44 protein-coding genes (1 of these 44 running past the window's edge) are annotated in these 57,671 nt (G+C 41.5%); 23 read left to right on the top strand and 21 right to left on the bottom strand.

What is annotated here, in order from left to right; genetic code table 11:
* Positions 1-404: 404 nt before the first annotated feature.
* The 4 genes from VK179_15305 (at position 405) to VK179_15320 (ending at position 6,084) form a co-directional block, all read left to right on the top strand.
* Positions 405-1,394: a pentapeptide repeat-containing protein gene (locus tag VK179_15305; protein HLO60115.1), complete on the top strand. Its 990-nt coding sequence runs from the start codon at positions 405-407 to the stop codon at positions 1,392-1,394.
* A 384-nt stretch (positions 1,395-1,778) separates the two neighbouring features.
* A complete protein-coding gene (locus tag VK179_15310) occupies positions 1,779-2,330 on the top strand; it encodes an RDD family protein (protein ID HLO60116.1) in 552 nt (183 codons plus the stop codon).
* A 55-nt stretch (positions 2,331-2,385) separates the two neighbouring features.
* Positions 2,386-3,336: an NAD(P)-dependent alcohol dehydrogenase gene (locus tag VK179_15315; GenBank protein HLO60117.1), complete on the top strand. Its 951-nt coding sequence runs from the start codon at positions 2,386-2,388 to the stop codon at positions 3,334-3,336.
* A gap of 780 nt (positions 3,337-4,116) precedes the next feature.
* On the top strand, positions 4,117-6,084 hold the full coding sequence (locus VK179_15320; GenBank protein ID HLO60118.1) for a glycoside hydrolase family 172 protein: 1,968 nt from the start codon (positions 4,117-4,119) through the stop codon (positions 6,082-6,084).
* A gap of 29 nt (positions 6,085-6,113) precedes the next feature.
* Here VK179_15320 and VK179_15325 read toward each other — a convergent pair whose 3' ends face one another.
* The 3 genes from VK179_15325 to VK179_15335 all read right to left on the bottom strand — a co-directional run bounded on the left by VK179_15325 (position 6,114) and on the right by VK179_15335 (position 9,128).
* Positions 6,114-6,656, bottom strand: coding sequence for a hypothetical protein (locus VK179_15325; protein ID HLO60119.1), 543 nt, complete (start codon positions 6,654-6,656; stop codon positions 6,114-6,116).
* Between the two features lie 568 nt (positions 6,657-7,224).
* A complete protein-coding gene (locus tag VK179_15330) occupies positions 7,225-8,406 on the bottom strand; it encodes a TIGR03862 family flavoprotein (GenBank protein ID HLO60120.1) in 1,182 nt (393 codons plus the stop codon).
* Positions 8,407-8,471: 65 nt separating this feature from the next.
* Complete coding sequence (locus VK179_15335) at positions 8,472-9,128, bottom strand: hemolysin III family protein (GenBank protein ID HLO60121.1); 657 nt, start codon at positions 9,126-9,128, stop codon at positions 8,472-8,474.
* A 729-nt stretch (positions 9,129-9,857) separates the two neighbouring features.
* Between VK179_15335 and VK179_15340 the strand changes: the two genes are divergently transcribed.
* Together VK179_15340 and VK179_15345 are read left to right on the top strand one after the other, a co-directional pair.
* A complete protein-coding gene (locus VK179_15340; protein ID HLO60122.1) occupies positions 9,858-10,193 on the top strand; it encodes a DUF6150 family protein in 336 nt (111 codons plus the stop codon).
* Between the two features lie 95 nt (positions 10,194-10,288).
* Positions 10,289-11,554 (top strand): T9SS type A sorting domain-containing protein, encoded by a 1,266-nt coding sequence (locus VK179_15345; protein HLO60123.1) that lies wholly within the window; start codon positions 10,289-10,291, stop codon positions 11,552-11,554.
* Positions 11,555-11,983: 429 nt separating this feature from the next.
* On the opposite strand, the gene VK179_15350 is transcribed toward VK179_15345, so the two are convergent.
* Both VK179_15350 and VK179_15355 read right to left on the bottom strand, forming a co-directional pair.
* Positions 11,984-12,463 (bottom strand): energy transducer TonB, encoded by a 480-nt coding sequence (locus VK179_15350; GenBank protein HLO60124.1) that lies wholly within the window; start codon positions 12,461-12,463, stop codon positions 11,984-11,986.
* Between the two features lie 16 nt (positions 12,464-12,479).
* Positions 12,480-13,031: a hypothetical protein gene (locus tag VK179_15355; GenBank protein ID HLO60125.1), complete on the bottom strand. Its 552-nt coding sequence runs from the start codon at positions 13,029-13,031 to the stop codon at positions 12,480-12,482.
* Positions 13,032-13,116: 85 nt separating this feature from the next.
* On the opposite strand from VK179_15355, the gene VK179_15360 reads away from it, so the two are divergent.
* The 4 genes from VK179_15360 (at position 13,117) to VK179_15375 (ending at position 18,456) form a co-directional block, all read left to right on the top strand.
* Positions 13,117-13,953 carry a DUF3883 domain-containing protein gene (locus tag VK179_15360; GenBank protein HLO60126.1) on the top strand — a complete coding sequence of 279 codons (837 nt, stop codon included), beginning with the start codon at positions 13,117-13,119 and terminating at the stop codon, positions 13,951-13,953.
* 138 nt (positions 13,954-14,091) lie between these two features.
* Entirely contained in the window at positions 14,092-15,075 is a 984-nt protein-coding gene (locus VK179_15365; GenBank protein HLO60127.1) for a site-specific DNA-methyltransferase, read from the top strand.
* The gene (locus VK179_15370; GenBank protein ID HLO60128.1) at positions 15,075-17,132 is read left to right on the top strand and encodes a DUF87 domain-containing protein; all 2,058 of its coding nucleotides are present in this window, start codon (positions 15,075-15,077) and stop codon (positions 17,130-17,132) included. Before VK179_15365 ends, VK179_15370 begins: the two co-directional genes overlap by 1 nt.
* A complete protein-coding gene (locus VK179_15375) occupies positions 17,122-18,456 on the top strand; it encodes a hypothetical protein (protein HLO60129.1) in 1,335 nt (444 codons plus the stop codon). The genes VK179_15370 and VK179_15375 overlap by 11 nt, the downstream gene beginning before the upstream one ends.
* Positions 18,457-18,487: 31 nt before the next feature.
* On the opposite strand, the gene VK179_15380 is transcribed toward VK179_15375, so the two are convergent.
* The 4 genes from VK179_15380 to VK179_15395 form a co-directional block, all read right to left on the bottom strand.
* A complete protein-coding gene (locus VK179_15380) occupies positions 18,488-20,365 on the bottom strand; it encodes a DUF2075 domain-containing protein (GenBank protein ID HLO60130.1) in 1,878 nt (625 codons plus the stop codon).
* Positions 20,366-20,367: 2 nt separating this feature from the next.
* The gene (locus tag VK179_15385; GenBank protein HLO60131.1) at positions 20,368-20,994 is read right to left on the bottom strand and encodes a nucleotide pyrophosphohydrolase; all 627 of its coding nucleotides are present in this window, start codon (positions 20,992-20,994) and stop codon (positions 20,368-20,370) included.
* A 548-nt stretch (positions 20,995-21,542) separates the two neighbouring features.
* Positions 21,543-22,034, bottom strand: a complete 492-nt coding sequence (locus VK179_15390; protein ID HLO60132.1) for a hypothetical protein — start codon at positions 22,032-22,034, stop codon at positions 21,543-21,545.
* Between the two features lie 473 nt (positions 22,035-22,507).
* Positions 22,508-23,830, bottom strand: coding sequence for a T9SS type A sorting domain-containing protein (locus VK179_15395; protein ID HLO60133.1), 1,323 nt, complete (start codon positions 23,828-23,830; stop codon positions 22,508-22,510).
* 788 nt (positions 23,831-24,618) lie between these two features.
* Between VK179_15395 and VK179_15400 the strand changes: the two genes are divergently transcribed.
* From VK179_15400 to VK179_15410, 3 genes are all read left to right on the top strand, one after another.
* On the top strand, positions 24,619-25,158 hold the full coding sequence (locus tag VK179_15400) for a cupin domain-containing protein (protein HLO60134.1): 540 nt from the start codon (positions 24,619-24,621) through the stop codon (positions 25,156-25,158).
* 517 nt (positions 25,159-25,675) lie between these two features.
* Positions 25,676-26,515, top strand: a complete 840-nt coding sequence (locus VK179_15405) for an MBL fold metallo-hydrolase (protein ID HLO60135.1) — start codon at positions 25,676-25,678, stop codon at positions 26,513-26,515.
* A 308-nt stretch (positions 26,516-26,823) separates the two neighbouring features.
* Positions 26,824-27,735: a GyrI-like domain-containing protein gene (locus VK179_15410; protein HLO60136.1), complete on the top strand. Its 912-nt coding sequence runs from the start codon at positions 26,824-26,826 to the stop codon at positions 27,733-27,735.
* Positions 27,736-27,944: 209 nt separating this feature from the next.
* Here VK179_15410 and VK179_15415 read toward each other — a convergent pair whose 3' ends face one another.
* The 4 genes from VK179_15415 to VK179_15430 all read right to left on the bottom strand — a co-directional run bounded on the left by VK179_15415 (position 27,945) and on the right by VK179_15430 (position 32,687).
* Entirely contained in the window at positions 27,945-30,665 is a 2,721-nt protein-coding gene (locus VK179_15415; GenBank protein HLO60137.1) for a TonB-dependent receptor plug domain-containing protein, read from the bottom strand.
* Positions 30,666-30,766: 101 nt separating this feature from the next.
* Complete coding sequence (locus VK179_15420; protein ID HLO60138.1) at positions 30,767-31,300, bottom strand: hypothetical protein; 534 nt, start codon at positions 31,298-31,300, stop codon at positions 30,767-30,769.
* Between the two features lie 217 nt (positions 31,301-31,517).
* Positions 31,518-31,856, bottom strand: a complete 339-nt coding sequence (locus VK179_15425; protein ID HLO60139.1) for a TfoX/Sxy family protein — start codon at positions 31,854-31,856, stop codon at positions 31,518-31,520.
* Between the two features lie 108 nt (positions 31,857-31,964).
* Complete coding sequence (locus VK179_15430) at positions 31,965-32,687, bottom strand: ThuA domain-containing protein (GenBank protein ID HLO60140.1); 723 nt, start codon at positions 32,685-32,687, stop codon at positions 31,965-31,967.
* A 502-nt stretch (positions 32,688-33,189) separates the two neighbouring features.
* Here VK179_15430 and VK179_15435 point away from each other — a divergent pair.
* Together VK179_15435 and VK179_15440 are read left to right on the top strand one after the other, a co-directional pair.
* The gene (locus tag VK179_15435) at positions 33,190-34,827 is read left to right on the top strand and encodes a hypothetical protein (protein ID HLO60141.1); all 1,638 of its coding nucleotides are present in this window, start codon (positions 33,190-33,192) and stop codon (positions 34,825-34,827) included.
* A 9-nt stretch (positions 34,828-34,836) separates the two neighbouring features.
* On the top strand, positions 34,837-36,003 hold the full coding sequence (locus tag VK179_15440) for a radical SAM protein (GenBank protein HLO60142.1): 1,167 nt from the start codon (positions 34,837-34,839) through the stop codon (positions 36,001-36,003).
* A 96-nt stretch (positions 36,004-36,099) separates the two neighbouring features.
* On the opposite strand, the gene VK179_15445 is transcribed toward VK179_15440, so the two are convergent.
* The 3 genes from VK179_15445 to VK179_15455 all read right to left on the bottom strand — a co-directional run bounded on the left by VK179_15445 (position 36,100) and on the right by VK179_15455 (position 39,920).
* A complete protein-coding gene (locus tag VK179_15445; GenBank protein ID HLO60143.1) occupies positions 36,100-36,258 on the bottom strand; it encodes a hypothetical protein in 159 nt (52 codons plus the stop codon).
* A 245-nt stretch (positions 36,259-36,503) separates the two neighbouring features.
* The gene (locus VK179_15450) at positions 36,504-39,059 is read right to left on the bottom strand and encodes a T9SS type A sorting domain-containing protein (GenBank protein HLO60144.1); all 2,556 of its coding nucleotides are present in this window, start codon (positions 39,057-39,059) and stop codon (positions 36,504-36,506) included.
* A gap of 276 nt (positions 39,060-39,335) precedes the next feature.
* On the bottom strand, positions 39,336-39,920 hold the full coding sequence (locus tag VK179_15455) for a hypothetical protein (GenBank protein ID HLO60145.1): 585 nt from the start codon (positions 39,918-39,920) through the stop codon (positions 39,336-39,338).
* A 220-nt stretch (positions 39,921-40,140) separates the two neighbouring features.
* Here VK179_15455 and VK179_15460 point away from each other — a divergent pair, with 220 nt between their 5' ends.
* Positions 40,141-41,316, top strand: a complete 1,176-nt coding sequence (locus VK179_15460) for a T9SS type A sorting domain-containing protein (GenBank protein ID HLO60146.1) — start codon at positions 40,141-40,143, stop codon at positions 41,314-41,316.
* A 150-nt stretch (positions 41,317-41,466) separates the two neighbouring features.
* On the opposite strand, the gene VK179_15465 is transcribed toward VK179_15460, so the two are convergent.
* Positions 41,467-41,835 carry a cupredoxin family copper-binding protein gene (locus tag VK179_15465; protein ID HLO60147.1) on the bottom strand — a complete coding sequence of 123 codons (369 nt, stop codon included), beginning with the start codon at positions 41,833-41,835 and terminating at the stop codon, positions 41,467-41,469.
* Positions 41,836-41,885: 50 nt separating this feature from the next.
* Positions 41,886-42,719: a hypothetical protein gene (locus tag VK179_15470; GenBank protein ID HLO60148.1), complete on the bottom strand. Its 834-nt coding sequence runs from the start codon at positions 42,717-42,719 to the stop codon at positions 41,886-41,888.
* Between the two features lie 179 nt (positions 42,720-42,898).
* Between VK179_15470 and VK179_15475 the strand changes: the two genes are divergently transcribed.
* From VK179_15475 to VK179_15500, 6 genes are all read left to right on the top strand, one after another.
* Complete coding sequence (locus VK179_15475; GenBank protein HLO60149.1) at positions 42,899-43,471, top strand: RNA polymerase sigma-70 factor; 573 nt, start codon at positions 42,899-42,901, stop codon at positions 43,469-43,471.
* 46 nt (positions 43,472-43,517) lie between these two features.
* The gene (locus tag VK179_15480) at positions 43,518-44,543 is read left to right on the top strand and encodes a FecR domain-containing protein (protein HLO60150.1); all 1,026 of its coding nucleotides are present in this window, start codon (positions 43,518-43,520) and stop codon (positions 44,541-44,543) included.
* Positions 44,543-47,170: a carboxypeptidase-like regulatory domain-containing protein gene (locus tag VK179_15485; protein ID HLO60151.1), complete on the top strand. Its 2,628-nt coding sequence runs from the start codon at positions 44,543-44,545 to the stop codon at positions 47,168-47,170. Before VK179_15480 ends, VK179_15485 begins: the two co-directional genes overlap by 1 nt.
* A 104-nt stretch (positions 47,171-47,274) precedes the next feature.
* Entirely contained in the window at positions 47,275-47,745 is a 471-nt protein-coding gene (locus tag VK179_15490) for an SgcJ/EcaC family oxidoreductase (protein HLO60152.1), read from the top strand.
* On the top strand, positions 47,742-48,290 hold the full coding sequence (locus VK179_15495; protein ID HLO60153.1) for a DUF488 domain-containing protein: 549 nt from the start codon (positions 47,742-47,744) through the stop codon (positions 48,288-48,290). The genes VK179_15490 and VK179_15495 overlap by 4 nt, the downstream gene beginning before the upstream one ends.
* A 28-nt stretch (positions 48,291-48,318) precedes the next feature.
* Complete coding sequence (locus VK179_15500; protein HLO60154.1) at positions 48,319-48,921, top strand: dihydrofolate reductase family protein; 603 nt, start codon at positions 48,319-48,321, stop codon at positions 48,919-48,921.
* A 300-nt stretch (positions 48,922-49,221) separates the two neighbouring features.
* Here VK179_15500 and VK179_15505 read toward each other — a convergent pair whose 3' ends face one another.
* On the bottom strand, positions 49,222-49,797 hold the full coding sequence (locus VK179_15505; protein ID HLO60155.1) for a hypothetical protein: 576 nt from the start codon (positions 49,795-49,797) through the stop codon (positions 49,222-49,224).
* 78 nt (positions 49,798-49,875) lie between these two features.
* Here VK179_15505 and VK179_15510 point away from each other — a divergent pair, with 78 nt between their 5' ends.
* Entirely contained in the window at positions 49,876-50,778 is a 903-nt protein-coding gene (locus VK179_15510; protein HLO60156.1) for a DUF6569 family protein, read from the top strand.
* Positions 50,779-51,207: 429 nt separating this feature from the next.
* Here the strand turns inward: VK179_15510 and VK179_15515 are convergent, their stop codons facing one another.
* Both VK179_15515 and VK179_15520 read right to left on the bottom strand, forming a co-directional pair.
* Positions 51,208-56,706 carry a carboxypeptidase-like regulatory domain-containing protein gene (locus VK179_15515; protein ID HLO60157.1) on the bottom strand — a complete coding sequence of 1,833 codons (5,499 nt, stop codon included), beginning with the start codon at positions 56,704-56,706 and terminating at the stop codon, positions 51,208-51,210.
* 121 nt (positions 56,707-56,827) lie between these two features.
* Positions 56,828-57,671, bottom strand: the 3' portion of a protein-coding gene (locus VK179_15520) for an acyltransferase family protein (GenBank protein HLO60158.1). Its footprint extends 296 nt past the window's final position; the window shows 844 of its 1,140 coding nt (coding positions 297-1,140); its start codon lies beyond the right edge, outside the window; the stop codon is at positions 56,828-56,830.

Genomic DNA, 57,671 nt, shown 5'->3' on the forward strand with positions numbered 1-57,671 from the left:
GCATTATTTATCAATCCGCAAAATGGTGAAGTGCTTTTGAAGACAAAGGAAGTGAATACCATGATGTCAATGGATATGAATACCAAGAGAGGCCTCATCAATAAATTAATAAATAACGAAATCCGTCCTTTCTTTAAATAAGAGCGCCACCTCACAGAGTTCCACAGAGTTTTTCTCTGTGGCTCTCAGTGCCTCCTCCGTGGTTACTTCTTCAAATCGTAAATCGTAAATCCACAAATCGTAAATTTCCTATTAGCCTGATAGCCTAAAACTGCTAATAGCCTAAAAACTATCTTCCCGGTTGTAGCTTTTAAACTAAAAGTAGCGAAATAACAACCATAAGTATAGCTGCTTTTTTGTTTACCCATAGATGCCTGAATAATTTTGTCCAAAAAATTAGTGTTATGACAAACTTTAAAATAATTGGCAATAAAATTGCCGAGGCAAGAAAAAAGGTAAGAATCTCCCAGGCTCAGCTTGCTGATCAATTATTCATCAGTTCACAGGCTGTCGGAAAGTGGGAACGGGGTGAGTCAATGCCGGATATTGCCACATTTAACCGTCTGGCCGAAATCCTGGGAGTAGACCTGAACTATTTTTCTGAACGTTTTCATTCGGATACCATCGTGACAACTGGATCCGGATCTGTGGATGAACAGGATGAATGGGCTCCCGGAAACAAAACAAAAAAGCTCAGCTGGGATATGTCACGCGGTAATTGGACTGATGCGGACTTTTCGGGACTGGAAAACCTGCATGAAAAATTCAATACATCCAATATGATTCGTTGCCGGTTTAATGGTTCAAAATTAAACGGACTTCTTTTAAAGGGAAACAATGTTGACAGTTGTGATTTCACGGGGTCCGACCTGGGCAATAGTCATATACAGCGATCCAATCTGAAAAACAATATTTTTAAGGACTGCTCCCTCAGGCAAACCCGGTTTACAGGAAGCAATATTGAAGGGTGCGATTTTTCGGGTGCGGATTTTAATGGTGCTGAATTTACAAAGAGTCTTATTTACGGCTGCAATTTAACCGGAGCTGATTTTTCAGGAGCAGTAATAAAACAGGGGGGACTTACCGGTGTCGCGCGGAAATCGGCAAAGTCAGAAACCAATACAATTCATGATGCCGTTTGGAATCACACTTCTTTCAAAGAAATTCAGATTGCCGATCTCATATTTACAGGTACATTAGAAGATTGTTATTTTGAAAACTGTGAGTTCACAAGAGTGGTATTCCGAAACGTAAAGCTTACTAACACATTCTTTAAAAACAACGAAAAGCTGAAACGGGTAAGTTTCATTGACTGTCAGGCAGACCGCATGACCTATGAATTTCTGAAGATTGGAAAGGCAGATTTGACGGATATAAAAATGATAACAGTATAGTATTCCTTCCACAATAGTTTATTTCACAGAGATTCACAGAGGCCTCACAGAGTTCCGCAGAGTTTTTCTCTGTGGCTCTCAGTGGCTCCTCCGTGGTTCTCTGTGTAATATTTTGCCCTGTAGATATTCTTCCTAACAGACTACAGACTAACAGACTCTCATCGTAAATCGTAAATCCCCAAATCGTAAATTTCCTGATAGCCTGACAGCCTAAAACTGCTAATAGCCTTCTAAAACATCGAACAAGGAACACCGATTTAAGAATATCGAAGACAAGCTAACAGACTACAGACTAACAGACTTTCTTCTAATCGTAAATCATAAATAAAAATCGTATATTTCCTGATGGCCTGAAACAGCTAAAAACCTTAAACAAACCAACCTATGAATTTCAAGAAACGACCCAGATGTGTAATTGATGCCAGGTTCATGCTGGCCTCCGTACCACACAGGATATTCGCCATGATGCTGGACATAGCAGCAGTTGCACTGCTGATGTTGGGCATACTGCTCATTATATACGCATCAGGAATAGATATCAACCTGAATATAGAAAACATGTTTGCCTCTCATCCTGAATTGGAGATTGATTCGGAGGATATGGGAAACAGGATGAAAGATTTTCTGAAAATATTTTTCGGGTTTTTTCCGATGATTTATTTTTTCCTGGCGACGTATCTCTCCAACGGACTGACGGTTGGTAAGAAGATTACGGGAATCAGGATCGTGTCACTCTATCATACCCGGGTGGGGCTCTGGCACTGCCTGGAGCGAAGCCTTGGTTATGTTGCATCAACACTGGAATTGGGGCTGGGATTTATTCAGATCCTTTGGAATCCGAACAGAATGGCGCTTCACGATAAAATTGCCGAAACAATTGTTATTAGAACAGTACCCGGACGAAAATTACAGGCAAAGACCCGGAAGCTGAAATGACGCCAATAATCAAATATTTTACTGTAATTCCGCTAAACCATCGAACCAGGAACCAATGAAAGCATTTACAAGATCAGTCTATGGAGGGCCGGAAGTCCTCACACTGCAGGAAGTAAATAAGCCGGAATTAAAAGAGGATCAGCTGTTGGTTAAAGTAATGGCTAATTCGGCAAATCCGGCCGACTGGCATATTTTGCGGGGTAAACCATTTTTTGCACGATTTGTTTTCGGCCTCTTTAAACCTAAAAATAATTTAACAGGTGCTGATTTTGCAGGCATTGTATCCGGAATAGGGAGCCTGGTAAAGGAATACAAAATCGGTGACAGGGTATTTGGTGAAAAATTATCAGGAGGTGCTTTTGCTGAATACACTGCCGTTTCGTACGATAAATGTGCCCGGATGCCCGAAGGCACTGAATTCAAAGAAATGGCTGCTGTACCGATAGCAGGATTAACTGCCTTACAGGCGCTTATTACTCATGGAAAGCTTAAAAAAGGCGAATCTGTGCTGGTAAACGGATCATCAGGAGGAGTCGGACATTTTACAGTACAAATTGCTAAAGCATACGGAGCTAAGGTAATTGCAGTATGTTCGTCAAAGAACGAGGAATTTGTCAGAAGCCTCGGCGCCGATGATGTGATTGCTTATGACAGGGAAGACATCCGCCGGCATAACGGCAATTATGATTTAATTGTGGACACTCACGGGAATCTGACATTTGCCGTTTTTAAACGTATGGGCAGGAGAGGAGTGATAACCGGTTTCACAACCATGGGTCATATGATTTCGGTGAGTGCGGCCAAAGCATTCAGTAAGTACGATATGAAGCAGTTTACTGCTGAAGTCAACAGGAATGATCTTGAAACTCTGGCTTCTTTAATAAAGGAGCGCAAGATCAAAGTTCATATCGACAAGATTTATCCTTTCGAAAAAACCCCCGAAGCATTAAGTTATATCGAGGCCATGCATACCAGGGGCAAAGTGGTGATGGTATGGGGAATCTAAAAATCGTAAGTCTTTCCCGGGACTTTGTCCCAAACCCTACTTCATTCTTTTTTGTAACGACCAGCCCACGGTGCTCCGAATATCCGCACTGCTTTTATCAAAGCCGTCATTGCGATAACCGATTCCTGCGGGGTGAAGCCCTGCTGCCGGCATGCAGGAATCTACCCGCACAGGCATACCCTTGCCAAGTGAATTCCGTATGAATTACCGTCATTGGGGTTTCACCCCAAACCCTACTTCATTCTTTGTCCGGCAACAAAGAATGAAGCAAGAAAATGCCGACAAAACGATTCCTCCCCGCTCTGCCGCAAGGCAGGAATTTCTAATAACCGGACGCAAGCTCGCTTATAAGAAATTCCATGTCTTGCGGCATTCACAGCTTCATCCCCTTCGAGTTTTGTCACGGCCAGCCCACGGTGCTCCGAATAGGCGCACTGCTTTTATCAAAGCCGTCATTGCGATAACCGATTCCTGCGGGGTGAAGCCCTGCCTGCCGGCAGGCAGGAATCTGCCAGCACAGGCACACCCTACCCACACCAATTCCTAACAGACTAACAGACTACAGACTAACAGACTTTTAGCCTAAAACTGCTAATAGCCTTCTTCCTAACAGACTAACAGACTACAGACTAACAGACTTTTTAGCCTAAAACTGCTAATAGCCTTCTTCCTAACAGACTAACAGACTACAGACTAACAGACTTTTAGCCTAAAACCGCTAATAGCCTAATTGAAAAAATTACTTATTTTACCAGTCAATTAATAATACCTTCACCTGTGATGAAAATCCATTTTTCCATACTGGTACTTAGTCACGTATTGTTATTATCCACGCTGGCTCAACCTTCCGGAAATAATAATGCCATTCACTCCCTGTCTGATGAACTGCAGACCTTTCTGAATGTTGCATCATTACCCGAATACCGGAAGAATACAGTAAGTGGCCAGGTATCAACCTATGATACAACAGGAAAAAACGATGATGGCTTTAACGGAACCAATTCTTTTATCCGCAGGAATGCAGACAGCAGCCTGGTCATTTTTGAGCGGTACGGCAGCGGTGTAATCAACAGGTTTTGGACACCTACTCCCACATTTGATACACTTGATTTTTATATTGATGATAATGCCTCCCCGGCCTTTTCGATTCAATACTATGATCTTTTCTCCGGCAAAAAATACCCGTTTATAGCTCCGCTGTGCGGCAATCAACTGGGCGGGTATTATTGTTACCTCCCTATTCCGTTTGAAAAGAGCTGCAAAATTGTATCCAGGGGAAAAAAGATGCAGTTTCACCAGATTCAATACCGGCTGTACGAGAAGGGAACAAGAGTTAAAAGCTTCAGTATGGGGCTAAATGCTGAAGAAAAAGAATTGCTTAATCGAATTGAGGCATTGTGGAATCAACAGGACAGAAACATTTCTTCCTTCTATCAGGCAAAATTGTTGCAGGATTCCGGGAGGTATACTATTAAGCCCGGTGAAACGAAAACGGTATTCGAGCTGGATCGTGGAGGGCGAATCCTTGGGATTGAGATGGAACCCGCTGAAATATTTAAAGGACTTACAAGGCAGATTGATATCCGGGTCACATGGGATGGTGAAACAAGCCCTGCTATTTATTGTCCGGTTGCCGATTTTTTCGGTTATGCATTTGGGAATGAATCTATGCGGAGTCTGTTACTCGGAAGCCTGAACAACAGGAATTATTGTTATTTCCCGATGCCTTTCGACAAATCAGCCAGGGTTGAATTGATTTACAGAAACAATGAAAAGGCTGAACTTCTACCCGTTGATGTCTTCGTGAAAGTCGCCTATTCGTTTGAAAAAAGAATCCCGGATAAGGAAGGAAAATTTTATATACGTTGGAACCGGGACCTGGAATCAAAGACCGGGCAATCCTATGTGATTGCGGATATGCCCGGTCGCGGGCATTTTGTGGGCACCATTTTGTTTGCCCGTGGGTTAAAAGCCGGTATGACGTATTTTTTTGAAGGCGATGATTCAGTTGCCATAGATGGCAGTTTCAGGATCCACGGTACCGGCTCAGAGGATTATTTCAACGGCGGATGGTATGCTATGTTGGATCGATGGGATGGCAGCATGAGCCTGCCCTTGCATGGTTCGCTCGATTATTCCCTTCCGTTTTGCAGAACCGCCGGTTATCGGTTCTATATGAGCGACAAACTCTCTTATGAAAAGAGTTTTTACATGAGCATTGAGCACGGTCCGGCCGGGAACCTGGTTCCGGTGGATTATGGTTCCCTGGCACTGTATTATGCAGATACCCCACCGGCAAATAGCAAGAGACCGACTAATGAACTCACCGGTGTTTCTATTCCGGATACCCTGGTACTTTATCCCCAGTTAATGGATTTCAATATTTATGGTAATATAGGCGTTAAAACTACCTGGAAATACGGTACCGGCGGGGAGAGTTATCTTTTAATACCGGGTGATGAAACATGGCTTCGCATTTCTCTGGATGATTTACCCCATGGAACATACACGATGTTATTAGACGTAATAAAACAGCCATCGGGTTGTGATTTTTCATTATGGCAGCGGCAGACGCAATTAACCAACTGGATCTCCACGTTCAGTGAAACGGAAGAAAGGGTAGAGGAACTCAGTACAGGAGAAATTAAATTAAATGGGTCAATAAATACAATAACAATCCGATTCAGAACCGGTATGCAGAAAAAAAGCCTCCTTCTTAACCGGATTATTTTTATAAGAAAAGACTAAATTGTGCAAGGACAGGTCGCGACCTGTCCCTACGGTAAATCTTCCTTCACCCAATCCGGAATATCTCCGGGATCGATATCCTGTTTCTTAGGATTATTATCATATTCCATTTGCCTGGCTACTTCATTACAAATAGCGCAATATCCGGGGAATGGGCAGGCATTTTGGTCATAATCGCAAAACTCAATATGAGATTCGCCGAAAGACAGGGGCACATGCTTTTCATTCCAGAAATTCCTGATGAAAGAATACCGGTTAGGCATAGGATAGTCAGCCGGAAAATCCAGGACAAAGTGAAATACTTCCAACATTTTCTCCATTTCAACTGAAAGCAGTGCTTTCTGATCATCCGTAAGCATTTCAGGCGGTGGCAGATTTTCCTGGTCAATCCCGGTTATTTCCGACACAGGGATTTGTTCCCCGTAAATATACTTTTCAACATATGACATATCCTCGAGTTCCGGTTCATTGTCAGGATCGGCTTCAGATTCAAACCATAACTCATGCGGAGGTCTCAATTTCCAGGTAGCTTTCCTTAAATCCTGGATAAGTTGTTCCAGATATCGTTGCATATAAGTGTTATTAACAATAACTTATTCACGAGAACAATTTACAAATTCCGAGGAAAACAGGCAACTAAATTCTTCGTTATTTCGGCTTAAGCCTTTTATTAACCACGAAATCCTCAAAAAAAAATTTAACGCAAAGTTTTATTTTCCTTCGATTATCGGATGGTCTTCTTTATGAAGTGGTACTTATTGTATTGCCGTATTCAAGTTCACAGAGTACGCAAAGTGCTCAAACCTGCGGTTTGAGAAAAGGCGCCTCCGCGAAAACCGAAGGTTTGAGCCCTTTGCGTACTTAGCGCAAAACCGCAGGTTTTTTAATGCCAATTACCCATAAACGAAATATTGAGACATAGTTTCTTCCAGGAAACAAATCCTTTGCGGTTACTTTTTCGGTATAAATTAACTACGGGATTCTTCCCAATAGCCTAATAGCCTTAAACTGCTAATAGCCTTCTTCCTAACAGACTTTCTTCAAATCGTAAATCGTAAATCCCAAATCGTAAATTTCCTGATAGCCTGATAGCCTAAAACTGCTAATAGCCTTCTTCCTAACAGACTAACAGACTACAGACTAACAGACTTTCTTCGCAGCATAATTGGCCATTGAAAAACAACCCTGCAACAGAAAACCTCCGGTGGGAGCATCCCAATCAATCATTTCGCCAATAACGGTTATCCAGGGAAATTTCTTTAAGGAAAGGTCTTCATTGATCTCATCCAGTTCAATGCCCCCGACAACAGAAATGGCTTCTTCAACCGGTCGCAGGGAATCTGCATGAATTTCCAGATCTTTCATTTTGCCAATGAACTTTTCAGGATTCAAAAATTCTTCTTTTGTAGTAAAAGCTTTTAAAATAGCCATTTGTACACTATCAAGATTAAGTGATTTTATATAATCCCGACTCGTATTATGTCCAATGAAATTCTTCAGAAGCTGTTCAATGCTGTTTGAAGGTTTAAAGTCAATATGGACCGATGCTTTCAGCCCTTTGTTCAGGCAGGTTCTCACTTCAGGGATAACAGCATATATAGCGTTTCCTTCAAGTCCGTATTCCGTGATCAATGCCTCTCCTTTAATTGAAAAATTTCCGGCAGTAATTTGAATATTTTTCAGGGGTTTGCCTGCATGATTCCTGATTATGGCTTCGGGCCACTGTAAGTTTATTCCACAGTTGGAGGATTGAAAAGGCTTTACTGAAACTCCGGCAGATTCCAATATATTTTTCCATTTTCCATCTGATCCGGTCACAGGCCATGACGCACCACCAAGAGCAAGAATCAACCGGGAAGTATTTAAAATTACTTCATTATTCCCGTGAATGACGGTTATGTTTCCTTTTGAGTCAAATCCGGTAAAAGTATGACCGGTGAGAATCCGGACACTTTTTTCCTCGAGTCTTCTTTTTATTTTATTTAACACATCATTTGCCGTGATTCCTTTTTCAGGAAAAACCTTTCCGCTGGAGCCCACAAAAGTGGGTATGCCAAGGTCAGACAGCCATTTCCGGAATTCTGAAGGTCCGAAATCAATCAAAAATTTATTCATCCAGCCTTCAGGCGTATATTTTCCTTGTAATTCTGTCTCTCTGCAATCATTTGTAATATTCAGGCCGCCCTGTCCGGCAACAAGTAGTTTTCTGCCTATGGTCGATTGTTTCTCAAGAATTATGACCTCATGAGAATTACTTAAAGCATCGGCTGCAAAAAGTCCTGCAGCACCACCCCCGACAATTATGACCTGCTTGTTTTGCATAAGCAGTTACTATTTTCTGCAGTATGTTTTTTAGAAAGCATTTATTAAGGTACAACCCCGAATTGTTAGAGAGGTATTAGTGACGCGGCCACAATATGACATGTCAAACCGAATAATACGAATACGTGAAATATGGTGTGTACAAACTCATGTTTGGCCAGGGCATAAAAAAAGGAACCGGCAATGTAAAATACACCACCGGCACCAAGCCAGTACAAAACATTCAGACAATCCTTTAACAGGGCCATGTCTATAAGAGGTTTGATGGCGATGACAACAGATGCGCCCATAAGCACATAGGAAGCTGTTTTGAGGTTGTTATTCGCTTTTAACTCACGGAAATTAAGTGCTATTCCAATAATGGCACACAGCCAGACCCAGGTAAAAAGCAGCCATCCCCAATTACCTTCGGTTCGCAACAAAATTAAAGTCATGGGAGAATAACTGGCAGCGATGAGAATATAGATGTTCCCGTGATCAAAATGACGCAAAACTGCTTTTGGTTTTGGCTTCTGCACATAATGATAAACGGATGAAGACAGCATGCAAACAAACATACCGAAACCGTATATTGAAAAGGCCAGGACAGCCCATCCATTATGGGCGGTAATGGCTTTGTGAAGCAGCATCACCGTTGCTCCGATAGCCAGCAATACTCCAAATGCATGAGTCAGGTAATTTGCCTTTTCTTCACGGATGCTGTATGTTTTGGAATGTGACATCTTTCCTTCGTTTAGCACGGTAAACATAGTTATTTTCCTTCATTTATGTGCTATTACACTATTATCTACCTCCTCCCCGCTTTGTCACGGCCAGCCCACGGTGCTTTGTATAGGCGCAGTGCTATAATCCAAGCCGTCATTGCGAACCCCGATTCCTACGGGGTGAAGCAATCTGCCAGCACAGGCATACCCTTGCCAAGTGAATTCCGTATGAATTGCCGTCTGCTTTAGCATACGGATTGTCATTGGGGTTTCACCCCGAACCCTACTTCATTCTTTGCCTTGATGCAAAGAACGAAGCAAGAAAAATCAAGACAAAACGACTCCCTGCCCGCTCTGCCGCAAGGCAGGAATTTCTAATAACCGGACGCAAGCTCGCTTATAAGAAATTCCATGCCTTGCGGCATTCACAGCTTCATCCCCTTCGCGTTTTGTCCCGGCCAGCCCACGGTGCTTCGAATAGGCGCACAGCCTGAATCAAAGCCGTCATTGCGAACCCCGATTCCTGCGGGTGAAGCAATCTGCCAGCACAGGCACACCCTTGCCGAACCCAGACCAGTAGACCAGAAGACCAGTAGACCCTTTCTTCCTAACAGACTAACAGACTAACAGACTACAGACTAACAGACTTTTAGCCTAAAACTGCTAATAGATAAGAGACCACAGACTAACAAGACTGATTTGGTATACTGTTTGATGTTAACCGGAGTACCATAATCAACTATTTCCATGTATCGGATACTTGCTGTTATCATTACATTAGCTGTTTTTACAATAGCCTCGGCCCAAAAGGTATATTCAGTTAAGTACGAAAACCAGGCCGATGTGAAGGTTTTTGTGGTTAAATATGAAAACCAGGCCGATTTGAAAGTCTACAAAGTGAAATACGAAAACCAGGCCGGTGAGAACAATGGTAAATGGTTTTTCACCGAATATGAAAACCAGGCTGACAAATTGATTTACTTTGTGGATTATGAAAACCAGGCTGATCTGAAAATCTTCTTTGTTGAATATGAAAACCAGGCAGGATGGAGATCGAAAGAGAAGATGCATTTGCTCTACTAGCTGCAATAATGTCACACCCCTGGTGCCTTTCTTCGGAGCCTGAAGCGCTGTAGGCTCGACCGTATGGTAGAAACAATATGATTGATGTATTCCACATGCACCGTAGGTGCGGCCGTATGGTCAGGCATTTCTCTGGTTTATTAACTTCATCGGTTCTGAATACGTATAACCAGGTTAAAATTGGAGAAACACACGATTTTATGAAAGTCACGGTTCTTTTCGTTCTGCTTTTAGCTCTTTCAATTACGTGGCAGGCTAATGCACAGGAGAATATTCTTTATGGGATTATCAGATATTTTGATTCCCAGCAGGCATTTCTAATCAAAATAAATCCCGAAAGCGGTGAGGTCATAGAGTTATCTGGTTCTCCGATAGGAGAAGGTGCGTCCGGGAATTCAGTTATTGATCCGATCCATAATTTGTTATTTTTCTCGGAAGGTTATTCTTTAATTACAGTGGATTTGAATAGCGGAAATGTACTTTACGATGTTCAAAATCCCAATCCCAATTCACAGGTTAGTTTATTTGCCTTTAATTGTAAAGATTCGACTTTATATGGAATTATACGGTATTTTGATACTCAGGATGATTATCTCATTAAAATTATTCCGTCAACAGGAGAAATAATTCAAATATCAGGGATGCCAGTAGGAAACAGGACTGCCAGTAATTCTGCCCTTGATCCAATAAATAACAGGTTGTTTTTCTATGACAAGTATTCGCTGATTACGGTGGATCTGAATACGGGAGAATCGATTTACGAGGTACCTAATCCGATAGCCAATTCATCAATCAGCGTGTTGGCGTTCAATATTGGCGATACCACGTTGTATGGTATTGTAAGGTATTTGGATACCCAAAATGACTATTTGGCAAAGATCATCCCTGAAACCGGTGAATTGATAGTCCTTTCCGATGAAGCCATCGGATACAAAATCTTAAGTAATTCAGCCATAGATCCTCTAAACAACCGCTTGTATTTTTATGATCAAACATCCTTTATCGCTGTTGATCTCATTAGCGGAAACCGTTTGTATAGCGTTGAATACACGATAGCAGATTCTCAGATAAGCACCCTGTCATATAATACCGGTTGCCCTGCCGTTATTACCGGGAATAATAACTATAAAAGCAATCCACATTGTATTTTTCCAAATCCTTCTTATGGGGAATTTTATATTGATTCGGACCAGCGATTTTCTGAGTTTTCACTTTATGATATTTCGGGAAGGCTCATTTTAAAAAAAGTCATACCAGGTGGCGGGCTGCATATAAAAGGTATGAATGCCGGGTTATATTTGTACCGGTTGTCTTCGGTAAATCATCAAATAAGTGTTTGTGGTAAACTGGTTGTGAGATAACCTTTACTCCGATCCCTCATTCCGATGACCGATTCCTGCGGTCACCATAAGGTCGTACCCCTGGTGCTGTTCAGTCCCCGAAGCGCTGGTGCTGTACATTCCCTTAAGCGCAGGTGCTGTTCAGTCTCAAAAGCGCTGTAGGCGCGACCGTATGGTAGAAAGGTTTTGTCCGTTTTTTCATCAAGCGCCGTAGGCGAGGCCGTATGGTCGCTTATAGCCTTCTTCCTAACAGACTAACAGACTACAGACTAACAGACTATAGTCTAACAGACTCCTCCTAAAAACACCGAACAAGGAACACCGATTTAAGAATATCGAAGTGGATTATACAAACCAGAAGACCAGCAGACCAGAAGACATTCTTCCTAACAGACTAACAGACTACAGACTAACAGACTTTCTTCCTAATAGCCTAAAAGTGTTAATAGTCTATCTTCTCTTCCCCGAAACCAACCCGAACATCACCGGCATAACCAATTGTTCCTTTACGGGTTTGCCTTTTACCATAGCCGGTTTCCAGTCAGGAGATGAATTCACCACCCTGAGTACTTCATTATCCAGAGACGGATCAACGCCTCTCAATATCTTTGATTCTACGAGTTTTCCCTGTGAAGTAATGCTGAACTGAACGATTACCGTTCCCTGGATGTCGTTCTCTACAGTTATTGGAGGGTAAACCAGATTTCTCTGTACCCAGTCTCTGAATTTTTCAAGCCCACCATCCTCGAACATCGCATTCTCATCCGCAAATTGAAAAACTGGTTCTTCTTCCACAACTATTTCACTTGCCGGTGCAATAATTTCAATTGTCTTTGCACTGGTTTTAATGGTGTCCTGTGATTTTATAACTGAAGTCGCGTTGACTATCAAGAATAGCGAAAGCTGGAGAGTGGTTTTCATATGACTCATGCGAGAATGTCTTAGATTAGCAATTGCTGAAAAAATTACTCAAAACCTTAGCATACTCTGGATGTGCGTTTAAATTGTATCGAAAATGTCTATAAAGAGGAATCAATGGACGTTTAAGTTTATTATGTTCAGATGGTATTGGGATTTTAGAGTGGAGCAGATATAAATCCTTTGCAGAATACTTAATCTGATCATCATTTAACAGAACCTCATATAGTAGCTCTGAAGTCAATAAAACCGGTATCTTACCTGTGGGATCGATTGTATCAAATTCCTTCTTTCTGGACTCAATATACTTAAGAGTTATTTCCTTCCACTGTTTATTGTCAGCACTGCACTTATCCAGGTAATCTGTTACTAAATTTTGAACGAAAATGTTCTGAAGACTCAATCCTATACATTCCAAGTTTTTTAGAATACCTGAAAAATACCTTTGATCATTTCCAAGATCAAAAACATATTCAAAATTCAAAGGTCTGTTTTCTTTATCAAACGCTGTCGGATCACAGCCAAGAACAAATGCTTTTAGCAAATTTATACCGTTGAAGTAGGGTTTTGGAGTGGACATACAATTTTCAATTTTTATTAATAAATATAGCCTTTTCAGCTGAAAATCATGTAAAATTTTATCATCTTAGTATTTTAATCATATCGTGTCAGCTGATTGGTCCATCATAGAAATTACCCTTATTATCAGGGATTATTTTGAAATGCTTGTTGAAGAATTATCAAATAAGCCTTTTAACAAGGCTGATCACAGACGAATACTTATTCACCAACTTAATCATAGATCGGAAGGATCTATTGAATTCAAACATCAAAACATTAGTGCAGTACTGATTAATCTAGGTAAGCCTTATATCAAAGGGTACTTGCCAAGACATAATTATCAAAAATCACTTGAGAAAGAGATTGTTCAATACCTTAAATCCAATCCATGGCTTGAAGTTGAATTTGAAAAGTTTGCATTGGAGAAGGTTATCCATATGCCGGCGCCATTTGATTTTTCAAATATCTTGGATTCGCCACCTGTTCCTGGAAAGTTTAAAGAACCTACACCTCAATACATTAAAAAACCATCAAAAGTGAATTGGATCCAAAGGGAACAGGAGAATCAATCACTTGGTTTGTATGGAGAGCAGATTATAATAGAATATGAAAAATGGGATTTGATAAGAAGCGGAAAAGAGAAATTGGCGGAAAAAATTCTATGGATATCTAAGGAAGAAGGTGATGGGGCCGGATTTGATATTTTATCCCGAAATCCTGATGGAACAGATAAATACATTGAGGTAAAAACCACAAAGTTAGGTAAAGAAACTCCTTTTTATTTTACAAACAATGAACTAGATTTTTCAAAAAAGAAAGCAGAGAATTACCATTTGTACAGATTATTCAATGTTCCTAATAATCTCAAATTTTACACAAAAACAGGTTCTTTTTTGAATATGTGTAATCATATGCCGGTTCTCTTTAAAGGATATTTTTAAGGCCATTTCCAAAAAGAGTATAGCGGTTCATAATTCTTAATACTGGATAGAAGAAAATGCGACATAACCAATTACATTAGATTTGAATTTTAATTGTTAATGAAAATAAACCTTATCTATAGTTGATACTTCAATTCTATGGTGGATTCTAAAGTAATATATTATAAAACTAAATATGGTAAACTCATTCTGGGAGACTCAATTGAATTACTGAAAGGGAAGCTTTCTAGTAAGCTTAGAGGCAAAGTAAATCTTTTAATCACTTCTCCTCCTTTTCCTCTAAATAACAAAAAAAAGTATGGAAATTTTCAAGGAGAAGAATACAAAGAATGGTTTAAACGTCTGGCTCCAATATTTGAAAATTTGTTGTCAGATGATGGTTCAATAGTAATTGAGATTGGCAATGCATGGGAGCCAGAAAGACCTGTCCAATCATTATTACACTTGGAATCATTATTTAGTTTAATTCAAAACTCCAATTTAAGATTAATTCAGGAATTTATTTGCTATAATCCTTCCAAACTTCCTTCACCTGCTCAATGGGTGACTGTAAATAGACTTCGTACTGTAGATAGTTATACACATATTTGGTGGTTAGCTAAGACAGATTTCCCTAAAGCTGATAATCGGAATGTTTTGCGTCCATATAGTAAAAGCATGAAAGAGTTATTAGCAAAACAATCATACAACAAGGGTCGCCGTCCATCTGAACATGTTATTTCTAATGATGGCTTTCTTAAAGACCATGGAGGAAGTATCTCACATAACTTTTTTGAATTGGAGCCAATTGATAATAAAAGAGATGTCAGATTACCTTATAATGTCTTAAGTTTTTCCAATACATCATCAAACGATTATTATCAAAAAACTTGTCGAAGAGAAAATGTTATTCCACATCCTGCTAGAATGAATGCTGGAATAGTAAACTTTTTTATTGATTTTCTTACTGATGAAAATGATTTTATTTTAGATCCGTTTGCTGGGAGCAATACAACAGGATATTGCTGCGAGAAAAGTAAACGAAAATGGCTTGGAATAGAAATAGATTCCGAATTTGCAAATCAATCCATTTATAGATTCGAAGAACCTAATAATAAATTTAATCTCAAAATACTAAAGTGATGGATTCCTTTATTACCAAAATAACCGACGTTGACTTTTTCAAAGAAGGCCAAAATGAAGCTCTTTTTGTCGGACGACCATTTGCGATTAATTTTAATAAACTGAAATTGTTAATATCAGATTTCTGGAAATACAAAGTAAAAGGTATTCCACAAGGGACATTTTTATTAGCATTTTACGATAATCCATACGATGAAGAAATCCATGAAGCATTACTTTTAAGGGTTCTAGATCCGGCTCCTTTACCTACAGACAATAATGTAATTACTTCAATGGTTGAGTATTACAAGGACAATTTAAAAACATCTGGAAAACAAAGTGAACTTGATGATTTTACTCGATATGAATTTAGTTTTTCTGGCCTTGAATGCCGTATTCTTGGGACATTTTACAAGGAAAATGGCAAAATTGAATTTGGAGCTGATGTAGAAAACTTCTATTCATCTCATAATTATAAAGTTTATAAAGCAACAGGGAAAGTCCTTGAAATTATAGCAAATCAACGTGATAAAGATATTCTTGCTGGCGGAGAAACCGAATTTGCTATTGGAAATGTCCGCTATAGTTCAAGTAGACGACAATTATTAAATGACAAAGCCGTAAATGATGTAAAAGTTTTTATTAATCCTGGTGATTTACTTGGAAAAAGAACAGCGCTGTTTGGAATGACAAGAACTGGAAAATCAAATACTGTAAAAAAGATAATTCAAGCTACTGTTGAAATCTCTTCTAAGTCAAAATATAAATCTTTAGATTCTCTGCCTCCTTTCGAAAACTTACTTGAAGCATTTGATAATTCAACGGGTGCTCCTAAATTACCAGTAGGTCAAATTATCTTTGATATAAATGGTGAATATGCAAATGCAAATCTACAGGATGAAGGCACTGCTATATTTGATATGTATAAAGAGTTAGTAATTAGATATAGCGTTTTAGATAAAACTGACGAAGGTTTTAGAGTATTAAAAACTAATTTCTATTCAGAGATTCAAGCTGGGTTTGAATTAGTGCGTTCAACATTAACATCAAATCCCAGTAATTATATTCAATCCATATGTGCAATGGATTTAAATATACCAGAGGGTTATATCAAGCCTATAAGTGAAAAAACAAGTGATGAAAAAAATGCCGCAAATCTTTATGACCGAAAGGTTGCACTTTACAAAGCATGTTTGTATGCAGCTGGTTTTAAGACAAACAATAATCGAGTTAAGTTTTTTGGAGACACAAAAACTATAAATACTATTATTCCAGAAATAAAGCCACACGAAGGAATTACTCTTGAAGAATGTATAACATGGTTCACTGCATTATATGAAGCTACTGCAGATTCTTCCTTATCACAATTATTCATTCAGTATAGAACAGATAAAGGTTTTGATTATCTAGATGAAGATATGAAAGCCATGTTAGTATTTTTGACACGAAAATCAACTCCAAATGGGAGTGCTAATCTTTCCGGTTTTAGGATTTTGAGGTCTATCTCAAATCTTCATACTCCTACCGTGCAACAGGCATTTGAAAAAGAGATAGTAAATGCCTTAAGATTAGGAAAAATAGTAATTATTGACCTTTCGCAAGGAGATCCATTAATACAAAGATTATATAGTGAAAAAATTTGTTCAAGAATTTTTATTGATTCAATGAATAATTTTATTAAAGCCAATCCAAACAATTTTATTCAATTCTATTTCGAAGAAGCTCATAATCTATTTCCAAAAAAAGAAGATAAGGATTTAAGTCAGATATATAACAGAATTGCCAAAGAGGGCGCAAAACTAAATCTTGCAATGACATATGCAACTCAAGAAGTTAGCTCTATAAGCTCAAATATCCTAAAAAATACACAAAACTGGTTTATTGCCCATCTAAACAATGAAGACGAAACAAAAGAATTACGGAAATATTATGATTTCGTCGATTTTACGGATAGTCTTGTTCGCTTTAGTGCAAAAAATGATAAAGGTTTTGTTAGGATGAAATCGTATTCCAATCCTTTCATAGTACCAGTTCAGATTGAAAAATTCTCAGCAAAAACTTTGTCCAATGGCATATAATGAAGGAAAAAGACCTTTTGAGGCCGCAAGTAAAAGCAATCATATTTATATAATTAAGGATAAAACTGTTCAGGATTTTCTTTATAATCATGAACTACCTAGAGATTCAGAGGAAATTGAAACAACTACAGAATATTACATAGATATTGATTATGAAATAACTGATGAAATCAAATGGATTGTAGCTGTGGATGGTGGAAATACAACTATACCTGTTAAATCAAAATTTCCTTCTTCTACTTTAACTTTTTTTCAATTTGGTGCTAATGCACTTTCAATTGAGGATTTGAATTCTTTGAAAGAAGAACCATATATTTCACCTGATAACATTTCCAAATTGAAGGAGCTTCATAGGAGAAAGTTAGTTATTCCGACGAAAAATATTGGTCTTAAAAAAGAAGATGGGACAAGGGCTACTTTAACCTATTCTGTAAGGAAGGCTTTATTTGATTTTTTCAAAAATGAGAATTTATTAGAAACTCTATGTTGGTTTCTATTTGAAACATATAATCCCTCAAAATTTATAAATGAATATGAACTTGCTTCACATCCAGATAATTCCGAAATTAAAAAAGTCCCGATTAGAAAAAATGAGTTAACAAAGGACTTTTGTATAAATCATAGTGGTGGTCTAATCTTTCTTACAGATGTATTTCGATTACACGAGGTTGTTGATGATGATTTCGGTGCAGGTGGTGTACTTGGCTATTTAACAAATTTAGTAGAGCATTTTATTCTTATTGACTACATTAAAAATGTTTATCAACGACGAAAATCTGCATTAAATGAAGTTATTTTTATTAAAGACGGCCCTCTTGGCTTTTTTGGTCAAACTGCTAATATGCATAAACCAATGAGGGCTCTTATAAGCTATTTAAATAGCGTAGAAAGTATATTTATTATTGGCGTTGAGAAATCAGGTCCATTTGTCGAACATGCAATGGAAATTCAAGATAAGCTTAAACCAGGGCAAGTATATTTATTTTCAAATTCTTATATATACAAATATGTTAAACCTGGGGATGTTAATACGACTGAACCTTATGGTAAAACTTCATATTATGGAAGTAAAATGATTTTTAAATCTCGTGATGAAAGAATTTACTTAATTACGCTACCTACTGAAAATCCGGAAGTTGTATTGAAACCATCTAAGAGAGATTTTAAAAATATTGATACAATTTTAAAATACATTGAGAAATTGCGATCTGATATGTATGATAATTCAATATTACCAATTGCGTTAGCAAATAAACTAGTTTCTTTATCTGATCATCCAAGCTCAATGATATTAGAGAAATTTGCTAAATCAATTATAAAATAATATATTAAATGGTTAATCTATAAATGTTTATTCAATGCGAAATTCTTCTTATAAATAATCTTTTTGATTCCTGATTCGTAAAACACACCCAGCATCCCTTCATCCCCCTCGTCAAAAGTGTCCTGTAAATATTCCTCACATGCCTGTCGAAGTTTTCTGGACTGCGTTTGAGCATGGGGTCTTTGGTGGCGGCGATGTTGGTGGTAAGGTTACCATTGCTGTCAACAGTAAGGTCATCACCGATGATAACTCCCACATAATCAAACTCAAATCCCTGTGCAGTGTAGATGCAGCCTACCTGCTTGATGCCTTCGGTGCGATACGCCCACTCATACCATCTTACATAGCCTTTGGGAATGTTTGTGATTTTATCATGGGTCTCCCAGGGCATGGCAAAATCGCCTATTCTCACGTCTTTTACCAGATCACCATTCTCATCCAACTTGCTGCTCCAGGGCCAGCAGAATCCGGCTACCATGCGGGCGGAGTTCGGTTTTTCCTTCTCCTTCTCAATCAGTGCATCCATAATCTCCTGCGGAGAATCAAAAATCCGGAAATCAAACTGTTCTTCCTTTCGTAATATTCGCTTCTCATCCGAATAACCCAACACCGATTCAACCCACAGCAAATAATCATTTGAACCCATGCAGCGGTACTGGGTTTCCAGGGTGACTTCATAGGTCTTCGCATTATAATGAGCAGCCGCTTCTTTCACAAGCGCCGAACTACCCACTTCTGAAGAACGAACATTCTGCCTGTCATCAATAAAGAATACTGTTGTCTTTGAACACCTCACCAATTGCTGCATCTGGGGCATATCGGTGCGGTCACCGGGTTTTGTGTATTGGTGGTTGCTTGTTTTTTCTATCCGGTGTGCTTCGTCGATTAAAAGAATGTCAAATTCATTTTCCTTTGTCCTGCTGGGTATGAAGCGATAGAGATTGGAAAACATGATTTCGCTACCTCTACCAACAAGTTTTTGCAATCCTGTGGTAAAGGGTTTTGATTTACATCCGTAAAGGACATTCTTTTTCTGCAACGCGGCTTCAGCTAAAATATTCAGTGCAATAACCGATTTCCCGGTTCCGGGACCACCATGCACAATGATCACTGATTTCTCCTGTGTTTTAGCAGCCTGTCTGCACCGGGCCCAAATCAGGTTTTTGGCAACCAGTTGTTCGTTTAACAAAGAGAAACTGAAATCATTCTTAATGATCTTATGTACATTTTCGAGCAGCTTTTTCGATGGATGCAGCCGGCTTTGCATAAACCGGTTAAAAATTTCAAATCCGGTTCCAGCCTGCAGCAATTCTTTGATCTTCTCGCCGAGGGCTTTGGTGTCCCCTTTTGTAAAAAGCGGAAATTCTCCGATTAGTTTTTTATATACAGGATCATAGAGTCCTTTATCCTCCTGCTTTGTATAATTATGGCAATAAGCGCAGCTATACAGCGATAATATGGGCTCTTTTTCGAATTCCTCCACAAAGCCCTGCATATAATTGTGATATCCCTTAACCTGCTGCGAAGGATGCGGAACGATCCTTTCTTTGCCCCCGGTAAAGGTTTCCACGAAATTACCTTCTTCGGGTAATGGTTTAACATCCGTCCATTGCTTGAGCTCAATGAGAACCACATTGGCTTCCCGGTTTGCACCCCGTCCGAACAGAAGACAATCGAGCCGGCTTTGATTGTAGGGTACCTCATATTCGAGTGCCACAAAAGAATCCTGTACATTGCCGATTTCAAGCAGATCTCTTACCCGCGAAAGGCTGTTCTGCCAGGAATTGAATTCAGGTTTGCCGGGACTTTTTCCCAGTCTTGCCTGGTAACTTTCTGACATTTTATCGGAAATCGTGTTCTCCCTGACGTCAGCTACAAATCGTTCCGAGGGAGCCTGGTAGATGAGCATCGTTACAATTCGTTATATTTCTTTGCGGTTCCCCTGGATTTCTCGACCGGGTATTTTTCGTTGTTTTTTCTGATTTTTTCAAGAACGATTTCTTTCACGTCAAAATCATGTTTTTCTGCCAGTAATAAGGCGAAGGCGAATACATCGGCCAGTTCCTCTTTCAGTTTTTCACGGTCAACCTTTTCGGCTTCTTCAACGGTCTTCCATAAAAACAACTCATTCAACTCAGCCGCTTCAATGGAAATGGCCAGGGCAAGGTCTTTGGAGTTATGGAATTGCTGCCAATGCCGTTCATCTCGGAACCTGATGAGTTCCTGACTAAGAGCATCAATTTCATGGGCTCTATCTATATGATTTCCGAAACCATCATAATTTGATCGGGAATGCCAGATTTCAGTTGGTGTCAATATGTTATTTACCAGTATAGCAAAGCCCCATCTAATAGCAATATAGGCAACATATTTACCTTCATTTTCATTGAAATCGCTGGCAATTTGATCAACTGTTTTACCAAGTAACTCCTTAAGTTGTTCCTGACGATGACATGTTAAAGGGTAATTTTGGTCATACCATGAATCCCTGTAAAAGGGATTTTTTTTGATTAATTCTTTGCTTTGAACTGTGGCCATTGCCGTAGAATTGGGATCAACGAATATAGTGAAAATGGGGCGTCGATGTTCTTATAATGGGTTAAAATTGTAGAGACGCGATTTATCGCATCTCATATTTCTCGCAGATCACATACTATTTTTCTCGCAGAGGCGCAGAGACGCAGAGTTCTGCCTACGGCAGTTTAATATTTTAACACGAAGAACACGAAGGGAGATCGTAACGAAGAACACGAAGAAGGAATAACCACTATGGCACTAAGACACAGATTAAGGTGTGCCTGTTCGGGCAGATTGCTTCGTCGGCTGGCGCCTCCTCGCAATGACGGCTTTGATTAACATAGTGCATCATTCGAAGCACCGTGGGGTGGCCGTGACAAAACGGGGAGGTTCGTAGCCTATGAATGACGCAAGGCTGGAATTTCTTATAAGCGAGCTTGCGTCCGGTTATTAGAAATTCCTGCCTTGTGGCAGAGCGGGCGGGGGTCGTTATGTCTTGACTTTTCTTGCTTCGTTCTTTTTGTCAAGAAAAAGAATGAAGTGGGGCTTGGGGTGAAACCCCAATAAAATCAATCCTCATCCTCAAACCTCTCCCCGTCCCACGGAATATCATCATCCGGATCCTTATCAAAAGGCCCCACACCAGGAGGATTGAAAAGACCCCAGCGGTCGATAATGTAATTCCATTTATCGAAACCGGCCACCCAGTCGATGAACAGAAGCCTGAATTCCTCGATGAGCTCTCTTACCGTAAGATAATACTCCACCTCCTTAAATCCATATTGTTTCAATGAATGATAGCTGATCACCAGGTCATGAGCCGATCTTCTTATAAAGGTGGCTGCCTCCATTTTAATAGAATAGAGTGTATCACCCGCGGTTCCGGCCAGTTTAGAGGTTATCGTCAGGGAATGGCCCAGCAATTCTTCTTTTAGAAATTGCAGCTGTTTATTATCTTCAGGCAACAGGTCACAAATTCGTTGAACCATATCCCTGATTTCTTCGGCCTTTATAAAAATGGGTAGTGTGGTGGGATCAATCGGGAGGTCTTCGTCTTCCATAAGTTTGGGTTTAAAGGTTTAACAATAACTGGTTTGCAGGATAAATGTAGGAAAAATGTTTGAGGTTATGTTACTGATTCCCGCCAGATTATAACAAAGCCACGAATGCCCTGATTGAAGACAAATAATAATACTGAAATCCGAAATTTAACCACGAATGCACGAATTAAAGACGAATTGTTTTATTAAAACTAATGGCACGAATGGCTGAAAGCGTTGCTTTCAGGGGGTGTACCAGTGATGATGTTGGTTCGTTTATCAATGAATGAGGGACATTGCGATTCAGAGAGATAACTTTTGCCAATGCGTTCTTCCCCTCTCTTTCAGAGCCTGTCCCGCTTCGCGGGAAGAGGGGCAGGGGTGAGGTGTAATAAGTGCTGGTGGACACGAATGACTGAAAGCGTTGCTTTCAGGAGGTGTGCCTGTGACTAGAGCACTGCCTGATTTTGGCCAAAGGCATTTAAACTAAGCCATTATTTCACCAGTATTTTGTCTGTATAAGTTCTTCCATCAAAATTGACCTTACAGATATACAATCCTTTCGGAATGGTTTCAAGGGAAACTAAAGATCCATTTCTCACTTTACCGGAAAAAACTGTCGTGCCACGTAAATCGATCAATGAAACAAATACGTCCTTTTCATTTCCGCCATTTACACGAACCGTTAACCCCGAAGTTACCGGGTTTGGATAAAGAAATAATTGCATATCCTGAATTTCAGGATTTTCAGTGTTGACAATCATTTCAGGATAAAAATTATAATACCTGTATGAGAATGCTTCTTCATCCCCAATAAAATTGGAACTAATAGTCAGATCGTAATTATCTTTTTCTATATACTGATACCGGTCATTTTTAACCCATTGTTCCTCTTGCCAGTAATACCCGAGCGATTCTGTCAGTGTATCATTAATGTAAGAGGTCTCAGATTTGTCCTGGTTTATCCATAAACCGGATGGCATATCCCATTTATAACTAATTCCTCCAATCCGCAAATTGTCTTCATTATAAAAGTAAATCTGTTTATATGTACTGGTCCTGTCTGTAAACAGAACCGGCATAGTAGTCAATCTTTCGGTCAGATTGCCTTTTGTGTCATATGTTAATACAATTTTATTACTTTGTTTCCATTCCCGTGAAGATTGATCCCAGTCGAAATGATTATCAAGAATGATATGCCCCACAGAATCATAGGTTATGAGTTCCTTATGCTCATTATTCCAGGTACTGTCAGATGGATTGATATTAAAATAAAAATAACCGGTCACCCATTTATTTTCATTGTAATTGGTTTGGGTTTTATCGTCTAACATCCATATCGAATCAGCCTTATTCCAGGTATAATGTAATGTCACACTTGCAGTATCTGAATGGGAGGTTATTAATTTCCATTCATATACCCATTGAACCGATAGCATGTCCCAGCCGCTGTATTCGAAATAAACCCTTCTGTTTTGTTGATCATAGGCTTTTATTTCCCTGAACACATTATACCATTGTGTAAGTGTATCATTCCAGTAATATACATAAGTTAAAGTATTGTTTCCGTTTGGATCAAATTCATTGATTACTTTAAACGAATTTACCCATTTACTGTTGGGCCTGTCATAATTTTGAAAAAGCACAGAATCAGGAGAACGGTCTTCATTTTCTTCTTTGATAAGGATTTCAGCCTGGTTCCTGGCTGATTCTAAATGAATAAATTTCTTGGGGTACTTTGAATCCTGAATTTTCTGGGCCTGAAGAATTGAAAGTTGAAGGATAATGGTAATGGCCAATGTGTAAAGACTTTTCATAAAACCGGGTTGATAAAACTTTTTTTAAATATAAAATTTTAACCTTGAATAAAAGAAAAGTTTTTCATTGAAAGCTAATGGACTGGCTGCCTATGGCGGCGACTTGCGGCGTTGGTTCTAGTGGAGGCGCATATTTCTCACAGAATTTCTCGCAGAGACACGGAGACGGAGAGGAACCGCCGATAGCGGTTTAAAAACAAAGCCACGAATGCACCGATTGAAGACAAATAATAATACTGAAATCCAAAAATTTAACCACGAATGCACTAATTGAAGACGAATTTTTTATTAAAACTAATGGCACGAATAGCTGAAAGCATTGCTTTCAGGGGGTGTGCCTGTGACTAAAGCACTGCCTGATTCAAGGCACCGTGGGGTGGCCGTGACAAAACGAGGAGGGCGATCAGGGTGTGAATGACGCAAGGCTGGAATTTCTTATAAGCGAGCTTGCGTCCGGTTATTAGAAATTCCTGCCTTGCGGCAGAGCGGGCGGGGGTCGTTTTGTCTTGACTTTTCTTGCTTCGTTCTTTTTGTCAAGAAAAAGAATGAAGTGGGGCTTGGGGTGAAACCCCAATAAAAAGTTACCCCATCACCCCCTCTCCATCCCATGGAATATCATCATCCAGATGGTAATAGCCTGCAGTGCTAATTTCTCGCAGAGGCGCAGAGTAACCGCCTGTAGCGGTTTTAAAGACTAAGCCCCGAATGCGCAGATCGTGAAACATTTAATATCGCTCATTGTTATAGCCATGTTAAAATTCTCCAGGAATAAATTAATCTCTTCAAAAATGAAAAGGACAATCGTAAATCCCATCATTAAAGACATTTTAACCTTCCTGCAGACAGATGAAGAATCAAATGGAAAAATAACTGAAGCTGAAATTACCCTTATGCCGGGAGGAGGAAATCCTCTGCATTACCATAAAACGTATTCTGAAACTTTTACTGCAATTAACGGAGAACTGGGTTTAAAATTAGGGAAAGAAACAAAGATCCTGAATGCAGGAGAATCATACACGGTTACTCCCATGTCACTGCATAGATTCTATAATCCAACCGACAAAGAGATTAAATTCAATGTTAAAGTAAGACCAGGACATACCGGGTTTGAAAATTCATTGAGGATAATTTATGGGTTGGCTGCCGATGGCCTTACCGATAATAAATCGGTTCCCAAAAGTTTAAAGCATACGGCAATTGTTGTATGCATGAGTGATATGAATATCCCCGGAATGTTATCACTGCTATTTCCTCTTTTAAAACGTATTTCAGATAAGGCAATAAAAAACGGCGAACAACAAAAGCTAATCGACAAATATTGTAATTAGATCGAACCTCGAATACACGCCCGGTTACGAGTAAAAATTTAATCGCAAAGGATTTGTTATCAATTGAGAAACAATGTCCGATTCCTACGTTCATAGATTATTTTCAGTAAGAAACCTACCGTTTTACGCAAAGAGCGCTAAGGGCTCAAACCTTCGGTTTTCGCAGAGGCACCTCTTCTCAAACCGCTGGCGGAATTCCACTTTATAACCACGAATGCACGAATTGAAGACGAATTATTTTATTTAAACTAATGGCACGAATGGCTGAAAGCGTTGCTTTCAGGGGGTGTACCAGTGCTGATGTTGGTTCGTTTATCAATGAATGAGGGACATTGCGATTCAGAGAGATAACTTTTGCCAATGCGTTCTTCCCCTCTCTTTCAGAGTCTGTCCCGCTTCGGCGGGAAGAGGGGCAGGGGTGAGGTGTTTGCATAGGAGGCTCATGTGCTTATAGTTTTTTTATAGATTTGCAGTCAATACCCTCCGGCCGTAACCCCCTTAACAAATAAACACTGCTATGAAACTCACAGAAAACCTTCACCTGCTGCAGATCGATTTTGAAATCGCATTAAGCCCGGATAAAAAACTGCCACGATTTGTCAATGTATTGATTATCCTTGGAGATAAAATAACCCTTATCGATACAGGCGTAAAAGGAAGTGAACAGAAAATAGTTGATTATATCCGGAGTATCAACAGGAACGCCTCAGAAATCGGGACTGTTATTTTATCTCATTCCCATCCCGATCATATCGGCTGTGCCGCGAGGATCAAGGAAATAACCGGCTGCAAGGTTATGGCCCATGCCGCGGAAAGGGAATGGATTGAAAACATTGAAGTGCAAATGCAACAGCGTCCTGTACCCGGGTTCCTTAACCTGGTGGACAGAAATGTTGTTATTGATGAATTTATTCCGGATCATCAGGAAATAAAGATAAAACAAAATTGCACCTTACGATTTATTCATGCTCCCGGACATTCCGCCGGGTCGCTGAATATTTTGTTCAAAGAAGACCGGATCCTGTTTACAGCGGATTCTGTTCCGTTGAAAAACGATATTCCCAATTACGACAATTACCGCGATCTCATGCAATCGCTGGAGGCAATCCGGAATAACGACCAATACGATATGCTGCTGACGTCCTGGACTCCTCCCGTGAGAAATAAAACCGCAATCTCCAGATTGCTGGAAGAAGGCGAAGAATACATGAGAAGCGTCGACAGGGCGGTGAAAAGTTGCTATAAAGGCAAAACTGATGAATTTCCGGTTTCATGCCAGTGTGCGGTGGAGAAACTGGGGCTTCCGGCGTTTATGGCAAACCCGATTGTGGACAGGGCGTTTAAAAGCAATTTCTGAGGAAGGTTTCTCGCAGAATTTCTCGCAGATGCGCGGAGACGCAGAGGAACCGCCGATGGCGGTTTAAAAAATTTAACCACGAATGCACTAATTAAAGACAAATAGAATTCCACTTTATAACCACGAATGCACGAATTAAAGACGAAGTAATTTATTAAAACTAATGGCACGAATGGCTGAAAGCATTGCTTTCAGGGGGTGTGCCTGTGATTAAAGCACTGCCTGATTCAAAGCACCGCGGGTTGGCCGTGACAAAACGAGGAGAAAAGAAAAAATTCCTACCTTTCCCCCTTTCATCCCCACACTCCATGAACGCCTATCAGAAAGAATACATTCACCGGATTAACAAGGTAATCGATTATATCGAAGAACATATTGACGAGGAACTGTCGCTTGAAATCCTTTCATCGGTTGCCAGTTTTTCACCGTTTCATTTTCACCGGATCTTTGCCGCCTTTGTGGGTGAAACGCTGTATGATTTTATTAAACGACTGCGTATTGAAAAGGCGGCCAGCCTATTGATCAATGATCCCGATATACCTGTTTCGGAAGTTGCCGTGATATGCGGATTCAACAGCACCTCCGTTTTCTGCCGGAATTTTAAGGACAGGTTCAGGATCAGCGCCGGCGAATTTCGCAAAAGTTGGAGTAAAGACAGCAAGAATCGTCAATCGCTCAGCAAGAACAGTAAATTGTCAGAAATGACCATGGACTATGTTTGTGAAAACAATTTAAACATCAGTACCATGAAAGACAATTTTCAAATCAAAGACATGCCGGCAATGGACGTTCTGTATTGCCGCCACACCGGCAGGTTCGACCAGATCGGCCAGGCGTATGAGAAATTATTCAGATGGGCAGGTCCCCGCGGATTGCTGCAATTCCCGGAAACAAAGGGATTGACGTATTATCATGATGATCCGAAGGTTACCGATGCGGAAAAGATCCGCCAGAGTGCCTGTATCACTGTTAAAGGTGATGTAAAAACCGAGGGGGAAATAGGTAAAATGAAGATTCCCGGCGGTAAGTATGTTGTCGGCGAATTCGAGATTTTTACCCATGAATTCCAGCAGGCATGGGATTCAACCTGTGTGTGGCTCTCCCAGAGCGGTTATCAGCCGGCCGATGCATGCCCGTATGAGTTGTATCACAACAACGGCGAACTCGATCCGCAGAAGAAGTTCAGGGTGGATATTTGTATACCGGTGAAGGCTTTGTAACTATTAACAACTAATTATTAGCCACTAAGGCACAAAGGCACTAAGATTGGTTGAGTCTAATACGCTTAAAGGCACAAAGGCGCCCTGCGGCGCTTTCTGCCTTAGGCGGTTTCCCGCAGAGGTGCGGAGACGCAGAGTTACAGCCTGCGGCAGTTTGAAAATTTAACACGAAGAACACTAGGAACACTTAGAGCACAAAGGCAGTAATTCTACAACCTAACCTCTATACTGAATGTGTAAATCTTCGGCGGATAGGCCCGGATCACATCCTGGTGCCATCCGTTTGATTCCATTTCTATTTCAGGATCAACACCGTCATAACCGGAAATGGTGAATAAACGCTGAGCACTCATGTTGAGTGAAATTTCACTTAAGTGCAGGTATTGGCATATGCGGGGATTCAGATTATATCCCAGGCTTACATAGTTCAACCTCAGAAAACCACCATTAGCTACATATCTGTCCGAGCCAAGGTTATTGGCAGGATGGCCCTTGTAAGCCCTGTGAATAAGATCCGTTCCCTGTCCCTCTACCTTCCACCGGTTAATGACTTCTCTGCTCTGGTTATTTAAGGAAACCATTCCTTCGGATTCAAGGGCAGCCAGTCTCATTACTTTGTAACCTGACCGGAAATGGAAATTGCCTGTGAGGGACAGATTTTTATATTTCACCGTACTTCCGAATCCGCCTGTGAATTTGGGATAAGAATTCCCAAGGTAAACGACATCATTTTCATTGATTATTCCGTCATAATTCAAATCCTTATATTTTACATCGCCGGCCTGGAAATTCTTATGGTTGCCCCGGTAATCATACCGGTTAATGCCCGGTTCACCCAGGTTATTATAAATAATATCACCGTTGCGATCATGCGCTATGACATCGTCACCGGTGGCATATAAGCCCTCATATTTCAAACCATATATTTCACTCCGGGGGGTATTATCATCAATTCTGCCCAGAAATTTTCCGTTTTCAAGCATTCCGGTAGTCATAATTTCAGGCACTTTAACATACTGCGAGTTATTATGAGCCAGGTTAACATTAACCTGCCATTTTACATTTCTGGTTTTTATTAATTCATCATCAATCATTACCTCCCAGCCTCTGCTTCTGCTTTTTGATTCAGCAACAAAACCGGTTTCTATAATATCCTGGCTGTAGAATTTACTGTAAAATTCAGCAGTGAAACGTACCCGGTTACTGAAGGTGCCCAGGTGAATGCCGGAATTAAAGGTTCTCACGTGTACAGGGGTTTGATGCCACGTAGAAATCATTTGATAAAACCTGAACGGAAAATAATCCGCATAGCTCAAACCGGAATAAATCATTGCTTCTGGCAAATGCAATGCTTTTAAAAAAGGTTCATCAGAAAAACGCCATCCGGCTGAAATACCAAAATGTTTGTCCCAAATATCCTGATCATTATACAGCGATTCAATCCTGGTATTGACATTCAGCATATATCGGTTCTGATACCTGTACATTAATGAAGAACTGACCGAGTTTCTGCTGTAATCATGTTTATCATCAAACGGAGGATTATACCCTGTTTTATTAATCATGTATTGATTGATGTATGAGAGGGTTCCACTCAGTTCATTCCTTTCTTCATTTTTAAAAGGTATCTTAAACAAAGCCTGGACTTCATTCCGGTACTGTTTGGAGAACTGATCAAAGTGGCTATTTATAACATCAAACGGCTCTGAATCGTTGAAGATCGCTTTTCTTGGCAGATAATTGCTATAGTCTGCTGATGATCTCAACCAGGTAAATATTTCGGCGAAACGAAGCCATCCGGTTAAGGCATAGTGTAACCGGACGGTTGCCATGAAATCATTCTGTTTGTTGCCTGAATTCCCCAGTTCGGATACTGCTACGGGATTAAAATAAGATAAGCCAGGGCCCTGGTAATTCTGAGAAGGGACAAAATAATCCCCTGTTCGGTTACCTGATGAATCATATTCCCAAATGCTCATATTGGGGGCTTTTATGAAGGCCATTTCCAGGATATCCATATCGTACATGCTTACGTTGACATCATACTTGTTAAAAGCGTTGCTTAATTGCAATGATGCCGTCAGTTTATCGGTGAAGTAACGTTCATAGAACATTCTTCCGAGAAATCTATTGTAACCGCTGTTGATCAATGAACCTTTTTGATCGAGGAAATTCATGGAGCCATAATACCGGCTCTTTTTATTTCCCCCGCTGATGTTCAAGAAATGGTTCGTGGCAGCACCTCTTTGGGTAACTGCTTTAACCCAGTCAGTGTTGGCCGAGTAATTATAAAAACCTGAATAATCTCTGTCATACGAAATTTCAGGGGGTATTTCAAATACCCCTTCGGCATTATGCCAGGCCTCCAGCTGGTACATGATATATTCATCCCCACTGAGCATTGGCATATAAGAAGGTTTTTGCACCAGGCTCTGATTAAACTGGTAAGAAAGGTGCATCTTTTGTGGGCCTCCTTTTTTCGTTTCAATCAGGATCGCCCCGTTTGCTCCTTCCGCACCAAATTGAGAAACCGCAGAGCCGTCTTTCAGAATTTCGATTGACGCAATATCTTTTAAAGACACAGGAATTAAACACCTTGGTTCTTCACTGGCCGGAACGAAAGGTCGATCAATTTGTTCCGGTGACCACCAGGGTATTCCGTCAATCACTATGAGAGGAGTATTAATTCCGTTATGACTTAGTCCTCTTAAAATCATTTGAGCATTTCTTCCCGGGTCGCCTGATGATGCAATGATATCCAGTCCGCTGACCCGGCCCTGAAGAAAATCGGAGACTGTAATCTCATTAGTCACATTGAGGGAATCCGGGTAGATTTTGTAATTCTGGGCTGCCAGATGGTTGCCTGTATAAAATGCAGGAACCAGGATCAGCATGTTAAGAAGGCGTTTCCTGAAATGGGTGAAATGCATAGCGCGAACTATTTATCAGAATTGGGTAGATAAATTTGGGAATTTTTTCAATTGGGTGATGCGTTTTCCCGCGGATTTTCCCGATGGCTGCCTGCGGCAGTTTATAAAAACCTCCTCATTTTACCCAGCTGAATGTCCATGCCGAGGCCGTAAAAGGAGTGGCGGAAATTGAGGTTGGTGAATGCCCTCAGCTGGAGGCCGGCAATCGGGCCTAAATTCAAGCTTACAGCTGCTTCAACGGGCAGACCGATGGTGGCAAAGTGTTCGGTTTCCTGCTCGGTAATTTCTCCGTAGAATAAGCCTAACCCTGATGAAATGGAAACATGTCCGGATTTACATTCCCGGTTGGTTATTCCCAACAAAAAGTTAAACGCATGGTAATGGTTTTGGCGATCAAATAGCCCGAGTTCGGTATGTTCGCTGTCGAAGATATCCATGTACTGGACTTCCGACAATACCCGGTTATACTGGAATTTTAAAGCCAGGTCCACCCCGGCAGTCCGGTCGAATAACACAGGCCTTACCCGGTATGCTCCGCCTTCGATCCAGGCGTTGATCACCGGAATGTCCACATAATCCTGGGCTACCATAGGGGCGCACAGGCATAATAACAGAATAAAGAATTTCAAACGCATTTGATGCGGTTTTCTATTTATACGCAAAAATCGGAGAACCGGTTAAGGTTTGATGTTTGGACTTTTTCTGATTTTATTCTTACAGGTTTCTCGCTTTGCTCGAAATGACAATTTGCACTGTATTAAAATGGGAAGGATGGGGCGGCGGAGCCGCCCCATCCTTCCCCATATTTTAATGATCGTGATGTCATTCCGACTGAAAGGAGGAACCTAATTATTATTTCCTCTTCTTCGAAGCCTTTGCTTTTTTATTATAATCCAGGCAGAGGCTGATCCAGTATTCGAAGTCTTTTTCGGATCTCATGCCGGTATCATCGATAAGCACATAGCCGATCATCGGGCGTTTGGTGAAATCCATCGTACGGCAGCCTCTTTTTTCAACCAGTTCATTGTGGATTCCAGGATCGATGCGGCACATCATTTCATCCTTGATGACACCCACACACATCTTACCATTGTACATGAATACGATTCCGCCCATCATTTCTTTTTCTTCCATGTTTGGTAAAACGGCCATGCGGGCGCGGATGCGGTCGGCGAGGGAGTGGTTGTACATTTTTTAGCTGTTAAGGGGTTTAGGGGTTTAGGGGTTCAGAAGGTCAGACGAAGTCGGAGACTTCGCCTAGCACAGCAACCAATCACCAGTCACCAGTCACTGAAATCGTCAATCGTAAATCGTAAATTGAATTGCCTGCCACAACAGCCTCCTGAAATTTGCATTCCGGAAGGCGATTTCATTGTGCCCCGACTGCAACGTTACAACACGGGCTTTGCCATATTGTTTTGTCCAGCCGATGATGCCGGTACTACCGGGGGTATCCGTTGTAATCAGCGTGATTATTCCGGGTTGTACGTAGAAATTATCGTACGTCTCATCCACCATGGTGAAATCAGGGATACCCCGGGTAACCGGATGATTCTTATCTTTTACCACCAGGTGGACAGGCACGTCATGCTGATAGGAGGATTCACCATAGATATGCCCGTCGATTGTATCTTTCCGGTGAAAATACCGTCCACCGGTGATATTCACATATTCATCCCAGTCGTCGAAAGCACAGATGCTGTGATGCAGCACAACAAGGGGTTTTCCTTCCTTAATGCAGGCTGAAAGATCGGCAGCCTGTTCCGCAGTAATATCCTGCCACATATGGTAAAATACGACCACATCATATTCATCACGGTGCTCTTTTTTGAACAGGTCAAAGGCACCCGGTAATTCGGCAACCCTATGGGTTATCTTGCCGGGCAGGCTGTCGAACATTCCATTGAATGCACTGATATTGTAATCGTGTCCGCCAGTAATCACCAGCACCCGCGGAGCAGGTGACTGACCTGAAGCAATACCTGAAAGCATGATGAGAAGTAAAAAAATTGTGTTTTTCATGGTGTGGGGATGTTGATCAAAGGTAAGAAGAAATGTTTGAGGTTTGAAGTTTGATGTATGGCGTTCAGACGAAGTCACAGACTTCGCCTAGCAAGTTGATCAGGTCAGGTGAAGTCACAGACTTCACCTGGCACTTCTGTTTAACGGTAAGACGAAGTCGGAGACTTCGCCTGGCATGGGGTTGAATGCAATCCGCGCTAGCGGATTAATGTGAGTAGCGCCGGCTGAAAGCCGGTGTTATTGGCATTCATGGTTTCACAGCCGCGTTAGCGGTTGAATTTGAACATAAAGAAACTTTTTTAACACAGCGGTATTCAACCGTTGTTTTTCATATTCAACCACTCCGTGGTTATAAGTCCGTGTATATAAAACATTCGATTACACCGGCTTTCAGCCGGCGCTATTCAAATTCAACCACTCCGTGGTTCAAATGCATTTTGAAACGGTATTGACAAAGCGCTGATTTTTTTGTACCTTTAGATTAATCCCTAATCCCAATCCCATGAACAATTTTATAAGATCAGCCAGGATCAGTCGTTTTATTGCGGCAATGCTGATTGTGTCTTTCCTGAACCTGATGAACGGGTGTTATTTCTACAAGGTTGTTCCTGCTGAAGATCCTCCCGAAGTCACTATGCAAAATCTAAGCAAGAAGTTCAATTTTTACATTTTGCACTCGGACGACCAGGTAAAACATATTTTTAATATCTCAGTGGATACCATAAAAATATCAGGAACTCTGGAAGATCTTTCAGGACATATATTTTACAAAACAGCACATCAACCAAAACCGAACCGTTACCGAAGAAACGAATCTGCCGTTAATGATGAAGTTCACATCTATGCATCAGGATTGGAACTTAAGAACGGGAGCTTTGATATTCCACTAAAATCTATTCAGAAAATTGAGGTGTATGATCCTGCAACCGGGCTGACAGTGGCTTCCTGGGTATTTTCCTTTATGGTAGTCGGGGCCTCAATCGCCGGAATCATTTCACTCATTATTTTGCTTACCAAGGAATCCTGTCCTTTTGTTTATACTTTTGATGGCAATAACTATTCCTTCACAGGTGAAATTTTTAGCGGGGCCACGCAACCGGGGATTGAAAGAGAAGATTATTTGCCCCTGCAAAAGCTCTATGATAAGGACGGCTTTTATTCTGTCAAAATCTCCAATAAAATAAAAGAAATACAGCATATTAACCTGGCGGAGCTTGTTGCTATAGACCACCCGGCAGATGTTTCTGTACTTGTAGACAAAAATGGCCGGCTGCAGACATTTCATGCTCCTGTGAAACCTTTGTCGTGTATTAATGCAGGAGGAATCAATATTCTGCCTCTCATAAATTCGCGGGATTCTCTTTTCTATACAGGCGATCCAAAAATGATAAGTGACAAAGGAATCGAGGAAGTTATTCTTACGTTCAACCGCCCTGCTTCAGCTGATTCCGCAAAACTCATTGTCAGAGCAAAAAATGACTTCTGGCTTGAAACGGTAATTGCCCGCTTTCATGATATGTTCGGGGATGCTTACACAGAGTTTTCAAAAAAACAGGAAAAGGCATCCGGAGAGGAACTCAGAAAATGGATGTCGGATCAGCATATTCCCCTTACTGTTTATGTAGAAAAGGAAGGTCAGTGGGTTTTGATCGACTATTTCAACATTGCAGGTCCCATGGCTTTCAAAGATGACATCCTGGCATTCAACTTGGACGGAATAAAATCGGATACACTAACAATAAAGTTGGATTATGGATTTCTCTTCTGGGATATCGATTACGCAGGAATCGATTTTACACATAACTCCCAGGTTACCATTTCTGAATGCCCTTTGATGACAGCAACAGATGAAAACGGAATTGACAGGAAGCAGGCGTTAAGTGTGGCTGATACCAACTATTATGACCAGGAAATAATAGGGAATGAAGTGAATTTAACCTTTGAAAAACCTGCTAAAGCGAATCAGGCAAGAACCCTGTTACTACATAGTAAAGGATATTACAAAATCCTCAGGAATCCTCAGGGGAAACCACAGACTGAAGCGTTGAGGGAATTCAGAAAAGCAGACCGGTTGCCCGGTTATTCGCATCAGCTTTATCTCAAAACAATTAGTGACCAGAGCCTTTCCTTAACCCATTAATCACTCGCATTGAACGTCAATTCAAATAGAATAGCAAGCGGATTCAGGGCCCGGATCGTCCGGACCCTGATCCGGTTGTCCATTTTCAGAATGACGCTTGTCCTTTTTAAAAATCCTTTGCGCGCCTACAGGGTGCTTCAACAAATCAAAAAAAGAAGGGCACGTATCTTCGGAACAGCCTATATTAAGCGGTATATCCGATCCGGAGGTAAATACTATTTTTCCGATACAATACCCGGCTGGCCTTCCCGTTCTTTTACTTCTTTTGTGAAAGCTGAAATTGATCGGGTGATTCATACAGAAAAGGGAAATCTTCCTATACACACTGTGATTTTTGCCATAACCAACCGGTGTTATCTTCGGTGCAGTCATTGCTATGAATGGGAGAATATTTCAGCAACCGATGCATTGTCTTTAGCACAACTCATGAAGATCATGAAGGATTTGTATGAAATGAAGGTTCATCACATCCAGTTAAGTGGCGGCGAGCCACTGGCCCGTTTTGATGACCTCCTGCAGATTTTACAGTCATCTCCGGGCGGTGTGGATTTCTGGATACTGACATCAGGGTTTGGACTCACTGAAGAAAAAGCCCGGATGTTAAAGGAGTCGGGACTGGTGGGTGCCGACATCAGCCTGGACCACTGGGATGAAGATCTGCACAATGAATTCCGAAGGAATGAAAAATCGTTCGATTGGGCCAGAGAGGCCGTCCTGAATTGCGGTAAATATGGTATTTTAACCAGCCTGTCGATTTGTATGACACGCTCGTTCGTGAATGAGGACAATCTGCATGTATATCTTGAACTGGCAAAAGAATGGGGTGTAGGCATGATCCGGTTACTTGAACCTCGGGCAACCGGCCGATATTCCGGTCTTGATGTGGGTTTGTCCCCGGAGCAAACAGAGATGGCAGAACAGTTTTTTGTTGAAGTCAATTCATCAAATAAATACAGAAAATACCCGGTTCTGATGTATCCCGGATATCACCAGAGGCGGGTTGGGTGCCTCGGTGCAGGCAACCGGTATTTCTACATTGATTCAATCGGCGATATCCATGCTTGTCCCTTCTGCAGGCGAAAAGCCGGGAACGCTGTGAGGGGTAAAATTGAACCGGCGCTTGAACTGCTGACGGAAAGAGGATGCCATGAGTTTGCAATGAATGTGGGAGATTGATTTCTCGCCATGACAGAACCAGCATGACTTCGACACTTAGGAAGCTCAGTAACCACAAGCTCAGTCATGCTGAGAACATCCAAAATCCGGCATCTTCTATTTTCCAATCCACTTCGCAATGGCATCGGCCAGTTCCTGTCTTACTTCGGGATAGCGATGGGTTGTGTTAAAGGCTTCTATTGAAATGCCTGTGGCGCCGAGTGAATGTAATTTGCGGTAGAGGGGCAGCACATTTTCTTCCATCAGGGTTGTCATGTCGTACCAGCCGGTTATAAACAGGATTTTCCGGTACGATAGAGACGGTAGGGACAGTGGGGACCAAGGGACTAACCAGTTACCAGAATTCAGTATTTACGATTCTAGATTTACGATTTACGAGTAGAAAACCCGGAAACAGATTGGCTAATCGTAAATCGTCAAATCGCAAATCGCATGAGTAAAATGTCTCTGCCGTGCGTTCTTCCCCTCTCCTGGCAGGAGAGGGGGCAGGGGGTGAGGTGTTACTTCACAATTTTAAATTCAGCCTGCTTGTCATCAGCCTGCAGGCTGATGAAATAGAGGCCGGAAGTGAATGACCCGGTATTGATTCGGATGTTTTTCAGGCCTGAAAACTGCTGTTGGAGCATTAACCGGCCTGACAGATCAGTAATGGTTAATTTAACCAGGGCGTATTCTTCCTTAAGGTCGATTCTAAGCTCATCGGTTACCGGGTTTGGATAATACACAAGCCCGGGCACATCATAATCGCTGCTGGCGGTAATAGTTATGGGGATGCAGTTACTGGTGACAGCACATCCGTCCTTCGTTAACCGCACCGCATATAACCCTGTGACCACCGGTGTATACATCTGATCAGTGGCCCCTTCGATATCCAGTCCCGATGTACATACCAGCCATTGGTACGATGCATCTTCCACTGCTGCTTTCATTGTTCCGGAAATGGTTTCCACCGTGTTGTCGATTTTAATCACCGTGAGATTGATGGTGATGTTACTGTCACAGCCTGCAGAATTGGGAATGGTTTCTTGATAGGTACCCGATGTTTCCAATAACTGCCCTCCGGGTGAGACGTAGCTTTCGCATGCCGTTTCATTCAGTACTGCAAATGATCTGTTTTTAATATCAAGGTTAACGATCATCAACGAATCAAAACCTTCGGCATTGGGAATGGTATCATAATAAACCCCGTCATTATACCAGGTGTATTTTTTGCTTGGGGATACCAGGGAATCGCAGGCGCTCAGCCATATTGTATTTTCAGTGTCATAAGTGCCCGGCAAATTGAATAAGTAATATTCATAATCTGGGTAGCCCCAGGGAATAATATGGTGGCCATCCACCTTAATAACGGGATTTTCCACGTTGGCTCCCATATCAAGGATTTCACATTTATAGGTGCCCGAATCCACATAAACGGTATCCTGAAAACCATGGGCTTTGGTTACGATTGCTGCTGTATCATACCAAATTCTATTGGTAACCGTATCCGTTATTTTCAGCACCAGCAGTTCATCTTCATCATAATCGTATGGAAGAATCCTTGAGGATATTGTAATCATAAGCGAGTCCTTGCTTTGTGCAACCTGCTTAACCGGTTTCGGAGAAAAATCGGTGACATACCCGTATTTTGCTCCGGAAGATGCACCACCGCTAATGATACCCAGTTGGAACCCGGCAACATTGTTTTCAAGAGTGACCGTTTCTCCGGGTTTAATGTAATTACTCATAAATGAAAGTACATCCGGAGTTTTTTTAAGAACCAGCCATGCAGAATCACTTGTTGGTTCAAATGAATAGCCGGGTACAGAAATCCAGCCCTGAGATGGGGTTGTAAGGATAAACGCATCCACGGTATTAATCTGGTAGAAATTGGTGACATTCCTGACTGCAAGATTTAGTTGAAAACCATCAGAAACATTGGGTGAACGGGTAAAAGCAATTTTTTCAGAACCTGCACTGTTATCAACAGAAGGAATTAATGCGGCACCGGTTTCTCCTCCAAAGCCCGTTACATGGGTAATATAAACAGGTTTGGATGCCAGTACATGAAGGGATGTGGTCTCAACCGGATAATTGAACACTTGTCCGGCTAATGCGATTGTAGCTACTGAAACTCCATTGACAGCAATATCCGTATTGGGTTCGGTAGATGTTATGAAGATCCTGTCTCCTCCGTCAGCCGGGCAATTAGGGGCAGAAATAGTTGTGAGCTGTCCTTTTACAATGACATATTCTTTACCAATATGGTTTACCGGTACCAGTTGATCTCCGATTATATCAAATGAAAGAGATGTGGTGCAGGTTGTATTGGCCGCATTCTTCTTGGTTATTGAATCGTCGTACCAGGTAATCACTATGTCTTTATCCGATTTAACAGGAACGCCGTTAATGTGACGGTTAGCAGCGGTTGCAGCAGCCCTGAAGGCAAACGTCTCGCCGGCATTGAGCACAAGCACTAAGGAATCGCCCGGGTTGGTATCAAAATAATACCAATCGTCATTCGGGTACACCACAATACGGGTGTTGTTTTTAGTGGCAGCGATCACAAATCCGCTCCATGCGGTTCCACCGTAAGTTCCATTGGGAAAAAAATTCTGAGTGGAAACAAAAAAGTTCTTCCCCATGGCATTACGGCCTTTGAGGGTGAACAGCTCGCGGTTATAGGGGTTATCGAGATCATAAATCACTGAGATCTTACCTCCGGAAGAGCTGATTTTGAACGCCTTTTTCTGAGCATTTCCGGGTGTTAACGGTAAAGCCTGCGGGTAATTTTCAATCTGGTCGATCGTGGTGCAGGTATCGAGCCGGATTGACCTTCTTTCATTTTTATTCAGTGAGAAGGTAATTGGTAAAAACGAAACATTGGCAGGTTGTGAAACAGTTACTGTTGTAGTTTCCTGAGCAGTAATATGCAGGATAACAGGAGCCCCGTTCTGTAAAGGTGTTCCGTGAACGTTTGAAACATCGGGTGCGGCGAACCAGAATACAGTATCGGTTTGTGAATAAAGGGCGAAGGATTGGAGGAACAACAATAAGAGGACGATTGTGGGTTTCATGGTTTTTGTGCAAATGGTTTTATGGGTTGAAGGACCATAGGGACTATCAGTCTTTGGATTTCGCGGTAGGACGAAGTCGGAGACTTCGCCCAGCTATGAGGACGATTGCGGGTTTCATGGTTTTTGTGTGATGGTCTCATTATTTACGATTTTAGATTTACGATTTACGAATTGAAAACCAATCGTAAATCGTAAATCGTTATATCGTAAATTTAGCTCTAAGCCTTAATCCCTTATTACTTAAATTGCTAATAGTGTAATAGTCTAATAGCCGTATTATTTCTTCTTCTTTTTTCCTACTTCTTCCGGAGGTGTAACGCCGGTAGCTGCATCGTATTTTTCCTGGGCTATGTCGAGTGCGGCCTGGGCGGTCTTGAGTCCATCACCGGCTGTCTTTTTACCTGTTTTCCCTTTGCTTAAGTTGGCATCACCGGTTGTTGCCTTGGTGGTGGCGACTTTTAGGCGGGTATCCAATGCCTTGGTATCGGCTTTGTATTTTGTATCGAGCGCCTTGAGATCCGCTTTGGCCTGGGTGGCTTCGGCTTTATCTTTTGAAGCGGTTGCCTTGGCTAGTGCTTTTTGTTTGGCTGCGTATTCCTTATCCAGAGCCTTCCGCTCGGTGGCTATGGCTTTGGTTTCGGTTTTGGATTCGTTCAATAGTTCAGTACCTTTTGCAATCAATGAATCAGCAACAGCAAGTGCCTTTTCATTCTTTGCTACATTCTTTTTAGCCGTGGCCAAACCAGTTTCGGCCTTTTTTATTTCGGCAGCTTTTTTATCTGCCTGGGCATTTACAGCACCGCTGATCAGAAACAAAGCCATGGTCAGGCTTAAGTAAAACCGTAAAGTAAAATTTTTCATAATCTATTTGAATTAATTTCCATTACAACTCCTTTTATGGCGGGATACATGGGAGGATTTAATTCTTGTACGTATTTCATGTTTAAATGTTTTATTGATGTATTGATGATTGAGATAGTTGGCCGAAAATCATTTTTTTATGCGCAAAGTCATGGATAATATCCATATTTTACGTACCTTAATATACACTTATCCAGAACTATAACCTAATTCAAAAACTATGAAAAAATTTTATTTTATCATTAGCTTTATGCTCATGGCATCACTCGTTGGTGCCCAGAACTTACGAAAAAGCGCTGATAATATGGGGTCAGGTGAAGACAAACCCGACAGCGCATTCTTTTCCTATTATCTCGGGCAATGGGTTACAAAAGACAAATTTGTTTTTACCTATGATGATGAGGAAAATACGGTGCAATGGACTGCATTCCACCGGGAATTAAATTCTGAGCCTTGGCAACTTAATGAAAGGGTCATCGATAAATACCATGTTAATGGGTATAAATTATCTCACATTGACCTTTTCTACAACCCGGAGGTCAGTGAATTTGAAAACCGTTTTTCTAATGTCTATACATATGATGCGTCCGGCAAAATGACCGGTATGTTTTCATTTAATTGGAATGATGCCATTCCTGGCTGGGACAGTACCGGAAAATATGAATATTCTTATACCGTTGCAGGTGATTCAATGGTTGAGTATGTTTTCGAGAAAAATTTGGCAGAAGATATCTGGAGTTTACGATATATGGATGAAGTTTTGTATACGCCATCCGGAAAGGAAAAAATAGGCACAGGCTTTCAATGGAATTCAGTAGAAAATAAATGGGATACCACGAATGAATACCGTTACTATTATGATGAAAACGACAATGACACGTTATACAGATTATTCGATTATAATGATGAAGGAGTTTCTGAATTATCGTTTGAAATGAAAACTGAATATAATGATCAGGGTCAAAAAATGCATATACATTATTACGGACTTGAAAGCGCTGTTTGGAAATATTCAGGTAAATCAGATCTCTTTTACAATGAATCAGGTAACTTAACACAAAGAATTACTTATAACTGGGATGACGAGGCCGGTGAATATTTGCCATCTTTTAAAGAAACAAATTATTATGATGGTTTAACCGAAATTGCATCATTAAAACCATCTGATATTTTGATATTTCCGAATCCCGCATCGGACTTCCTCGCTGTCAATTTGAACAAACCATCCTCTTCAGTCATTATTAAAATTTTTAATCTCAATGGAAATCTAGTACTTCAGAAGCAACTAAGGGATCAGGAACACATTCAGGTGGGCCATCTACCGGGTGGTGTGTATGTTTATGAAGTGCTGGACTCAGGCAATATTGTCAGGGGTAAGATAACAATTTGTAAATGATAGCTGTTAAAAAGATTTCTTAAATATCCCTGATGAACTTCGTGCAGCAGAGGCCTGCCACACGGTAAATCGCAGAAGCACTGAGTTTCTGCCCGGGGCAGTTAAAAAAAATGCCCCTTGCGGGGCATCTGGGAAGAAAATGAAAACCGGTTATTCAGTGACCACCACACTGGCCGTCATCTGGGGATGCGGAGTGCAATGGTAAGCAAAGGTACCGGTGGAATCGAATTTTTGACTGAACGAATCGTTCATAGAAATGCTTCCACTGTCGAAAAGCCCGTCATCACTGGTTACTGTGTGTGCCACATTATCGTAGTTTGTCCAGGTTATAGTGGTTCCAGCTTTCACGGATATAGTTGCCGGTGAAAAGGCAAAGCCCTGGATTTTTACTGTGTTTCCATTCCCGCCGTTGTTCCCCGAATAATCTTCGGAATCCTTTGAACAACTGATTGCTGCGCTCAACAGGATTAATAGTAACGGTAATCCTTTTCTTACAAGATAACTCTTTGAATTTTTCATGATAAACTGCTTTTATCGTTTATATTTGAAAGTTTGTTTGTTAAAACCAATCAATAACCGGTACCATGGTCGTTACCCGAATCGGATCCGCTGTCATTCCCTGAATTTGAACCACGGTCATCACCGGCATCCGAACTGCTGTCATTTCCTGAATGGGAACCATGATCATCGCCTGCTTCGAGCCTGCCTTCCGAGAAATGATATTCGCTGCATGTGGAAAGATTATACAGCACCGTATTATAGATGTCTGCATTTGAAGCGGAATTTATAACTATGGTTCCATCGGTAAGCGTTGCCCCATCAAGATCACTGGCTGAAATTCCGTCAAATAGCAGGCTGAGATTCATGTGTATCAGACTTGTATAATCTACCGAAGCATCCAACAGGTACCCTTCCTGCTTTACCCGCAGTTCGATATCTTCGTTCATTTCTAGTACAACCGGGATTTCAGTTCCAGCAGCATTGATATAAATTCCTGATAAATAAAATACCGGGGAACTTCCGGCATCCGACTGGTATGCCACCAATTTGAGGGAGACTTCGTGGTATACTCCCGGAGGCAGTGAAATGCTTCCTACAAAATTATTCAGTCCCAAAAGATCAATTGTCCGGGGACCTTTCCATTCATAGCTGATTTCCGGACCCTGGGAGTCCCCTTTTTCGGCTTCAAACTCAATTTTTGAAACCACCATATAACTGCTGTCCCAGATAAAAGTGGAAGCGGCAGCTGTAGATTTCTGCAATGAAAATGAAGCATTGGTTGCCTCCATTTTAATATCAAGCGATTTGGATGTTTCAGGTGTATCAACTGAGTCTTTCTGACACGAAACTGCAAGGAATCCGGCAGCCACACTGAGAAGGAAAAGGTTATTCGAAGTTTTCATGGTATTTAATTATTGATAATGGTTTGTATTTTTTTATTTTGTTCAGCTAAGACAAGAAAAAGACAAAAAGGTCCTAATTAATTTTCTTATTTTTTTCAAAGTCCCGTCTATAGCTGACTTCCAGCAGCCTGGTTTTGATTTCCATAAATTCACTAATTTTAGTTCGGCAACAGGAAATCATGAACCAACAGGAAGAAATAATCTGGCGAGGCATTCAGGAAAAGGATACCGCAATTTTCGAGCGGTATTATAAGGAGCATTATAAAAGTTTCTTCCTGATGGCCTGCCGGTATTTAAAAGACGCCGGCCAGGCATCGGAAATTGTGAATGATGTGTTCATGAAACTCTGGCAGGATGGCTCAGGAATGAGTATTGATTCATCACTTAAATCGTACATATATAAAGCCATTATCAACCGCTGTCTTAATGCCTTAAATAAAAGTAAAAGGGAAGGTTTTCATGTGGAGTTGGACAAGGTGCGGGATGTAGGTTATGAGATGAAGCAGATAGAAGATAATGAACTGATGGTAAAACTCTATACCGCGATTGACAGTCTGCCTGAAAAATGCAGGCAGGTTTTTGAGATGAGCCGTTTTGAAGAATTGAAGCAGCAGGAAATAGCTGACAAATTGGGAATTTCGATTAAAACCGTTAAGAATCATATTACCCTGGCATTGAAACAATTGAACCAGGCTGCTTTAAAATCAATACTTTTTTCCCTGTTGTTTTTCACCAAATTTTTTCGCTTATGATTGGGACTAACAGAATTATTTTTTGTCTTATGAGTGAAAGGTGATTATGGATAAACAATCAAAATATGATATTCCCTGGGAATTGATTGCTGACTTTCTGACCGGTAATTTTTCGGATGAACAGAATGATCAACTGCAGCAGTGGATTGCCATGAATAATGAAAACAGGGCTACGTTTGACCGGATCCGTGAACTATGGCGAAACGGCACCGGTGAGTATCTTTTATATAAAAAGGCCGATGAAAATGAGGCCTGGAAAGACCTTCAAAATAAAATCAGCGGGGATAAAAATACTGGTGAAACAAAAGTCATCCGGGTCGATTTTACCCCTAAGCGGAAAATTTTAAGAAATGTGCTTGCTATTGCATCGGTTTGTATAGGTTTACTTGTTGTATTATGGTACTTTAAAAGCCATGATACAGCTGATGTTTATATAACCGGAACAGACGCAAACAAAAAAATATCGCTGGCCGATGGAACGGTCATTTCGTTACATCCTCTCACCCGGATTGAAGTAAGGCATACTTTCAACAAGACGGACAGATCGGTTATCATGAAATCGGGTGAAGCAGATTTTGATGTGGTTCATCGCGCTGACATGCCTTTTATTGTTCAGATCGGCGAAGCTGAGATAAGGGATATCGGGACCCGGTTTAATATCCGAAGGGAAACCGGGATGATCCATGTTGCCGTCACAGACGGAAAAGTTGCCTTTGTAACGAATCGTACCCATGAAGCCAGGGAATTGGAAGCGGGATCATCTGTTAGTTTCAATGAACAAAGCAACCGATTCGGTGAAATAAATTCAATTGAATCGTCGGAAGCATTCAGAAATTGGCTTGATTTTGAAAACACCCCGTTAACTGAAGTGGTCCAATCGATTCAGAAGGTTTATGCAAAACATATTGAGATCGGTGACCATATCGGCAACAGGAAGCTCACGGCCAAATTGTATGGCATGCCTTTCGATACGGCAATCGAGGTTATCTGCAGTTCACTCGACCTTGAATATGCCGTTCAGGATAGTGTGTATGTGCTGAAAGCCAGGGTGGCGGACGAACAAGTTAAGTAATGCGCTCATTAAGAGTAAAAAATACCGGTTTTAAAACCACTGCCAGAAGTTGCTTAGTACTTCTGTTTTATTTTATTGTGACAATCATTATGTCTCCGGCTTATACACAGGAGCCGGGTTTAGGTCACCCCACTGTGACCCTTTCGGTTAATAACGCCGCTCTGTCAACGGTACTTTCAGAATTAGAGAGGCAAATACCTTATCGTTTTGCGTTCAATTCAGATCTCATTAAAGAACAAAAACCAATCACCATTGATACCAGGGACCAGGATCTGGATGCAGTATTATCCGAAATACTTAATCCTTTATCACTAACCTATACCCTTATCGGTAACCAGATTGTCATTCAGAAGGCTGTTCAGCCAGGCCGAATCACCATCAGTGGTTATGTTATGGATAGTCTGACAGGGGAATCCCTGCCGCAGGCGGTTTTATACATACCCGAACAGCAGATTTCAACATATACGAATAATTATGGGTTTTATTCGATCACACTCAATAAGCCGGCTCATTTTAATATCGCCGTATCTTACCTGGGTTTCCGGGGGGCTCACAAATCTATAGCGGCCTTAAGCAGTGCAACGCAGAATTTTTATCTGTCAGAAAGCAGGACTGAAATTCAGTCAGTCGTCATTAAAAAGGACAATCCGGATGATAACATAAAGAAAGTCTCCCCGGGGAAAACCGACGTTTCACTTGAAAGGTTAAAAAACGTGGCATCTTTCGGAGGTAATGGGGATATTCTCGGTTCCATACAAATGTTGCCCGGTGTGTTAGCCGGCCTTGACGGCAGGCCAGGGTATTTTATCCGGGGAGGAAATACCGATCAGAACCTGATTCAGCTGGATGAGGCTACGTTATACAATCCGGTTCATTTGTTGGGACTTGTAAGCATTTTCAATTCTTCAGCACTGAAAAGTGCCTATCTGCTGAAAGCCGGATTTCCTGCTTCTTTCGGTGATCATCTGAGTTCGGTTTTAGACATCACCATGAGGGAAGGTAATTCTCAGGAATTTGAAGGTGACCTTCAATTGGGTTCGGTTATAAGCGGAGTGACCTTATCAGGGCCGGTTATAAAAAATAAGGGGTCCTTTTTTGTTTCCGCCAGGAAAAGCACAATCGATCTTTTGTTCAAACCCCTGGACATTCCGGATTATTTCAGTGATTATACTTTTTATGATATCAATGCAAAGCTCAATTTCAATGCAGGTAAAAAAGACAGAGTATACCTGAGTTTTTACCAGGGCAGGGATAAGACGGCATATTCAAGAGATTCGTCGTTACAGAATCCGATCTCTTATGGATTGAATTACGGAAACCAGGCTGCTGTTTTGCGATGGAATCACTTGTTCAGTTCCAGGCTTTTTATGAATACTTCATTCATCTTTAACCGGTATTTCCACGAAGTAAATGCAAGGGAAGAAATATATGCTGCCCGCTTGTATTCCGGCATCCGGGATCTGAATTATAAAACTGATTTTTATTATTATCCCACCCTACGACATAAAATATCAGCAGGCATTAATTATTTATACCAGACACAATATCCGTCATCAGTCACAGACATTGAATATGACGCGGACTCGTCAGGAATTAACCCGGATCAAATTCCCAGGAAATATGCCCGCAGGGTTGCCGTTTATTTCGGTGATGAATTCAGGATCAGCAGAATGTTTATCTTGTATGCGGGTGCCCGTGTCCCTGCCTATTTTACAAATGAGGCTCATTTTATTCAGTTTGAACCGCGGTTGTCATTCATGCAGGTAATTAATCCATCCACCAGTCTGAAATTGAGTTACACCCAAATGCACCAGTTTCTTAACAGGGTTCAGAGCTTTAATTCTGCTTTCCCTGCTGAAATCTGGATTGGCTCAGGTAAAAATATCAAGCCACAGAACAGTACTGAAGTATCGATCGGATTATTTAAAAACTTCCGGGATAATATGTTTCAAACCAGCCTTGAAATATATTATAAGAAAATGGGAAACCAGGCGTTGTTCCGGGAAGGCGCCGAACCGGCTTTCAACAGCAATATCGATAAGATGCTCGTTTTTGGCGAAGGTAAAAGCTATGGTGCTGAGTTGTACCTGGGTAAAAACACAGGAAAACTAACAGGCTGGATTGCTTATACCCTTTCAAAAGTTTATCAGCAATTCGATTCACTGAATCTCGGGAATTCCTTTCCGTTCAGCGGTGACCGGCGCCACAGCCTTTATGTATCGGCAAGTTATCCGGTTACCGGCCATTGGCGGATTTCATCGAATTTTTTATTTGCCAGCGGCAGTGCCTTTACCCTGTTTAGTGAAACGGCCACCTACAACCCTATTTACTATGATCATGTTATCGGTAATGAAACACCTGATATGAACAGGCATAATAAGGTACAGAATAATTTCAGGCTTGAGCCCTATCATCGGCTTGATCTCAGCATCAGTTACAAAAGCAGCAGGACATTCAAAGCCAGGTTGCTTGAAACGGAGTGGGTATTATCGGTATATAACGTATATGCCCGTAAAAATACTTTTTTTGCTTATTGTTCATTTGATCCGGTCACACAAAAGCCGGTTCCGGTGCAGGTTTCGTTTGTCCCTGTCATACCGAGCCTTTCCTTCTATATCCGCTTCTGATACGGAAAGCCTCTGCATATTCTTAATAGCAGTAACCTCAATGCAGGTTAAAAACTTTTTAGCTGCAACGATGTTCTATGTATAAATCTAAAATACAAGTAATTATGTCCGGGAAGAAACTGTTTATTTTTGCTGTCATTTTATATTTACCTGCCATTGGTTTTTGTCAGAATGTGGATGAAACCGAAAAGGTAAAACAGGTCATTGAAGCTTTCCAGGATGATTTTAATAATGGTTCCTTTAAAAATGCTGCAGATTATACTACTTCCGACTGGGTTCACATAAATCCGGGCGGGGGAATTGCATCAGGCAGGGATGAAGTGCTGAAAGAAGTAAGATCGGTGCATCAGACGTTCCTTAAGAATGTAACCATGAAAATTGAATGGATTGATATCCGGTTTCTTGCACCTTCAGTTGCGCTTGCAGAGGTTGTTCATTCTATAAGTCCTTATGAACTGCCAAAGGGTACAATCCATACGGGTGAAAAGCAGACAAAAACCTATGTTGTAATTAAATCAGGGGATAAGTGGCTGCTAACCCTGGATCAGAATACAATTAAGGGATCACCGCAATGACAATTTACACTATCGGCCATTCCACCCGAAGTATAGAGGATTTTATTGAGTGTCTAAAATCATTTCAAATTGGCTATCTTGTGGATATACGAAGCCTTCCCGGATCAAGGAAACATCCCCATTTTAACAGGGAAAACCTGCAGGTAAGTTTACAGCAGGCAGGCATCCGGTATCTCCATTTTCCTGCGCTGGGAGGCAGGAGAAAGGTAAAGCCGGATTCAAAAAACACAGGGTGGAGGCTGGATGCTTTCAGGGGATACGCTGATTATATGGAAGGTTCAGAATTCAAGGAAGCCATTAAAGACCTTGAAGACCTAGCATTACGCGAAACGACTGCGTATATGTGTGCCGAAAGTGTCTGGTGGCGTTGTCACCGGTCGCTTGTTTCGGATTATCTTAAACTGAAAGGCTGGAAAGTAATTCATATCATGGACAGGTCGCACAGTATGGAGCACACCTACACCAAACCGGCAGTGGTTAAAGAGGGTGTATTAAGTTATCCTGGAAGTGATGATTCTAAACAAAGTCTTTTCCTTGATGTTTAGAACATAAACACGTAACCATTAACAACCTATGAGAAAAATTATTGTATTGCAGTTTCTGACGCTTGACGGCGTCATTCAGGGTCCCGGCGGCGCACAGGAGGATACCTCAGAAAATTTTAAATACGGCGGTTGGGTGGCACCGCATTGGGATGAAGTCCTTGATTCCACCATGGGCAAACAAATGAGTGAGAGGTCGGATTTGCTTCTCGGAAGAAAGACATATGATATTTTTGCATCGTACTGGCCTTCACATGCCGATGCATGGCCCGGTATCAATGAGGTTACCAAATATGTGGCTTCAAATACGATGAGTAAAGCGGACTGGAAAAATACAGTGATTCTCAGGGGCAATGTAGTTGAAGAATTGCGGAAGATCAGGCAACAGGAAGGGCCCGACCTCCAGGTTCACGGAAGCGCCAACTTCATTCAGACGCTGCTGAAGAATGACCTGGTGGATGAATTGTGGCTGAAGATATTTCCGGTAACCCTAGGAAAGGGCAAGAAGTTTTTCGATGGCGGTTCCATCCCTGCCAATTTCAGTTTGATTGAAGGCAAGGTATCGTCAAAAGGGGTTATAGTAGCGTCGTATAAGAGGGATGGGGAGGTAAAGGTTGCGGAAATAACTGCATAACCGGGGTTTCACCCCGAACCCCACTTCTTTCTTTGTCCTGTCACAAAGAAAGAAGCAAAGAAAAGACCAGACAAAACGACTCCCAACGCGCTCTGACGAAAGGCAGGAATTTCTAATAAACGGTCGCAAGCTCGTTTATAAGAAATTCCATGCCTTTCGTCATTCACAGCCTCGCCTCCTCCGCGTTTTGTCCCGGCCCACCCACGGTGCTTAGAATTGCGCTCTGCTTTAATCAGATCGTCATTGCGATGACCGGTTCCTACGGTCAGAAGCAATCTGCCCGCACAGGCAGACCATAATTTATAACCTAATCGAAGTGTAAATTTCCTCCCAGTTAATAGTTGATATAGGAACCGAATAACCGGTAATATCTTCATGAAGAAAGCCTGGTGCGGGTTCTTTGACAGCCATATCTTCAACTTTGAGGCTCTTTTCGGTATCTTTGGATGCCGGCCTCCGTGCATGCCTGCGAGGTGATTCAGGTAAGCCGGCCATCAGGGCATTCAATCGTTGCAGCACTATTTCCATCTCAGGATGGTTTACATCCCTCTTCACATCATTCAGCAGCTTGATAATCTTCATTACCAATGAGGAATCGGTAATGGTAACCGACATGATCGAATACGCCGGATCAGAATAAAAATACAATCCGTTCTTTTGCAGGATCGGTGCATTATACCCCAGGATATCACTCCTCATCACCCGGATGTCATCGCGGACAGTCCTTTCCGAAATCCTCTCATACCTTCCTCTGCACTCTGCCAGTGCATCCGAACATTTTTCAATGAGCTCATCAATAGACCATCTCCTTTTTCCCCCGAACAGGCATGAATTAATGGTTTTATAACGGATCAGTGCATTGAGGTTTGCCGGCATTCAACTTTTTTTAATAATGCAGAAAGACTGCATTGAGGTTCAGTTTATTTGTCCATTGAAAATTAAAAATAGAGAATTATGAAAACAATTGCAAAAAAACTGACGGCTTACGGAAACCTCGGAATAGTTCAATTCAAGCAGGAACCCCGGTCGGTTATCGCATTCATTCCCGGGGCACCTGAAATGAAAAGCGGCGGTCTTGTGATTTCAGAATCAACCGGCGAGGGAGTTGTAGGTCAACTTATCGCCATGAATCATACAAAGAATTATTTGCTCCTTACCGATGCTGACATTCTTGTCGGCGCCAAACAAAACAGGGTGGTGAATTATTCCCTGCTGCTTGCACCGTATTCAAAGACCACGCTGGATGTTTCGTGTATTGAAAGACTCAGGTGGCATTATGTATCGGATAAATTTGATGCACCGAAGACCGTGGCAGAGCACATGCTTCGCAAAGAGAAAACCAGATCGCTTTCCCTTAAATTCCAGCCAGGTTCTTTTCAGCCTCACACCCAATCGATTGTTTGGTCGCATATTCATGCGAACCTGGAAGAGAACAAGTGTTTCAGCGAAACCGAAAGTTACGCCGACCTGATTGACCATCGGATGAAAAAGATTGAAAACAAAATTCCGGCCTGTGAGCCCGAAAACGAATGCAACGGGATAGCCGTTGTACTAAATCATAAAGTAATCTCGGCTGATGTTTTTGGCAATGATGAGGTATACCGGTATTATTTCCCTTTGTTAAGGGATTCCGCTTTCAGGGCAGCCGAATTCTGGAATACGGAAACCGATCTGGAGGAAGACGAGGCCTTTTACAGGGTGCTTGATTTCCTTGACAATGCTGACCATTGTGCAAGGAGGACTGTAAAGGATTACAAAGGTTCGGGTGTTTTTCAGATGATTGAAAATAATATGGTTGTGGGACAAGAACTGACATTTGAAAACCAGCCGGTTCATATAGCGTTGTTTGCGAAATAGGTTCAGAGGAAGTCGGAGAAGTTCAAAACAAAATTTCACCTTAATGTAAAACCCACAGGGAATGCGGCGTTAGGAAAGGTTAAGTAAATTGTGTTATGCGTCAGGGGGCCGCGTTTTCTGTGGTTATGTTGTTCCGCCGTTCGGTTGACGCAAAGCTCATAGCCTCAACTTAAGCACCAATCCGCGTTAGCTGATTAATGTGATTAGCGCCGGCTGAAAGCCGGTGTCCTTGGCATTCATGATTTCACAGCCGCGTTAGCGGTTGAATTTGAACATGCAGAAACAAATTTAATCCAACAGGATTCCCCCGTTGTTTTCATATTCAACCACTACGTGGTTATAAGTACGGACTAAATCTGCGCGATTACACCGGCATTCAGCCGGCGCTATTCAAATTCAACCACTACGTGGTTCAAATCCCTGATCCGGTTAATATATCACCGCTTTTTTCATATCAGTATTGGCATTAACAACCGGCACATACATTAATGATACTTTGGCGGGGTTTACAAAATAACTGCCTGTATACTTTGGCAACAACCGGATTGTGTAAGCATGCATTCCGGGTGAAAGCGATTCACAGAAAATAACCGTTTTTTCCTTAAAGTATTCGCGATGTGTTTCCTGTGAGTTGTAAGGCTGATCTTTGCTTTCATAACTGCATCCTGCAGGAACAGGCACTTCAATCATCACGTGTTCCACCGGGGCATCCTTCATTACCACCACTTCAACAAATAATTCAACCGGTTTACCCGCTTCGAGCCGGTATTTGTTGTCATCAAAATAAGTATTAATGGTTAAGCCTTCCACTCCCGTCCTGGCTTCAGTAACACGCTGCACCGTATAATTCATACAATAAAGCGGAAGTCCCTTCTCCTTTTTAATTTGAAGTTCTTCGCCGCTTTTAAGTTCGGCACGGTAAGGGAATTTGGTCACTATACTATTTTCTTTACCGGTTACCGTAATTTGTGCCACCCGGTCTTTTGAATAACCCTCGGCAAGCAGGTCAGGCAGAACGGTCAGCAAAAGGTTTGATGATTCATATGTATTCCAGGAATTCTTCCGCGCTGAAATAAAGTATTGTTGCATGGGACTTATGAGATTCCTGTAAGCCGAGTCATTCCTGATTATCCTGTAGGCATCCAGGTTTGTTTCAAGCTCACTGTTCATCCAATTATATGCCGGTCTTCCATCAGAGAAATATACTTCACCCAGTATACCCTGCTTTTTATACCGCAAAATGTCCGGTTTATATCCCGGTATCACCATCTGCCTTATTTCCTCAAGAAGTAATTTTTCATGAAGCATAGAATACCCGATGCCTCTGCCATTGTATATCATACTGTATTTTACTTCCTGTTTTCCTATGAGGGAATCCATGACAGTGATATATTTCCTGTAGTTGAGCGGAGCTTTCCAGGTTGCCAACGCGTGCAGCAAGTCAATATCGCCGGATGAAATGTCTTTCAGGAAATCGAACTTGAAACTTGCTTTTTCTGCCAGGTTCTGAACATTCAGGTTAACGGGGTATCCGGCGTCGGATGCAAATTTCAGCGCCCTCAGGATATGGGCGGAGATCCAGTAGGATGAATTTTCAGAAATGTCCCACCATGACCACAGAAATTGACTGTTCTGATTACGCAGCAAGCGGTTTATTATAAGCCTGATCTCATCATCGTGCCTGAATTTCTTTTCTTCGAACCGGTTGAAATACTTCAGGTTGATAAGACCGACAAGTCGTGATGCCAGCTGTTCATTGCAGTAATAGCGATAGTTGAAAAGAGTAAGAACTTCCGCTTTATAAATTTCAAGTTGATTGTCGGTGATTTCAACGATACGCGTTTCACCTTCAGCCGCCTTAACCGCTTGTCTGTCGCCGTTTTTCAGTATGGTAAGGGATCCCTCTTCATGATCAGCTCCCTGCATAATTACAGGAACTTTACGCTCTTCCCCGTCGAAGTAACCGTCATTACGGGTAAAGGTGTATAAAACGGTCATCGAATCGGGGCTAAGTGGTGTTACCGGGATTAAATCCGTCCTGTACTGGCCGAACCTTACCATCTTAAATTCATCAATATCGCCGGATTGAATTTTGATTTTTCCCTCGATCAATGTATCGGAAGTATAATTCAGCGTTTTACCGATAAAGATGGCTGTATCACCTGCTGTAAGGAATTGAGGCGTATGGAGTTCTGCCATCAGGGGTTTGAAAGAACGGATGCTTTTTCTTTCGGTTCCTGTCTGAAGTCTGCTGTTCATGGCATACACAATGGCATCCCACCGTGTAATATCATCAGGAAATGTAACAGGAAATTTCGATTCCCCGTTTTTATCCGTAAATAACCCGGGTTCCCAAATGGCCACATCGGAAAAATTATTCCGGATTGAATTGAGATTCAATAATTCGTTGTATAATTTTTTTTCAGATTCTTTATCGTTTTGAGATAAGTTCAGATCTTCAATTTTGTCAATGGGGATATTGCCAGGACTAATGATAGAAATAGCACCTGTTACCTCACGTTTCCTTTGTACGCCATAACCAACTACAACTACCTCCTGTAATGCACAAACATCCGGTTTCAGTTTCATGATAACTTCGGTTCCCCTGCTTACCTGAATCGTTTCGGTGACATATCCGATAAAACTAATCTGTAACGTTGCTTCGTAATCTTCAATATCAAGCGAGAAATGACCGTCTATATCCGTAATGGCGCCGTCTGTGGTTCCTTTAATCAGGATACTGACACCCGGCAATGGCTCATTGGTGGTTTCATCATATATTATTCCCTGAACATTACCATTAAATGTGTTCCTGTAGGTGAATTCAAGACGGGGTTTTTCAGGCTTTGATTCGTAGAACGACTGGTAGTCAGTTCTCCAGGCAAAATGGGTCAGCCAGTACAATGAGGCCGAATCGTATAAATGCCAGGAGGAATGGTTAAAGTTTATACAGGTTTGAGTGTTGTAGTTAAATGAAATGCTGTCCTGTCTCAGGTAATTTCCGTCTTCATAAAGAACAACAACGGAATGCAGGCCTTTTGGGATACCTTGTCCGGCATGGTTTTGTGACCGGAGGTCAAAATAAGGTGAAGTTATTTTTCCTGATACGGTATTAATAAACAGGATACCGGTTATTCCCGCTGTATCATAAGGAAGGGATATTTTTAACCTTGAAGTTACATCGCGGATGTCAATATTGCGTGAAATCCATTTTTTAACCGGCGGCAACGTTTGGATCTGCTGGCTGATAAACGACTGCTTCGTGTACATCCGGTCATTTAATTCAGAAACAGCATCTGACCGGAAAAAATGGAGGCATTTGGGCAAATCACTACCGGTATTGCCGCATTCTGAAATTTTATAAACTGCATTGTCCTCGAACTGGTAAGTATAGCCTCCTTCATACCTGAAATTTATATGGGGACCATTTTTCTCAGAATAAGTAGCTCTTCCTCCATAAACAGGCCCGGCCGTTATGAAACCATTCCCTTTTTTAATGTCATAGAGAGGAAAGAACTCGTCATTGAATTCAAGAAATGCATATTTTCCTGCGGAGGATCTGAAATGAGCGATAAAAGGCTCATATCGTCTTCTTTCGAATGCAGAAAATTCTTTTTTTACAGGTAAAACTTTCGTTCCTGCCGGCAGGTGATCCATATTCAGGCTGATTATTGTCTTTTTGCCCTTCTCAAACCGCAGAGAGTCGATAATGATTACCTGTTCACGCAAACGCAATGAAACCTGGTGTTTGCGCCCGGGATTCGCATAAAAGGAATACTGCTTTGCCTGGTTGGTCCATGAGAAGTAAACAGGAGCATGGTCCAGTTCAATTACGTAAACCGGTAAAGAAAATCCGTTCCTCATGACGAAAACCTGGAATTGGGTACTGTCAGGGCTGTCAATAGTATATCTAAAACTGCTGTCAGGGTAAAGAAACCGGTAATACAACATGGTATCGAGCCTGAATGTGGATACCCATTTGCTGTAGTTAAACATCCGGTCAGAATGGTTCTTCCCGGATTCCTCCATGGAATAGCTGGTCGCCTGCGGGCGTGGATTTGAAACATTTCCGTAATAAGGTAGTTCGGTGTATGTATAATTCAGCTTCCGGTTTGCAGCAATTGCTGTAAGGTCAACATCTTTCACAGGTTCTCCTCTCTGATCGGTTACCCTGATTGTGGCATCTGTTTTCTGTCCGGGATAAACCCTTTCAGGAAGATTAAGTGTTACGTTCAATTTTGAATCCCGGAATTCAAATTGCTTTTTCTTGCTGAAATCCTCGCCGCCCAGTGAATACAATAACTCCGCATAATAGTTATCCGATCGGTCTGTGATCTTTGATTTAAATTCCGTTTCCACACCTGAGCCTTTTTCGAGCAATTCGGTTCCCCTGTAAATATACCAGGATACATGAAGTTTATGTGGGTTGTCAAGCTTCAGTCTGATGCTGTCTCCTTCAAATCCCCCTGTGAATTCCACCCGGGGTGAAAGTAAACGGGGTTCAATTATCTTATCAATATATTCGTTGGTGAAATGATAGAATGTAATGGCAGGATTTATTTTAACCTTATAGGGTAAGCGGATTTGTCTTACCTGCGCTTCGCCGTTTTGCTGAAGACTTACAGGAATATTCTGCAGTGGCCTATCGTTCTGAAGTAAATCAAAACACAGGCTGTCGTTGGAAAAGCGGGTTGACAATTCATAAGCCGAATAATAGAATGTTGCCTTCCTCGAAAACATAGCCCGTTCGTTTTCGGATGTCAGTATGGTTACCCTTACTTCATAATCGGTATTTGTTTGTCCGAATAATCCGGGATTAATATCCACAGTAGTGGGAGCGGACGGACTAAGTACGGTGTTAAGCTTAAGAAGCGTATCGTTCAGGACGGAAACAGGTGCAAACGATTCTTTCAGGTCCATTGATAACACAACGATTTCCGCCCTGGCATCTTTAAGGGTAAGTCCGTTAACATCCGTAGCCGTGATGGTGAGCACATTTTTTCCCGGGTAAAATTGTTTTTTTTCAAGATCGATATCGAGGCGGTTTCCTTTTAGTTCATAATCTTCGAACCGGAAATTGCATTCGGATACAATCTGACCATTTTCAGCTACAAGCTGGAGACTGTAAAAATTATCAAGCTTCAGACCCAGTGAATCATGAAGAATAAACTCACCCCAAAAGCTTCCGGGCCGGTGAGGTTTTATTTTACCCAGGTTAACTGTTTTGGGATACGCATATAACCGGATCAGCAGGGGTTTTTTAACCGGATTCCTGAAAGAATTAAGGGTATACGACTTAAACCGGACCTTGTCACCGGGTTTGTACCTGTTTTTATCTGTTACCAGGTAGCTGTAAAACCTTGGCCTGTCCGGGTTGTCATTGTAATTATTCCAGACTGGCGGCACCTCATGTTTGGCAATATGATAAAAGGATGTGAATCCATCGAGTTTAACCGATAAAAGATCTTCCTTGCCTGTAAAAACAGGATCAGTAATCCGGTATGTTTTTGTTGCCGTATCTGCTGATATCAGATTCATACCCAGCTTCACACGGGCATCAGTTCTTACCTTTCCGGCTGAATCGAGCACCTGAACGGATACTGCATTGTATTCCTTCAGGAGGAAAACCTGGTATGGTATACAGGACACAAATTCAGTAGTCAACCGGTTTTGCCTGACGCTAACAAGAACAAAATGGCCGGCCGGAGGCCTGTTAATCCAACCGATGCGGGTGTTGAAAGAATCCACACATGTGTGAAGCATTTTATCAGGAACAAAAGAATAGCCGGATCTGAAAATTTTCCGGGCTTCACGGTTTGTAATGGAATAGACAAGCCCCTTCTCCGGCTGGTCATTCCAACTGATTTTCTGTGCATGGATTTCAATCGCAAAAAGCAGAAGGGCTAAAAAGATGAGATGCTTTTTCATGGCAGGGTTTTAGAATAGGGTGCCATTTCGGGGGAATTCCATAAAAAAGAAGGGGAGAAGGGGAGAATCCCGAATACCGAATCCCTAAACACCAAACCTCAAACCTCAAACCCCAAACGATTTACTTAATAATATATGCCACACCCGGAATCTTACGCAACAGGGCGCTGGTTAAGAAGCATGCCGGAATGGTGATGACAGCTACAATCGCATATTTCAGGAAAGGATATAATGTTACATCCTTCATCAGCATGGAGATCAAGACGAGAATCGGCGTATGAAACACATACACACCGAACGCATTGTCTGAAAGAAATTTAGCTGTTTTGCCCTGTGCATTGAATTTTTCGCGGAACCAGACAATCAGTCCCACACAAACGCCCACACAAAAGAAGGATTCCCAGAGCGAATAAGCGGCATTTCCCAGGGTAAGATGCCCGACAAACGGTTCGAGTCCCTTATGAGCGGAATCACCGAGAACAATCATACCCAGCCAGAACAGGATTCCGAATATCAGGGTGTACCTGAACCAGTTCATGCCCTGCCTGTAATCCAGAGTAAGAAGCAGGTTTTTTCTGAAAAAGTAAATGCCCAGGATAAACAGCACAATGTATTGAGAGAAGAAGCACAGCTGCATGTTCATAATGTTGGTCCCGATCGGGAAAGGAATTCGCATAAGGAAAGTCAGAACCGATATGAGTATACCGATGCCTGCAATATGTTTATTGGCGATTTTGATTGTTGTGTTGCTGAAGGATACCGGATTCAAAAACTTCCGGATTAATGCATACACAATAGCGAAAATCAGCAAGGCCAGCGCGAACCACAACGGTCCGGTACTGCCTAAAAAGTCTAACGTACCGATATATTTGCCGTACCAGTCCGTCATATTCATATTCCAGTTCAGGTAGTGATTCAGGATTGCAATGGTAACCGGGTGAATCAGAAGCATAAAAAGTAACGTA

This window comes from Bacteroidales bacterium (assembly GCA_035299085.1).
Lineage (GTDB): Bacteria > Bacteroidota > Bacteroidia > Bacteroidales > UBA10428 > UBA5072.

Excerpts from the sequence above, each read along its gene's own strand:
- VK179_15305 (HLO60115.1), top strand. The coding sequence starts at position 405 with ATGACAAACTTTAAAATAATTGGCAATAAAATTGCCGAGGCAAGAAAA.
- VK179_15310 (HLO60116.1), top strand. The coding sequence starts at position 1,779 with ATGAATTTCAAGAAACGACCCAGATGTGTAATTGATGCCAGGTTCATG.
- VK179_15315 (HLO60117.1), top strand. The coding sequence starts at position 2,386 with ATGAAAGCATTTACAAGATCAGTCTATGGAGGGCCGGAAGTCCTCACA.
- VK179_15320 (HLO60118.1), top strand. The coding sequence starts at position 4,117 with ATGAAAATCCATTTTTCCATACTGGTACTTAGTCACGTATTGTTATTA.
- VK179_15325 (HLO60119.1), bottom strand. The coding sequence starts at position 6,656 with ATGCAACGATATCTGGAACAACTTATCCAGGATTTAAGGAAAGCTACC.
- VK179_15330 (HLO60120.1), bottom strand. The coding sequence starts at position 8,406 with ATGCAAAACAAGCAGGTCATAATTGTCGGGGGTGGTGCTGCAGGACTT.
- VK179_15335 (HLO60121.1), bottom strand. The coding sequence starts at position 9,128 with ATGTCACATTCCAAAACATACAGCATCCGTGAAGAAAAGGCAAATTAC.
- VK179_15340 (HLO60122.1), top strand. The coding sequence starts at position 9,858 with ATGTATCGGATACTTGCTGTTATCATTACATTAGCTGTTTTTACAATA.
- VK179_15345 (HLO60123.1), top strand. The coding sequence starts at position 10,289 with ATGCACCGTAGGTGCGGCCGTATGGTCAGGCATTTCTCTGGTTTATTA.
- VK179_15350 (HLO60124.1), bottom strand. The coding sequence starts at position 12,463 with ATGAGTCATATGAAAACCACTCTCCAGCTTTCGCTATTCTTGATAGTC.
- VK179_15355 (HLO60125.1), bottom strand. The coding sequence starts at position 13,031 with ATGTCCACTCCAAAACCCTACTTCAACGGTATAAATTTGCTAAAAGCA.
- VK179_15365 (HLO60127.1), top strand. The coding sequence starts at position 14,092 with ATGGTGGATTCTAAAGTAATATATTATAAAACTAAATATGGTAAACTC.
- VK179_15370 (HLO60128.1), top strand. The coding sequence starts at position 15,075 with ATGGATTCCTTTATTACCAAAATAACCGACGTTGACTTTTTCAAAGAA.
- VK179_15375 (HLO60129.1), top strand. The coding sequence starts at position 17,122 with ATGGCATATAATGAAGGAAAAAGACCTTTTGAGGCCGCAAGTAAAAGC.
- VK179_15380 (HLO60130.1), bottom strand. The coding sequence starts at position 20,365 with ATGCTCATCTACCAGGCTCCCTCGGAACGATTTGTAGCTGACGTCAGG.
- VK179_15385 (HLO60131.1), bottom strand. The coding sequence starts at position 20,994 with ATGGCCACAGTTCAAAGCAAAGAATTAATCAAAAAAAATCCCTTTTAC.
- VK179_15390 (HLO60132.1), bottom strand. The coding sequence starts at position 22,034 with ATGGAAGACGAAGACCTCCCGATTGATCCCACCACACTACCCATTTTT.
- VK179_15395 (HLO60133.1), bottom strand. The coding sequence starts at position 23,830 with ATGAAAAGTCTTTACACATTGGCCATTACCATTATCCTTCAACTTTCA.
- VK179_15400 (HLO60134.1), top strand. The coding sequence starts at position 24,619 with ATGAAAAGGACAATCGTAAATCCCATCATTAAAGACATTTTAACCTTC.
- VK179_15405 (HLO60135.1), top strand. The coding sequence starts at position 25,676 with ATGAAACTCACAGAAAACCTTCACCTGCTGCAGATCGATTTTGAAATC.
- VK179_15410 (HLO60136.1), top strand. The coding sequence starts at position 26,824 with ATGAACGCCTATCAGAAAGAATACATTCACCGGATTAACAAGGTAATC.
- VK179_15415 (HLO60137.1), bottom strand. The coding sequence starts at position 30,665 with ATGCATTTCACCCATTTCAGGAAACGCCTTCTTAACATGCTGATCCTG.
- VK179_15420 (HLO60138.1), bottom strand. The coding sequence starts at position 31,300 with ATGCGTTTGAAATTCTTTATTCTGTTATTATGCCTGTGCGCCCCTATG.
- VK179_15425 (HLO60139.1), bottom strand. The coding sequence starts at position 31,856 with ATGTACAACCACTCCCTCGCCGACCGCATCCGCGCCCGCATGGCCGTT.
- VK179_15430 (HLO60140.1), bottom strand. The coding sequence starts at position 32,687 with ATGAAAAACACAATTTTTTTACTTCTCATCATGCTTTCAGGTATTGCT.
- VK179_15435 (HLO60141.1), top strand. The coding sequence starts at position 33,190 with ATGAACAATTTTATAAGATCAGCCAGGATCAGTCGTTTTATTGCGGCA.
- VK179_15445 (HLO60143.1), bottom strand. The coding sequence starts at position 36,258 with ATGACAACCCTGATGGAAGAAAATGTGCTGCCCCTCTACCGCAAATTA.
- VK179_15450 (HLO60144.1), bottom strand. The coding sequence starts at position 39,059 with ATGAAACCCACAATCGTCCTCTTATTGTTGTTCCTCCAATCCTTCGCC.
- VK179_15455 (HLO60145.1), bottom strand. The coding sequence starts at position 39,920 with ATGAAAAATTTTACTTTACGGTTTTACTTAAGCCTGACCATGGCTTTG.
- VK179_15460 (HLO60146.1), top strand. The coding sequence starts at position 40,141 with ATGAAAAAATTTTATTTTATCATTAGCTTTATGCTCATGGCATCACTC.
- VK179_15465 (HLO60147.1), bottom strand. The coding sequence starts at position 41,835 with ATGAAAAATTCAAAGAGTTATCTTGTAAGAAAAGGATTACCGTTACTA.
- VK179_15470 (HLO60148.1), bottom strand. The coding sequence starts at position 42,719 with ATGAAAACTTCGAATAACCTTTTCCTTCTCAGTGTGGCTGCCGGATTC.
- VK179_15475 (HLO60149.1), top strand. The coding sequence starts at position 42,899 with ATGAACCAACAGGAAGAAATAATCTGGCGAGGCATTCAGGAAAAGGAT.
- VK179_15480 (HLO60150.1), top strand. The coding sequence starts at position 43,518 with ATGGATAAACAATCAAAATATGATATTCCCTGGGAATTGATTGCTGAC.
- VK179_15485 (HLO60151.1), top strand. The coding sequence starts at position 44,543 with ATGCGCTCATTAAGAGTAAAAAATACCGGTTTTAAAACCACTGCCAGA.
- VK179_15490 (HLO60152.1), top strand. The coding sequence starts at position 47,275 with ATGTCCGGGAAGAAACTGTTTATTTTTGCTGTCATTTTATATTTACCT.
- VK179_15495 (HLO60153.1), top strand. The coding sequence starts at position 47,742 with ATGACAATTTACACTATCGGCCATTCCACCCGAAGTATAGAGGATTTT.
- VK179_15500 (HLO60154.1), top strand. The coding sequence starts at position 48,319 with ATGAGAAAAATTATTGTATTGCAGTTTCTGACGCTTGACGGCGTCATT.
- VK179_15505 (HLO60155.1), bottom strand. The coding sequence starts at position 49,797 with ATGCCGGCAAACCTCAATGCACTGATCCGTTATAAAACCATTAATTCA.
- VK179_15510 (HLO60156.1), top strand. The coding sequence starts at position 49,876 with ATGAAAACAATTGCAAAAAAACTGACGGCTTACGGAAACCTCGGAATA.
- VK179_15515 (HLO60157.1), bottom strand. The coding sequence starts at position 56,706 with ATGAAAAAGCATCTCATCTTTTTAGCCCTTCTGCTTTTTGCGATTGAA.